The 43,984-nt window shown below is 70.5% G+C and carries 40 protein-coding genes and 1 pseudogene; 26 read left to right on the top strand and 15 right to left on the bottom strand.

All coding sequences use genetic code 11. From position 1 onward, the window contains the following. From IG08_RS59555 to IG08_RS0145690, 5 genes are all read right to left on the bottom strand, one after another. Positions 1-123 (bottom strand): CoA-transferase (locus IG08_RS59555; RefSeq protein WP_275937270.1); only part of this gene is annotated, 123 nt, incomplete at its 3' end. Then, entirely contained in the window at positions 123-407 is a 285-nt protein-coding gene (gene catC, locus IG08_RS0145705; RefSeq protein WP_030618162.1) for a muconolactone Delta-isomerase, read from the bottom strand. The genes IG08_RS59555 and catC, both read right to left, overlap by 1 nt. A 6-nt stretch (positions 408-413) precedes the next feature. Then, on the bottom strand, positions 414-1,268 hold the full coding sequence (gene catA, locus IG08_RS0145700; protein WP_030618159.1) for a catechol 1,2-dioxygenase: 855 nt from the start codon (positions 1,266-1,268) through the stop codon (positions 414-416). Between the two features lie 40 nt (positions 1,269-1,308). Further along, entirely contained in the window at positions 1,309-2,412 is a 1,104-nt protein-coding gene (locus IG08_RS0145695) for a mandelate racemase/muconate lactonizing enzyme family protein (RefSeq protein ID WP_030618157.1), read from the bottom strand. Further along, positions 2,409-3,350, bottom strand: coding sequence for a LysR substrate-binding domain-containing protein (locus tag IG08_RS0145690; protein WP_052425168.1), 942 nt, complete (start codon positions 3,348-3,350; stop codon positions 2,409-2,411). Before IG08_RS0145690 ends, IG08_RS0145695 begins: the two co-directional genes overlap by 4 nt. A 239-nt stretch (positions 3,351-3,589) precedes the next feature. Between IG08_RS0145690 and benA the strand changes: the two genes are divergently transcribed. The 6 genes from benA to IG08_RS0145660 all read left to right on the top strand — a co-directional run bounded on the left by benA (position 3,590) and on the right by IG08_RS0145660 (position 11,584). Further along, positions 3,590-4,936, top strand: a complete 1,347-nt coding sequence (gene benA, locus IG08_RS0145685) for a benzoate 1,2-dioxygenase large subunit (RefSeq protein ID WP_030618151.1) — start codon at positions 3,590-3,592, stop codon at positions 4,934-4,936. Beyond that, positions 4,933-5,436, top strand: coding sequence for a benzoate 1,2-dioxygenase small subunit (benB, locus tag IG08_RS0145680; RefSeq protein ID WP_030618148.1), 504 nt, complete (start codon positions 4,933-4,935; stop codon positions 5,434-5,436). Before benA ends, benB begins: the two co-directional genes overlap by 4 nt. Before the next feature lies 1 nt (position 5,437). After that, positions 5,438-6,481, top strand: a complete 1,044-nt coding sequence (gene benC / locus IG08_RS0145675; protein WP_063757836.1) for a benzoate 1,2-dioxygenase electron transfer component BenC — start codon at positions 5,438-5,440, stop codon at positions 6,479-6,481. Beyond that, a complete protein-coding gene (benD, locus tag IG08_RS0145670) occupies positions 6,478-7,263 on the top strand; it encodes a benzoate diol dehydrogenase BenD (RefSeq protein ID WP_030618142.1) in 786 nt (261 codons plus the stop codon). The genes benC and benD overlap by 4 nt, the downstream gene beginning before the upstream one ends. 141 nt (positions 7,264-7,404) lie before the next feature. Continuing rightward, positions 7,405-8,790 (top strand): MFS transporter, encoded by a 1,386-nt coding sequence (locus IG08_RS0145665; RefSeq protein WP_030618139.1) that lies wholly within the window; start codon positions 7,405-7,407, stop codon positions 8,788-8,790. Further along, positions 8,783-11,584 carry a helix-turn-helix transcriptional regulator gene (locus tag IG08_RS0145660; protein ID WP_030618136.1) on the top strand — a complete coding sequence of 934 codons (2,802 nt, stop codon included), beginning with the start codon at positions 8,783-8,785 and terminating at the stop codon, positions 11,582-11,584. Before IG08_RS0145665 ends, IG08_RS0145660 begins: the two co-directional genes overlap by 8 nt. Here the strand turns inward: IG08_RS0145660 and IG08_RS0145655 are convergent. The 5 genes from IG08_RS0145655 to IG08_RS0145635 all read right to left on the bottom strand — a co-directional run bounded on the left by IG08_RS0145655 (position 11,559) and on the right by IG08_RS0145635 (position 16,286). Then, positions 11,559-12,572, bottom strand: a complete 1,014-nt coding sequence (locus IG08_RS0145655; RefSeq protein WP_078655996.1) for a Dyp-type peroxidase — start codon at positions 12,570-12,572, stop codon at positions 11,559-11,561. The two genes, IG08_RS0145660 and IG08_RS0145655, sit on opposite strands and share 26 nt — an antisense overlap. Positions 12,573-12,680: 108 nt before the next feature. Further along, the gene (locus IG08_RS0145650) at positions 12,681-13,220 is read right to left on the bottom strand and encodes a YbhB/YbcL family Raf kinase inhibitor-like protein (RefSeq protein WP_030618129.1); all 540 of its coding nucleotides are present in this window, start codon (positions 13,218-13,220) and stop codon (positions 12,681-12,683) included. 60 nt (positions 13,221-13,280) lie between these two features. After that, positions 13,281-14,303, bottom strand: coding sequence for a carbon-nitrogen hydrolase family protein (locus IG08_RS0145645; RefSeq protein WP_078655995.1), 1,023 nt, complete (start codon positions 14,301-14,303; stop codon positions 13,281-13,283). An 88-nt stretch (positions 14,304-14,391) separates the two neighbouring features. Further along, the gene (locus IG08_RS0145640; protein WP_030618122.1) at positions 14,392-15,474 is read right to left on the bottom strand and encodes an enolase C-terminal domain-like protein; all 1,083 of its coding nucleotides are present in this window, start codon (positions 15,472-15,474) and stop codon (positions 14,392-14,394) included. Positions 15,475-15,482: 8 nt separating this feature from the next. After that, entirely contained in the window at positions 15,483-16,286 is an 804-nt protein-coding gene (locus tag IG08_RS0145635; protein ID WP_030618118.1) for a class II aldolase/adducin family protein, read from the bottom strand. A gap of 157 nt (positions 16,287-16,443) precedes the next feature. On the opposite strand from IG08_RS0145635, the gene IG08_RS0145630 reads away from it, so the two are divergent. The 12 genes from IG08_RS0145630 (at position 16,444) to IG08_RS0145575 (ending at position 28,917) form a co-directional block, all read left to right on the top strand. Next, positions 16,444-18,318: a helix-turn-helix domain-containing protein gene (locus IG08_RS0145630; protein WP_030618114.1), complete on the top strand. Its 1,875-nt coding sequence runs from the start codon at positions 16,444-16,446 to the stop codon at positions 18,316-18,318. A 249-nt stretch (positions 18,319-18,567) separates the two neighbouring features. Beyond that, entirely contained in the window at positions 18,568-18,873 is a 306-nt protein-coding gene (locus IG08_RS0145625; protein WP_030618110.1) for an MSMEG_0570 family nitrogen starvation response protein, read from the top strand. Then, positions 18,870-20,183 (top strand): MSMEG_0569 family flavin-dependent oxidoreductase, encoded by a 1,314-nt coding sequence (locus IG08_RS0145620; RefSeq protein ID WP_030618106.1) that lies wholly within the window; start codon positions 18,870-18,872, stop codon positions 20,181-20,183. The genes IG08_RS0145625 and IG08_RS0145620 overlap by 4 nt, the downstream gene beginning before the upstream one ends. Positions 20,184-20,188: 5 nt before the next feature. Beyond that, positions 20,189-21,004: an amidohydrolase family protein gene (locus tag IG08_RS0145615; RefSeq protein WP_030618101.1), complete on the top strand. Its 816-nt coding sequence runs from the start codon at positions 20,189-20,191 to the stop codon at positions 21,002-21,004. A 49-nt stretch (positions 21,005-21,053) separates the two neighbouring features. Further along, a complete protein-coding gene (locus tag IG08_RS0145610; RefSeq protein WP_030618098.1) occupies positions 21,054-21,578 on the top strand; it encodes an MSMEG_0572/Sll0783 family nitrogen starvation response protein in 525 nt (174 codons plus the stop codon). Positions 21,579-21,589: 11 nt separating this feature from the next. After that, entirely contained in the window at positions 21,590-22,681 is a 1,092-nt protein-coding gene (locus IG08_RS0145605) for an MSMEG_0568 family radical SAM protein (RefSeq protein ID WP_234343141.1), read from the top strand. Further along, positions 22,681-24,117, top strand: coding sequence for an MSMEG_0567/sll0787 family protein (locus tag IG08_RS0145600; RefSeq protein ID WP_052425169.1), 1,437 nt, complete (start codon positions 22,681-22,683; stop codon positions 24,115-24,117). Before IG08_RS0145605 ends, IG08_RS0145600 begins: the two co-directional genes overlap by 1 nt. After that, positions 24,114-24,965, top strand: a complete 852-nt coding sequence (locus IG08_RS0145595; RefSeq protein WP_030618089.1) for a carbon-nitrogen hydrolase family protein — start codon at positions 24,114-24,116, stop codon at positions 24,963-24,965. Before IG08_RS0145600 ends, IG08_RS0145595 begins: the two co-directional genes overlap by 4 nt. Next, a complete protein-coding gene (locus IG08_RS0145590; protein WP_030618086.1) occupies positions 24,962-25,798 on the top strand; it encodes a carbon-nitrogen hydrolase family protein in 837 nt (278 codons plus the stop codon). The genes IG08_RS0145595 and IG08_RS0145590 overlap by 4 nt, the downstream gene beginning before the upstream one ends. A gap of 5 nt (positions 25,799-25,803) precedes the next feature. Continuing rightward, the gene (locus IG08_RS0145585) at positions 25,804-26,880 is read left to right on the top strand and encodes an MSMEG_0565 family glycosyltransferase (RefSeq protein WP_030618083.1); all 1,077 of its coding nucleotides are present in this window, start codon (positions 25,804-25,806) and stop codon (positions 26,878-26,880) included. Between the two features lie 152 nt (positions 26,881-27,032). Next, positions 27,033-27,413, top strand: a complete 381-nt coding sequence (locus IG08_RS0145580) for a hypothetical protein (protein ID WP_030618082.1) — start codon at positions 27,033-27,035, stop codon at positions 27,411-27,413. Further along, positions 27,403-28,917: an FGGY-family carbohydrate kinase gene (locus IG08_RS0145575; protein WP_030618079.1), complete on the top strand. Its 1,515-nt coding sequence runs from the start codon at positions 27,403-27,405 to the stop codon at positions 28,915-28,917. Before IG08_RS0145580 ends, IG08_RS0145575 begins: the two co-directional genes overlap by 11 nt. A gap of 48 nt (positions 28,918-28,965) precedes the next feature. Here the strand turns inward: IG08_RS0145575 and IG08_RS0145570 are convergent, their stop codons facing one another. Continuing rightward, on the bottom strand, positions 28,966-29,952 hold the full coding sequence (locus tag IG08_RS0145570; RefSeq protein WP_052425166.1) for a carbohydrate kinase family protein: 987 nt from the start codon (positions 29,950-29,952) through the stop codon (positions 28,966-28,968). 249 nt (positions 29,953-30,201) lie between these two features. Between IG08_RS0145570 and IG08_RS0145565 the strand changes: the two genes are divergently transcribed. From IG08_RS0145565 to IG08_RS0145535, 7 genes are all read left to right on the top strand, one after another. Beyond that, positions 30,202-31,554, top strand: a complete 1,353-nt coding sequence (locus IG08_RS0145565; protein WP_030618074.1) for an ABC transporter substrate-binding protein — start codon at positions 30,202-30,204, stop codon at positions 31,552-31,554. 79 nt (positions 31,555-31,633) lie between these two features. After that, the gene (locus tag IG08_RS0145560) at positions 31,634-32,593 is read left to right on the top strand and encodes a carbohydrate ABC transporter permease (RefSeq protein ID WP_030618070.1); all 960 of its coding nucleotides are present in this window, start codon (positions 31,634-31,636) and stop codon (positions 32,591-32,593) included. Continuing rightward, positions 32,590-33,477 (top strand): carbohydrate ABC transporter permease, encoded by an 888-nt coding sequence (locus IG08_RS0145555; RefSeq protein WP_078655994.1) that lies wholly within the window; start codon positions 32,590-32,592, stop codon positions 33,475-33,477. Before IG08_RS0145560 ends, IG08_RS0145555 begins: the two co-directional genes overlap by 4 nt. After that, on the top strand, positions 33,474-34,481 hold the full coding sequence (locus IG08_RS0145550; protein ID WP_030618064.1) for a zinc-dependent alcohol dehydrogenase family protein: 1,008 nt from the start codon (positions 33,474-33,476) through the stop codon (positions 34,479-34,481). The genes IG08_RS0145555 and IG08_RS0145550 overlap by 4 nt, the downstream gene beginning before the upstream one ends. Before the next feature lie 26 nt (positions 34,482-34,507). Continuing rightward, positions 34,508-35,542, top strand: a complete 1,035-nt coding sequence (locus IG08_RS0145545) for a zinc-dependent alcohol dehydrogenase (RefSeq protein WP_030618059.1) — start codon at positions 34,508-34,510, stop codon at positions 35,540-35,542. 82 nt (positions 35,543-35,624) lie between these two features. Next, a complete protein-coding gene (locus tag IG08_RS0145540; RefSeq protein WP_030618056.1) occupies positions 35,625-36,431 on the top strand; it encodes a DeoR/GlpR family DNA-binding transcription regulator in 807 nt (268 codons plus the stop codon). Continuing rightward, positions 36,428-37,165 carry an HAD family hydrolase gene (locus tag IG08_RS0145535; protein ID WP_030618053.1) on the top strand — a complete coding sequence of 246 codons (738 nt, stop codon included), beginning with the start codon at positions 36,428-36,430 and terminating at the stop codon, positions 37,163-37,165. The genes IG08_RS0145540 and IG08_RS0145535 overlap by 4 nt, the downstream gene beginning before the upstream one ends. Before the next feature lie 316 nt (positions 37,166-37,481). Here the strand turns inward: IG08_RS0145535 and IG08_RS0145530 are convergent, their stop codons facing one another. Beyond that, positions 37,482-39,926: a glycoside hydrolase family 2 TIM barrel-domain containing protein gene (locus IG08_RS0145530; RefSeq protein WP_030618049.1), complete on the bottom strand. Its 2,445-nt coding sequence runs from the start codon at positions 39,924-39,926 to the stop codon at positions 37,482-37,484. A gap of 58 nt (positions 39,927-39,984) precedes the next feature. Beyond that, on the bottom strand, positions 39,985-40,932 hold the full coding sequence (locus IG08_RS0145525; protein ID WP_052425165.1) for an alpha/beta hydrolase: 948 nt from the start codon (positions 40,930-40,932) through the stop codon (positions 39,985-39,987). Positions 40,933-41,102: 170 nt separating this feature from the next. Between IG08_RS0145525 and IG08_RS0145520 the strand changes: the two genes are divergently transcribed. Next, entirely contained in the window at positions 41,103-42,035 is a 933-nt protein-coding gene (locus IG08_RS0145520; protein WP_030618043.1) for a LacI family DNA-binding transcriptional regulator, read from the top strand. A 4-nt stretch (positions 42,036-42,039) separates the two neighbouring features. On the opposite strand, the gene IG08_RS0145515 is transcribed toward IG08_RS0145520, so the two are convergent. Both IG08_RS0145515 and IG08_RS0145510 read right to left on the bottom strand, forming a co-directional pair. Further along, positions 42,040-43,662: a CocE/NonD family hydrolase gene (locus IG08_RS0145515; protein ID WP_030618040.1), complete on the bottom strand. Its 1,623-nt coding sequence runs from the start codon at positions 43,660-43,662 to the stop codon at positions 42,040-42,042. A 51-nt stretch (positions 43,663-43,713) separates the two neighbouring features. Further along, a pseudogene (locus IG08_RS0145510) lies at positions 43,714-43,984 on the bottom strand (hypothetical protein); the annotation flags it as partial.

The following is a 43,984-nucleotide window of genomic DNA, read 5'->3' as shown; positions in this document are numbered from 1 at the left end:
CTCGTACAGTGCCTGGATCAGTACGTTCGGCACACCGCTCAGCCCGAAGCCGCCCGCCGCGAGCGACGCGCCGTCCGGCACATCGGCCACGGCCTCCAGAGCCGTGGCGACCACCTTGTCCATCACCCGGCCGCCAGAACCGAGGGGTGCTGTGCCAGGGGTGTGACCTCGACGCTCATGTAGGGAAAGAGCGGGAGGTTCCACAGGAGCAGGTGCAGCGCCTCGTTGTCGGCGACATCGAAGACGCTGATGTTGGCGTACTGCCCGACGCACCGCCAGATGTGCGCCCACTCACCGGACTTCTGCAGTTCCTGGCAGTAGGCCTTCTCGCGGGCCACCAGGTCCGCGCGGACCTCGGGGTCAAGGTCGCGCGGAATGTCGACGTCCATGCGTACCGCGAACAGCATCGCTCATCACGCCTTGTCGAGAACGAAGTCGTACGTGACCTCACGACCGTCGCCATCCGCCGCCGGGCCGGGGTCGAGAATCAGCTCGGGCTTCACGGCGGAGGCGATGTCGTCGGCGACGTGGCTGCCGCCCTTGAAGTACAGCTGGGTGGTGATGAGTTGGTGACCCGGCGCCGACGCCTTCAGGTGGAGGTGGGCAGGCCGCCAGGCGTGCCAGCCCGCCGCGGCGATGAGCCGGCCGCAGGAGCCGTCGGTGGGGATCTGGTAGGGCGCGGGCTCGATGGTGTGGATCCCGAAGTTGCCCCGGTCGTCGGCGACGACGGTGCCGCGCAGGTTCCACTCGGGCAGGTTGGGTGCGAACTGGGAGTAGTAGCCGTCGTTGTCGGCGTGCCAGATCTCCACCGTGGCGCCGGACAGCGGCGTGCCGTCCACGCTCCTCACCTGGCCCTGGAAGAGCAGCGCCGTGCCCTCCTCGCCGTCCCGCATCGGAAGGGTCGCCTCGGCGGCCAGGATCGGGGCGTCGGGGATGTAGTACGGGCCCTCGATCGTGCCCTTACTGCCCTCGCGGTTCTCGTTGGCGACCTCCTCCACGACGTGCTCCAGCCAGACGTCGAGGAAGAGCGGCCACTCGCCGTCCTCGCCGACCTGGATCAGCCAGGACTTGAGCACGTCGTACTCGGCGTACGTCACCTTGTGGCGGCGGATGATGTCGTGGGCGGCGGCGAGGAGTTCGGAGACCAGCGTGTCGACGCGCTTGGTGTCCACGTCGGCCGCCTGAGTCCGCTGCTTGCTGCGGAACTGCTCGGTGGCGGCGGTTCCGGATGCGGCGGCGGTGGCCTGCTCGGTGATGATGTCGCTCATTGTCTTTCCGTCCCTTGAAAGTGGGTCGACTGAAAGCGGGTCAGTGGTCCCGGCGGTAGCGGGCGAGTTTGTCGGGGTCGATGTCGATACCGAGTCCGGCGCCCTCACGCAGGCGCAGGGTGCCGTCCTCGATGGTCAGCGGCTCGGTGAGGAGGTCGTCGGTCATGTCGAGGAAGTTGGACAGTTCGCCGGCGTGGCGGGAAGCCGACCGATGGGCCGCTCCGAAGGTCACGGAGCACAACGTGCCGATCTGGCCGTCGATCTGATTGCCCATCACCACCTCGACACCCAGGCCCTCGCACTCGTGCAGCACGCGCTGGGAGGCGGTGAAGCCGGTGCGAGCGGTCTTGATGCTGATGGCCGTCGCGGAGCCGCCGAGCAGTTCACGGGTCACCTCGGCGGCGCGGGTGGCGCTCTCGTCGGCGATGAACGGGACGGAGCTCTGCGCGACCAGCCAGCGGCGGCCCAACACGTCGTCGGCGGGGCAGAGTTCCTCGGCGAAGGTCAGCCCGAGGTCGGCCATCTCGCGCAGGGCGCGCGCCGACTGGGACGCAGTCCAGCCACGGTTGCCGTCGATGTACAGCTCCACGTCCGGGCCCAGCGACTCCCGCAGCGCCCGGCAGGCGGCGACGTCGTCGCCGTAGGGCTGCCGTCCGACCTTCACCTTGAAGGTGGTGACGCCGTACGTGTCCCGGATCCGCTCCGCCTCGGCGACCATCTCCTCCGCCGGTGCGAAGCCGACCATGTGGCTCACCCGCATCCGGTCGGTGTAGCCGCCGAGCAGTCCGGAGACCGGCATGCCGGCGGCCTGACCGAGGATGTCCCACAGGGCCATGTCGATCGCGGCCTTGGCGGTCGGGTTGCCGACCGTGCGGTCCAGACGGGCGTGGACCGCCTCCCGCTCCAGGGCCGTCAACCCCAGAATCTGCGGCGCGAAGATCTTGTCGATCACCGCGACGATCGACTCCTGGGTCTCACCGTAGGTATACGGGCGGGGCGGCGCCTCGGCGGTGCCGACCAGGCCCTCGTCGGTGTGCACGCGTACCAGCACGTGGTCGGCTGTGTGCACCTCGCCGCTGGCGAATTTCAGCGGCTTCCGGTAGGGGATCGCGAACGGGATGGCATCGACTGCGGTGATTTTCACGGCGTTCCCCCTGTGAGCTCATGGGTTTCCTGGGTTTCCCGCTCAGTGGCCGCCAGGAATACGTCGTTCTGGTCGAGAACGCCCAGCAGATGGTTCAACAGCGGTGAATCGTCGTCGGCACGCCAGGCCAGAACCAGCGGGACGGAGAGCGCGTCCTCGATGTCCTTGCACAGCACGCCCTCGCGGGGCGCGGAGCGGATCGAGTCCGGCAGGACGGCGACGCCGAGCCCGGCGGCGACCAGGGCCAGCGCGGCGGAGGTCTCGGTGACCTCGTACGCGCGGTGCGGGTAGTAGCCGGAGGCGAGGCAGCTGCGGACCACGGCGTCGTTGACGACGGAGCCGAGCGTGGCGCCGTACATGATGAAGTCCTCGTGCCGCAGCTGCTCCATGCGTACGGAGTCCGCCTCGCCGAGCCAGTGCTCCTCGGGGACGGCCACGATCAGGGGCTCGTCGGCGATGGGGCGGTGGGCGATTCCCTCCTGTCGCACCGGCGGGCGCAGGACGCCGACGTCGAGGCGGCGCTCGATCAGCCCCGCTTCCTGGGCAGGCGTGAGCATCTCGGTGTGCACCTCCAGCATCACTTGTGGCATCTCGCGTTTCACCAGCCTTGCCAGTGCGGGCAGTTGTCGGTACGAGGCGGATCCCGTCAGGCCGACCCTGAGCACCCCCTCCGCTCCCGAGGCGAAGCGCCCGACCCTGGCGACCGCGTCGTCGACGGCCTTGAGGATGCGCTCCACGTCGGTGCGGAACACCTCGCCGGCGCCGGTCAGGGCGACCTGCCGGGTGGTGCGGGTGAACAGCTCCACGCCCAGTTCCGTCTCCAGGCGGCGGATCGCCTGGGAGAGCGGGGGCTGGGCCATGTGCAGGTTTTCCGCGGCCTTTCCGAAATGACGCGTCTCGGCGACGGCTGCGAAATACCGAAGGTGCCTGAGTTCCATCGGGCTGCCCCTCTCCTGTTTCGGGGCCCTCGAATGCGCCTCAGCGTAGGGAGCGAACCCCATACCCCACAAATATCTGGTTGAAGGGTATTGAGATGCCTGCGATATCAATACCCCCCTGGGTCAACCCTGGGGAAATGTCTGGGGCCGAGTCTTCATCCCGCTGTCATGGTGCTGAAAAGCAATGGCAACGAGGCCTGCCGGCCAGGCGGCCTGGTCGAGGCGAAAGGGACGGGATCATGGCCGACGACTTCAGTCGTGCACGGACCATCCTCGAAGACGCCCTCGTGGAGGACGCGGACAGCGGTGTGTACCGGGTCCGGCGCAGCGTCTTCACCGACGAGGAACTCTTCGAACTGGAGATGAAGCACATCTTCGAGGGGAACTGGGTCTATCTCGCGCACGAGAGCCAGATCCCCGAGGTCGGGGACTACTTCACCACGTACATCGGCCGCCAGCCCGTCGTCATCTCCCGCGACAAGCAGGGCGAGCTGCACTGCCTGATCAACGCGTGCAGCCACCGCGGCGCGATGCTCTGCCGCCGGAAGACCGACAACCGCACCACCTTCACCTGCCCGTTCCACGGCTGGACGTTCAACAACAGCGGCAAGCTGCTGAAGGTCAAGGACCCGCGCGAGGCCGGCTATCCCGAGCAGTTCAACAAGGACGGCTCGCACAACCTGACCAAGGTCGCCCGCTTCGAGAACTACCGCGGCTTCCTCTTCGGCAGCCTCAACCCGGACGTCAAGCCCCTCACCGAGCACCTGGGCGACGCGGCCGTCGTCATCGACATGATCGTCGACCAGTCCCCGGAGGGCCTGGAGGTGCTGCGCGGCTCGTCGACGTACCACTTCGACGGCAACTGGAAGCTGCAGACGGAGAACGGTGCCGACGGCTACCACGTCTCCGCCACCCACTGGAACTACGCGGCCACCCAGGCCCGCCGTACGTCCGGCGAGTCGAAGAACGACACCAAGACCATGGACGCGGGCGGCTGGTCCAAGCAGCAGGGCGGCTTCTACTCCTTCGACCACGGTCACCTGCTGCTGTGGACCAAGTGGCTCGACCCCGCCAACCGGCCCCTTGCAGAGAAGCGCGACGAGCTCGTGGAGCAGTTCGGCGCGGAGAAGGCCGACTGGATGATCGGCGTCTCCCGCAATCTGTGTCTCTACCCCAACGTCTACCTGATGGACCAGTTCAGCTCGCAGATCCGGCACTTCAGGCCCATCTCCGTCGACAAGACCGAGGTGACCATCTACTGCATCGCCCCCAAGGGCGAGTCGGCCGAGGCGCGCGCCACCCGCATCCGGCAGTACGAGGACTTCTTCAACGCCACCGGCATGGCCACCCCGGACGACCTGGAGGAGTTCCGCTCCTGCCAGAAGACCTACCTGGCCGGCGCCGCCCCCTGGAACGACCTCAGCCGCGGCGCGGTGCACCAGATCGCCGGACCGGACGAGGACGCCAAGAAGATCGGCATCAACCCGATCGCGAGCGGGGTGCGCACCGAGGACGAGGGCCTCTTCCCCATCCAGCACGGCTACTGGCTGCAGACCATGTACAAGGCCGTGGAGGTGGCGAAGTGACGACAGCGACCGAGATCAGCCTGGAGTCGGTACGTCAGTTCCTCTACCGCGAGTCGCGCTACCTCGACGACCGCGAGTTCGAGAAGTGGCTGGAGTGCTACCACCCGGACGCCGAGTACTGGATGCCGGCCTGGGCCGACGACGACGGGCTCACCCGCGACCCGCAACGTGAGATCTCACTGATCTACTACCCCAGCCGGGCGGGCCTGGAGGACCGGATCTTCCGCATCCGCACCGACCGCTCCAGCGCGACGAGCCTCCCCGAGCCGCGCACCGGCCACAACATCACCAACGTCGAGATCACCGGCCAGGACGGCGACTCGGTGGACGTGCGCTTCAACTGGTTCACGCTCTACTACCGCTACCAGACGGTCGACACGTACTTCGGCACGTCCTTCTACCGGCTCGACGTCTCCGGGTCCGACCCGCTGATCACCAGCAAGAAAGTCGTCCTGAAGAACGACTACGTGCACCACGTGGTCGACATCTACCACGTCTGAAATGAGCACTCCCATGTCCTTCCAGGTCGCCCTGAACTTCGAGGACGGCATCACCCGGTTCGTCGAGTGCCGTCCGGACGAGACCGTCGCCGAGGCCTCGTACAAGGCCCGCATCAACATCCCCCTCGACTGCCGAGACGGTGCCTGCGGCACCTGCAAGTCGCTGTGCGAGTCCGGCCGTTACGACGGCGGCGACTACATCGACGAGGCGCTGACCGACGACGAGGCGGCGGACGGCTACTGCCTGCCCTGCCAGATGACCCCGCACAGCGACCTCGTCCTGCGCATCCCCTCCTCCTCGGCCGCCGCGAAGACCGCCGCGGCCACCCACACCGCCACCCTCGTCGACATCACGCGGCACTCCGCCAGCACTGTGGAGTTCGCACTCGACGTCGACGACCGGGACGCGCTGGACTTCCTGCCCGGCCAGTACGTCAACGTCACCGTCCCCGGCACGGACCAGAGCCGCTCGTACTCCTTCAGCTCCGGCCCCGCGCAGGGACAGGCGTCGTTCCTGGTGCGTCTCACCGAGGGCGGGGCGATGTCCGGCTATCTCGCCGAGCGCGCCCGGGTCGGCGACCGGGTCGAGTTCACCGGTCCGATGGGCAGTTTCTATCTGCGCGAACTCACCCGCCCCGCCCTGCTGTTGGCGGGCGGCACCGGCCTCGCGCCACTGCTGTCGATGCTGGAGCGGATGGCGCAGGAGCGGCTCACGCACCCGGTGCACCTGCTCTACGGCGTCACCACCGACCAGGACCTCGTGCACCTGGACACCCTGGGGGACTACGCCGAGGTCATTCCGGGATTCACCTTCGACCACTGCGTGGCCGCCCCTGACAGCACCGCCCGCAACAAGGGGTTCGTCACCGGACTGATCGACTCCTCGACGCTGTACGACGGCGACGTGGATGTCTATCTCTGCGGGCCGCCCGCCATGGTCGAGGGGGTGCGCAGCCACATCTCGTCCCTCGGGATCACCCCGACGAGCTTCCACTACGAGAAGTTCACGCCGGCCGCCGTACGACAGACGGCGGAGGCGGCATGAGCGCGAGCACCATCCACACCGACCGGTTCGCCGGCAAGACGGTCGTGGTCACCGGGGCAGCCCAGGGCATAGGCCTCGCCGTCGCCCGCCGCCTGGCCGCCGAATCCGCCCAGCTGACCCTCGTGGACCGGTCCGAGCTGGTCCACGAGGCGGCCTCCGAACTGGGCGCGCACTCCGTCACCGCCGACCTGGAGGCCTACGCCGGGGCGGAGGAGGCGATCGCCGCCGCGCTGGAGCACCACGGCCGGATCGACGTCCTGGTCAACAACGTGGGCGGAGCGATCAACTTCAAGCCGTTCACCGAGTTCTCCGCCCAGGAGATCGAGGCGGAGATCACCCGCTCGCTCCTGACGACGCTGTGGTCCTGCCGTGCGGCGCTGCCGACGATGACAGAGCAGGGACACGGCGTGATCGTCAACGTGTCCTCGTGCGCGACCCGCGGCGTCCACCGCATCCCGTACTCCGCGGCCAAGGGCGGCATCAACGCGCTCACCGCCTCGCTCGCCTTCGAATGCGCCGACGTCGGCATCCGTGTGGTCGCCACCGCGCCGGGCGGGACCGAGGCGCCCCCGCGCCGGATCTCCCGGGGCACGCCGTCGCCGCGGACCGCGCGGGAGAAGGACTGGTACCAGGCCCACATCGACCAGACCCTCTCCTCCAGCCTGCTGAAGCGGTACGGCACGCTCGACGAGCAGGCCGCCGCGATCTGCTTCCTCGCCTCCGACGAGGCCTCCTACATCACCGGCACGGTCCTGCCCGTCGCCGGCGGCGACCTCGGCTGACCGCTCAACTCCCGCTCTCCCCGCATCCCTTGATGCAGATCACCTCTTCATCCCCACATGCTGCTGCCCGGCTTCCTCCCCCCTTTGCGGCCGGGCAGCGGAGACAGGCCCATCCGCTCCCACGAACATGGGGTCACCACAATGAACACAGAGCAGCACAGAACCGCCGACCCACGGCACCGCGCCACCCTGCGCTGGATCGTCGCCATCGCCACCGCCGCCCTCGTCTTCGACGGCTACGACCTGGTCGTCTACGGCACTGTCGTCCCCGTCCTGCTGCGGGATCCGAGCCAGATCGGCACCCTCACCGTGGGCCAGGCCGGAGCCCTCGGGTCGTACGCGCTCGTCGGCGTCATGGTCGGTGCCCTGACCGCCGGCGCGGTCGGGGACCACATCGGGCGGCGCCGCGTCATGCTGACGGGCATCGTGTGGTTCTCGATCGCCATGGGGCTGAGCGCGTTCGCCACCGACATCACCGTCTTCGGCGCCCTGCGCTTCCTCACCGGGATCGGGGTGGGAGCGCTGGTGGCCACCGTCGGTGCCCTGATCGCCGAGTTCGCCCCGCCCCATCGCCGCAACGTGTACAACGCGATCGTCTACAGCGGTGTCCCCGCCGGTGGTGTCCTCGCGGCCCTGCTGGCGCTGCTCGCCTCCGACGGCGACGGCTGGCGCATGCTGTTCCTGTTCGGTGCCGCCCCCCTCGTCCTCCTCCTGCCGCTCGCCCTGTTGCGGCTGCCCGAGTCGCCCAAGTGGCTGCTCGCCCGCGGACACGCCGTGCGGGCCCGTGAGGTCTCCGAGCGCACGGGCGTTCCCCTGCCCGACACGACACCGAGTGAGGCGGAACCTCGTGCGGTGGAGGAGAAGACCAAGGTCGGCTTCGCCGCACTCGCCACCCGCCGCTACGCCCTGCCCACGCTCCTCCTCGGCCTGATGAGCAGCTCGGGCCTGCTGCTCACCTACGCCCTCAACACCTGGTTGCCCGAGATCATGGGACAGAGCGGCTTCGGCAAGTCGTACGCCCTGCTCTTCCTGCTCACCCTCAACGGCGGTGCCATCGTCGGCGGCCTCCTCGCCTCGCGGTCCGCCGACCGGCTCGGCCCGAAACGTGTGATCGCGACGACGTTCGTGCTGGCAGCCGCCGCCCTGAGCCTGCTCACTCTGGGGGTGCCGCTCGGGGTCCTGCTGGCCCTGGTCGCGGTCGCCGGTGTGGGCACCATCGGCACCCAGGTCCTGATCTACGGCTTCGTGTCCCACTACTACGACACCGTGGCCCGTGCGGCAGGCGTCGCCTGGTGCGCCGGTTTCGGCCGGCTCGGCGGGATCGGCGGCCCCCTCGTCGGCGGGGCGCTCATCAGCGCCGGGTTCTCCCCGCGCCACGCCTTCTACATCTTCGCCGGAGTGGCCGTCCTCGGCGCACTCGTGACCTGCTTCGTCCCGCGCCGGGCCACCGAGTCTGCCGCCGTCCCGGATGCGTCCGTACCCGGCCCGCTGACCAGCGGTGGTGCTAGCGTTCTGGCACATGATTGACCGTCCTGAGCTGCAGCGAAGCCTGATCGGGCGGGTCGGCGAGGTCGCCGCGCTGACCCGCACGGTCGATGCCGCCCGCTCCGGACACCCCGCGCTGCTGCTGGTCGAGGGTCCGGCGGGCATCGGCAAGACGGCGCTCGTCGAGCACGTCCTCCACGAGCACCCGGCACGTGTCGATCAGGTGCCGCCTCGCATCCTTCGGACCGCCGGGGTGTCCTGGGAGTCGGGCCTGCCGCTCGGGATCGCGCAACAGCTCGTACGAGCCCTGGGAACCGCCCCTGAGCTGCCCGATCCGGCATCGCCGCAGGCGGTACTGGACACCGGCCGTCTCCTCCACCGCCAGTGGGCGGCCCGGCAGGAGCGGGAACCCGTGGTCGTGGTCGTCGACGACGCCCACTGGGCCGACGTGGAGAGCCTGCGGGCCGTGCGGTCCGCGGTGCGCAGGATGTCGGACGAGAAGGTGCTCGTCGTCCTGATCGCGCGGGACGAGCCATACGAGCTGTACGAGGTGAGAAGCGCACACGAGGACCTGCCCCTGCCGGTCCTGCGGACCCTGGAGTTCCTCGACGGCTGCCAGGACGACGCCGTACGGCCGGGCCCACTGACTCCCCAGGACGTCAGGGTCCTCGCCCGTGAGGCCCACGGACTCACCCTGGACCTGCCGGCCGCCCGCCACCTGTGCCGCCACACACGGGGCAACCCCCGCCACCTCAGCCAGCTGCTGCGCGAGCTGCCCCGCGAGACCTGGCAGGACTGGCGCCCCGAACTGCCCGCGCCCGCCCGCTACACCTCGGCCATTCACCACCGGCTCACCCGGTGCGGTGAGAGTGCCCGGCACCTGGTGGAGGCCTGTTCCGTCCTCGGGGACGACACCTCACTCGCCGAAGCCGCCGAACTGGCCGGAGTCGACAACCCCCTGCCCGCCGTGGACGAGGCACGAGCGGCCGGCCTGCTGACCGCGACCATCGACCCCGGGCACGCCCAGCTGACCTTCACCCACCCCCTCGCCCGCGCCGCCGTCCTCACCGGCATCGATCTGACCCGGCGTGCCGGACTCCATCGGCGCGCGGCGGAGATCACCGAGGACCGCGGACGCCGGCTGACCCACCGGGTGGCCGCCACCACCACGACGGACGACACGCTCGCCGACGAACTCGACCGGTACGCCGCCGAGCGGGCCTTTGCGGGGGAGTGGTCCACCGTGGCCGACACCCTGGTGCGGGCCGGCCGGCTGAGCAGCGCACGCGCCCTGCGCGAGGACCGGTTGCTGCGTGCCGTCGACGCCATGGTCGGCGCCGGGGACGTGCCCCAGGCGGCGGCGTTCGCCGCGGAACTGGAGAGTTTCCCGGCCTCCACCCAGCGGGACGCGGTCCTCGGCTATCTGGCGATCACGCGCGGACGGCCCGCGGAGGCAGAGACCTTCCTGACCGACGCCTGGGAGCGATGCGACCCGGGGCGCCATCCCGACCTGATGGCGAGGATCTGCCAGCGGCGCGTGCTGCACGCCCTGGGCCGCTTCGACGGGCGCGACCTGGTCACCTGGGCCCGCCGGGCCGTCGAGCTGGCCGACCCCGACGACCCCTCGGCGATCGAGTCGGAGGCCGTGCTCGGCCTCGGCCTGGCCACCCTGGGCCGCCCCGAGGAGTCCCTGGCCGCGTACGAGGCGGCCGCCGCCAAACTGCCCGGCGGCGCCCAGCCGCAGCGCTTCCAGCTCGGCCGCGGCTGGGTCGACCTCGCCCTGGACGCCCCGGAAGCCGCCCGCCGTCGCCTCGAAGCGGCCGTCCCCACCGGCTACCGCATGGGCTCCACCCGCATCTCCCTGTGGGCGCAGGGCTGGCTGGCCCGCACTCAGTTCGCGCTGGGCGCGTGGGACGAGGCTCTGGAGACCGTGCAGCGCGCCGCCGCCCGCCTCGCCGAGTCCCGCATCGAGCTGTGCCGCCCGCTGGTGCACTGGACCGCGGCCCAGATCCACGCCCTGCGCGGCGACTGGGAGGCGGCCGACCGCCATGTGGGCGAGGCCGCCGCCGACCTCCACCACTACGAGGTCATGCTGATCCCGGCCTGTCTGGCCCGCGCTCAGGTCGCCGAAGCCCGCGGCGACTACGAGAGGGCCGTCGAGGCGCTGTCCCCGGTGGTCCAGCTCACCGTCCGGGCATCGATCGACGAACCCGGGTTCTGGCCGTGGCCGGACGTCTACGCCAACGCCCTGGTGATGACCGGCCGCCTCGAGGAGGCCGACAGCTTCCTCACCCCGCACGAGGAGCTGGCTGCCCGCCGCGGCCTCTGCTCCCCGATGGCCCGCCTCGGCCTGGCCCGCGGCCGACTCACCGCGGCACGCGGCGACATCGACACCGCCCGCAAGGAGTTCGAGCAGGCCCTCGCACACCTCGAACACCTGCCCCTGCCGTACGACCGCGCCCGGGTCAACTTCGCCTACGGCCAGACCCTGCGGCGCGCCGGCAAGCGCCGTGAGGCCGACACCGTCCTCAGGAACGCCCGCGACGCCTACCTCACCCTCGGCGCCCGCACCTACGTGGCGCGCTGCGACCGTGAACTCCAGGCAGGCGGCCTGCACACCAGCCGCACACCGCCGGGCCTGTCCAAGCTCACCCCGCAGGAGCAGGCCGTGGCCCGGCTGGTGGCCGCCGGGGCGACCAACCAGCAGGCGGCACTGGAACTGTTCATCTCCGTCAAGACCGTCCAGTACCACCTGACCCACGTCTACGCCAAGCTCGGCATCCGCTCCCGCAGCGAACTCGCCGCGCGGTTCAGGGAGATGCCGGATCCCGAGTGACCGGCCCGTCGGCGGCCCGGCCGACGACCGCCGGTTCCGGGGCGGCGGGCGGGTCGTCGAGGAAGTCGGCGGTGGGGACGTGGAACAGGGTGCCGGTGACCGCGGTGGAGAAGTCGAGCAGTCGGTCGTGGCTGCCCGGCGGATCGCCGATGAACATGTTCTCCAGCATGCGCTCGATGACCGACGGACTGCTGGTGTAGCCGATGAAGTAGGTGCCGAACTCGCCCCGCCCGGGCGCGCCGAAGGGCATGTTGTCGCGCAGGATCTGCCGCTCCGTGCCGTCCGGGTCGGTGATGTTGGTGAGCGCGACGTGCGAGTCGGCGGGCTTGAGGTCGTCGGGCAGTTCGATGTCGGAGAGCTTGCGGCGGCCGACCGCCCGTTCCTGGGCCTCGACCGGCAGGGCGTTCCAGGCGGGCAGGTCGTGCAGGTACTTCTGCACGACGACGTAGCTGCCGCCGGTGAAGGCCGGGTCCTGGTCCGGATCGGCGGCACCGATCACGACGGCGGCGTTCGAGGCGGATCCGGTGGGGTTCTCGGTCCCGTCGACGAAGCCGAGCAGGTCGCGTTCGTCGAAGTACTTGAAACCGGACACCTCGTCGTGGACGGTGACCGCTCCGCGCAGCCGGTCCATCAGCTGCGTGGCCAGCTCGAAGCACAGGTCCGGCTGCCCGGCCTTGATGTGGAAGAGCAGGTCGCCCGGGGTGGCGGGCGCGGTGTGCCGCGCGCCGGCCACTTCCCGGAAGGGATGCAGCTCGGCCGGCCTGGGCCCGGCGAACAGCCGGTCCCAGGCATCGGAGCCGATGCCGGTGACGCAGGTCAGCGCCCCTTCCGGGACCCGGAAACCGACCGCGCGCACCAGACCGGCGAGGTCGCTCAGCAGCTCCCGTACGACCTGCTCCCCGCCGCGATCGACGGTCACGACCAGGAAGACGGCGGAACTGGTGAGTGGGCTCAGTACCGCCTGCGGGACGGGCTGCGGCTCGGGCACGAACACTCCTGGTTCTTCGGCGAAATTCTTTGGCGAAGACGGGCGCCGGACTCGATCAGCCTCTCATCCGGAGCCCGCTTCGTCGGGGCGTCTTCGATGATCAGGGGGTCAGGCGGGGGTCTCCGCCGTGGCGGTCAGGACCGCGCGGCCGAGGATGTGGCGGGCCATGGTGAAGCCGAGGAACGCGGGGGTGCTGTCGGCCGGGATGCCGATGGTCTCGACGTCGAGGGCGTGCACCACGAAGACGTAGCGGTGCGGGCCGTGCCCGGCCGGCGGGGCCGCGCCGATGAAGCGCCCGGTGCGGGCGTCGTTGGGCACCTGGAAGGCGCCCTCGGGAAGGTTCGAGCCGGTGTCGTCGCCGATGCCCTCGGGCAGCTCGGTGACGGTGGCGGGGAGGTCGGCCACGGCCCAGTGCCAGAAGCCGGAGCCGGTCGGGGCGTCCGGGTCGTACATCGTCACGGCGTAGCTCCTGGTGCCCTCGGGGGCGCCGCTCCACGACAGTTGCGGGGAGACGTCCTTGCCGCCCGGGATGCCGAAGAGACCGGACATCTGCTCGCCGGGCAGGGGGGCGCCGTCGGTCAGTGTGGTGCTGGTGACGGTGAAGGTCGCCGCCTCGGGGAGACGGGCGAAGGGGTCGTTGGCGCTCATGGTGTTGTTCCTTTCACGGAGACGGGCGGAGACAGACGGACATTCCCGGAACGCCGGGATTCACGGACGCTCGTCACCGGAGTCCTCCTGCTCGACGGCGGCAGTGGCGGCAGTGGCGGCATCGCCGGTCGGGCCGACCTGCTGGACCGCATGGGTCGGGTTCGGGTTGAACGTGAGACTGAAGACGTCCGGGCGGGAGTAGTGGCCGGCCGGGTCGTAGGCGTTCTTGGCGATGGCGAGGAGGGCGAAGTCGAGGTCGGCGTAGAGGATGCCCTCCTCGGTCTCGGACAGGGGCTTGGCGAGTTCGCTGCCCTCGGGGCCGTAGATGCGGGTGAAGCCGCCGCCCTGCAGCAGGAGTTCCTTCTTGGCGTCGGTGTCGCAGAACAGGTCCTGGGCGGCCTGGCCGACCGTGGCGCAGGGCGCGAGGACGAAGGTCTGGCCCTCGACGGCGTACACGAGGCTGACGGCGGTGTTCACCTCGGGGCCGAGCGCCGTCGCCTTGCCCCGGTAGACGGAGAAGCTGGGCCAGGAGGCGACGTGGATCTGCTCGCCCTTGCTGTACATCGTGTACTTGGTCAGCGGCTGCATGTTCTCGGCACAGTTCAGCGCGCCCAGCCGGCCGAGTCTGGTCTCGTGGACCTGGATGTCGCTGCCGTCGCCCTCGCCGTAGACGGTGCGCTCGGCGTGGGTCGGCTTGAGTTTGCGGCGTACGGAGAGGATGCGGCCGGTGTCGTCGATGGTCGCCTGGGCCATGTAGAGGCTGCCGGTGATGGTGCGTTCGGCGAAGCCGAGGACGACGAAGACGTGGTGCTCGGCGGCGGCCGCGGCGATGCGGGCCAGGTGTTCTCCGTCGCGGGTCATGGAGTTCTCCGCGTACCGGGCGACGTACTGCATGCCGGCGAGGGGGGAGTCCAGCCAGATCCACCACGGGTAGCCGGGCAGGAACACCTCGGGGAACGCGACCAGTTCGGCCCCGCCGGCCGCGGCCTGGGCGATGAGGTCCACGGCGTGGGCCACTCCGGCGTCGAGGTCCAGCCACTTGGGTTCGGCCTGTACGGCCGCTACGCGCACTACGGAAGACACGTCTCGTACTCCATCTCAGTTCGATCAGGTGTGCATGTGGGAGCGGTGTCCTCCGGTGCGGGTGGGTGAGGATCCGGCTCAGAAACTCTCAGCAGCTGAAGTGCGCCACGGCCTCCTCGTCCCAAGCGATGCCGAGTCCGGGTCCCCGGGCGGTGACCGTGCCGTCCACCGGCTCCATGGACTCGGCCAGCAGGGGTCCGGCGAAGTCGAGGTGCTCCAGCCAGTGGGCCGTCGGGGTCACGGCCAGGGTGTGCGCGCTCGCCTCCATGAAGAGGTGGCTGGACAGGGGGAGGGAGGCCGCGTCCGCCTGGCCCATGGCCTGGATCCAGCCGGTCACGCCGCCGATCTTCATGATGTCCAGCATGCAGAGATCACTGGCCCGGGCGGCGATCGCGTTCGCCATGCCGCGCGGGAACCACCAGTTCTCACCCGTCTGTACGGGGACGGGCGAGGCACGGCGGACAGCGGCATGGCCGTGCAGGTCGTCGGCGGGCACCGGCTCCTCCACCCAGGTGAGGTCGTACACGGCGAGCTTGTTGATCCGCTTCAGCGCCTCGGGGGGAGTGAGCGACTGGTTGTAGTCGACCATCAGCGCCACGTCGGGGCCGATGGTCGCCCGGACCTCCCGTACGACCTTCACGTCGTCCTCGGCGGTCCGGCCCGCGAGTTTGATCTTGATGCCGCGGAAGCCGCGGGCGACCGCCTTCTCCAGGACCGGGGCGTCCTCGGCCGGGTCGACGACGCCGTAACTGTCGTAGGCGGGCAGGGGTTTGGGCTCGCCGCCGAGCAGGGTGACGACGGGCAGCCCGGTCGCCTGGCCGAGCACGTCCCACAGGGCCATGTCGAGGCCGCCCACCACCATCCCCACGAGGCCCTGCCACCCCAGGAGCTTGAAGCGCCGGTCGAAGTCACGCATGCGCTCCGCCGGAGCCACGGACTTCCCGACGAGCTCGGGCCCGATGTCGGAGATGAGGCGGACCAGGGCGCCCAGCGTCCGGTCCGTGTAACCGAAGAGGTACGACCGGCCGCGGATCCCCTCGTGGGTGTCGACGTCGATCAGGACGAGCGGCGCCGTGGGGACGTCACCGACGGCCGTCCGGACCGGCCGGGCCAGGGGGACGTCGACGGCGCGCGCTCGTACCGACCGCATCGTGAGGTGTGGGCTCTCCATCGAACGGCTCACTGCGCGTACGACGGATCGGTGCGGTCGAGCAGGCGGCGCAGGGCGGCCCAGTCGCGGCCGTGGATGAAGGCCTCGTTGGACGTGTCGAACTGCCGGGCGGTGTGCTCGGCGATCTCCTCGTCGCATTCGATGACCGCGCCGCCGGCCTGGGCTGCCACCTGGATCTGGCAGGCCAGTTCGAGGTAGTAGAGGTCCTCGAACGCCGAGCGGACGTCCTCGCCGGTGGTGAGCAGGCCGTGGTTGCGCAGGATCAGCGCCCGCTTGTCGCCGAGGTCGCCGACCAGCTTGTCCTGCATCGCCTCGTCCAGCACGATGCCGCCGAAGTCGTGGTAGGCGAGTCGGCCGTGGAACCGCATGGCGTGCTGGCTGATGTCGAGCAGTCCGCGCGGCTGGGCCGCCACGGCTGAACCGGCCTTGCTGTGGGTGTGCAGTACGCAGGCCACCTCGGGGCGGGCCTGGTGGATGGCGGAGTGGATGATGAAGCCGGCCGGATTCGCACCCGACTCGGGACCGTCCAGGACGTTGCCCGCCAGGTCGACCGTGACCAGGTTCGACGCACAGATCTCTTCGTAGAGCAGGCCGAACGCGTTGATCAGGAACCGGTCGTGGGTGCCGGGTACCCGGGCGGAGATGTGGTTGTAGATCATGTCGGTCCAGCCGAACCGGGCGATCAGCCGGTAGCAGGCGGCCAGATCGACTCGTACCGCCCACTCCTGCGCACTGACGCGCTCCCGGACCGTGGGGTCGGGCAGGGCGATGGTGCCCCAGGTGGGACTGGTCGGGTGAGGGGATGTGATCATGCGCGATCCTTCCCTGGCGATCGAAGGGCCGGGGGAGCGGCCGTCGCTTGAAAGGCTATGAGGCCGCGCCGACCAGGCGGAGGTGTGAACCCTCCACTAGGTCCACCTGTCCGGCGTATGATTCACACACCCTGCCAAGTGCTGGAGCGGACGTCTCATGGATCGCGCCGAGGATGACCACACCGAGGATTTCCAGGACCACTACCCCGCGGAGCACGTCCGGGAGCTGATCGAACGGCAGCGTCGCCGGGAGCGTGAGCTGTCCAGCCTGTACGCCACGGCACGTTCCGTGACCGTCCTGCGGGGACTGGACGAGGTGCTGGCCAGTGTCGTCGAGAACGCCCATGACCTGATCGGCACCGACATCGCCTACCTGACGGTGCTGGAGGAGAACGGGACGCATCTGCGGGTGCGTGCCACGGCCGGCACACTCACCTCGGGTTTCGACGAGCGGGTGCACGCGCCGGCCCACGTCGGCATCGCCGGGCGGGTGGCCGGCACGCGGGCTCCGTACTGGGAGAGCGACTACCTGGCGTCGACCGAGATCGTCCACGATCCGGTGGTCGACGCCGCCATCGAGGCGGAGGGCATCGTGTCGATGCTCGGGGTTCCGCTGGTCGCGGGCGACCGGTTCCTCGGCACGCTGATCGCGGCGAACCGGGAGGAGCGGCCGTTCGTCCGGGACGACGTCGCCCTGCTGAGCGCCTTCGGGGACCACGCCGCGGTGGCGCTGGAGAACGCCCGTCTCTACGACGAGAGCCGACGGGCGCTGCACGCCCTGGAAACGGCGTACGCCACCATCAAGGCCGCCGAAGCCGTCCACGAGGCGCTCACCCGTGTGGTGCTGGTCGGCGGTGACGTGGGCGCCGTCGCGGACCTCGTCGCGGACACCCTGGGCGGCGGTGTACTGGTCCTCGATCACGCCGAGCGTGTCCTCGTCTCGCGCGGGCAGCCCGCCGACGAGGACGAGGCGAAGGTGCGCGAGCGAGCCCTCCTCGCCGCCGCCCCGCGCATGGCCGCGGCGATCGTCCACGGCATCGAGGAGAGCCGGAGGTCGGGACGCTGCGTCACCGTCGACCGCGGCGCCATGCTGCGCCACACCGTGGCGGCGGTCATGGTCGGCGCGACTCACATGGGCGCCCTGGTCCTCTCACGCCACAGCGACCCGACGCCGGTCGAGGCGCGCACCCTGGAGCGCGCCGCACAGACCGCTGCCCTGCTGACCCTCACGCAGGACGCCGTCGTACGGGCCGAGGAACGCGTACGGGGCGAACTGCTCACCCAACTGCTCACCGCCCCACGCCCGTTCTCCTCCGAGCTCGCGCTGCGCGCACGCGCCAGGCACATCGAGCCCTCGCAGCTCGACACCGTCCTGGTGGTGGACGCGGCGGACGGCCGTCTGAGCGACACCACCCGTCTGTTGCACGGCATCGCGGAAGAGTACGACGGCCTGGCGGGCGAGCACCTCGGTGTCCCCGTCGCGCTGATCCGTACCCGGGGCGCCCAGGGCGCCGACCAGGCCGCGAGAAGCGTTCACCAGCGTCTCAGGCGAGGGCTCGGCGCCCCCGTTCTCGTCTGTGCCGCACCTGTCCCGCCCGTCGCGGAACCACTCGGCGGCGGCGTCACCCTGGCGAGCCGCTGCTGCCGACTGCTGCGCGGGATCGGAGTGCGTGACGGCGGCGCCGGCACGGAGCGCCTCGCGATGTACGCGATCCTGTTCGATCCTGACCGGGCCCAGGACCTGGAGTCGTTCCTCGAGGAGTCCGTCGGCCGGGTCGTCGCTCACGACGCCGAGCGGGGAGCCGACCTACTGGGCACCCTCACCGCGTACTTCGCCAACTCCCGCAACGTCGCCGGCACCGCCCGCGCCCTGCACATCCACACCAACACGCTCCTCAAGCGGATCGAGCGCATCGGCGGCCTGCTCGGGCAGGACTGGCAACAGCCCGACAACGCCCTGAGGCTTCAGCTTGCGGTCCACCTGCACGACCTGGCCCGACAGGTCGACCAGGCCGATGTCGCACCGGGCTGATCACGTCCCCTGCAGTGCCCGACCGGTCTCTTGAGCCCCGGCAAGTTGAATTCACACTGGCCGGGGCTCTTTTCGTGCCGCCGATTTGCCTCAGAGGCAATTCTGCGTACCTGAACCATGCTCGCGGTGAGAATTCGGTAACCCTGCTTTATTCCGGATGACCTCGTTCGGTAATTCCCACTGGCTGAAGTGGTCTTCATAAGCAGCGACGAGGTGTCAAGGCCTCGGCGCCTCGCATGGAGGATTTTCATGCCTGAGCTGTATTTCCATGTGCGCTGGCCCGACGGCGAGACCCAGCGTTGTTACTCACCTTCTACGGTAATCGAGGACTATCTCACCACCGGTGGCGTGTACGAACTCGGGGACTTCGTGGAACGGAGCCGGACGGCGCTCGGCATCGCGAGCGACCGGGTGCGCGAGAAGTACGGGTTCGCGTGCACCGGGGCGTCCGACCAGCTGGCGCAGATCGAGGAGACCGCGGCCGCGTACGCCTCCCTGCACGGGGCCGAGGTCACCGTCGAGGCCCTGAGCAACGCCGACGGGAGCGTGCGGTGAACGCGCGGCGGCTGGCGGGAGCCCACTACCCGGTGGCGGTCGTCGGCGGCGGTCAGGCCGGTCTGTCGGTCAGTTACTGCCTGCGCGAGCGCGGCATCGAGCACGTCGTCGTCGAGCGGAACCGGGTCGGCCACGAGTGGCGCGAGCGCCGCTGGGGATCGTTCTGTCTGGTGACCCCCAACTGGCAGTGCAAACTGCCTGGTTACCCCTACCAGGGGGACGACCCCGACGGCTTCATGGTCCGCGACGAGATCATCCGGTATCTGGAGGAGTACGTCGCCTTCTTCCAGCCCCCGCTCGTGGAGGGCGTGTCCGTCACCGGGCTGCGCCGAGGCGTCGGCGGGATCTTCGAACTGGCCACCACCGAGGGGAAGTTCACCGCCGACCAGGTGGTCGTGGCCACCGGCCCGTACCACACCCCGTCCGTTCCGCGCATGGCCGAGCGACTGCCCGTCGGCGTCGAGCAGATCCACTCCTCCCGCTACCGCAACCCGGAACAGGTGCCCGAGGGTGCCGTCCTGGTGGTCGGCACGGGACAGTCCGGCTGCCAGATCGCCGAGGATCTGCACCTGGCCGGCCGACAGGTCCACCTGGCCGTCGGCAGCGCGCCCCGCGTCGCCCGCTTCTACCGCGGCCGGGACTGCGTCGCCTGGCTGGACGACATGGGCTACTACAACAAGGGCATCGACGAGTTCGACGACGCGGGTGCCGTCCGGATGCGGGTCAACCACTACGTCACCGGGCGCGACGGAGGCCGTGACATCGACCTGCGCGCCTTCGCACGCGACGGAATGCGCCTGTACGGGCGGCTGACCGGCATCGACGGCGCGACACTCGACTTCGCCGACGACCTGAAGGTCAACCTCGACCGGGCGGACGCCGTCGCCGAAGGCATCAAGGACAGCATCGACGCGCACATCACCGCACAGGGGATCGAGGCTCCCGACGAGCCCCGGTACGTCCCCGTGTGGGAACCCTCCGAGCAGCCCGACGCGCTCGATCTGGCCGAGGCCGGTATCACCTCGGTCGTCTGGTCGACCGGATTCACCCGCGACCACCGGTGGGTCGAGATACCCGCCTTCGACGGGCGCGGCTACCCGATGCACTGGCGCGGCGCCACCAGCACGCCCGGCCTGTACTTCCTGGGTCTGCCCTGGCAGTACTCGTGGGGCTCCGGACGCTTCGAGGCGGTGGGCCGGGACGCGGAGTTCCTCGCGAACCACATCGACGCCTCGCGCCGTATGGCGGATGTCTGCGGCACCCTCACCGGCGCCCCCAGCGAACTCACCTCCGCGCTCCCGATCGGCTGAAGCTCATGGTCTTCGACGCACACCGCCACATCGGCGTCCTGCCCGCGTACCCCTTCTACGGCGGACCGCCCGTCAACCCCGACACCACCGCCCGCGCCACCGTCAAGCAGCTGATCGCCGACCTGGACGCGGAGGGCACCGAACGCGCCCTGGTCATCCCCAACTACGGGGTCCCCGACCCCGAGATCGCCTTCTCCTTCAACGAGCTGGCGATCGAGGCCGCCCAGAGCGACGACCGGATCCGGGCCGGGCTGTGGGTGTCCCCGCGCCCCGAGGACGAGCACCGCACCGCGCACGCCCTCGCCCTGGCCCGCGAACAAGGCGTGAAGGCGCTGAAACTCAGCTTTCTGCTGGGCGGGCGCCCGACGGACCCGGCTTGTCGCCCCCTCCTGGACCGCATCTTCCACGAGGCCGAACGCCTGGACCTCGTGGTGCACGTCCACACCTCACCGGGTGCGGCCTCCGACATCGACGAGGTCGGCCACCTCGTCGACTGGTACGCCGACCGGGTCCCCGTCCATCTCGTGCACTTCGGCGGCGGGATGAGCGGCCACATCAAGCTTGTCGGCTCGCGGTTCTTCGACTGGATCGAAGGCGGCAAGCGGGTCTACACCGACCTCTCCTGGGCCATCGGCTTCACGCCGCGTTGGCTGGCCCAGGAGATCGAGCGCCGCGGTATCGGCCACGACCGGGTGCTCTTCGCCAGTGACCAGCCGTGGGGCGACTTCACGGGCGAGTACGCCCGGCTCGCCGAAGCGACCGGTGGCGGCGAACTCGGCGAGCTGGTCTTCCGGGACACGTTCGCCTCGCTCTACGACTGACCGTCCCCACCCACCGACCCGTTCGCACCACTCGTACAAGGAGACAGACATGTCCGAAACCACCGTCGAGCTCAGCGAGATCGAGCAGAAGTCCCTCAACGAGATCCCTCACCCGTCCCTGCCCGAGGGCACCAGCATCTACGGCGACACCAAGGTCTTCCCCGACTACAAGGCCGAGGACGGCGAGACCTACTTCACCCTCGTCCACGGCATCGCCCACGAGTCCTCGGTGTCCTTCGTCGCCGTCCTCCAGGCGACCCGCGCCCTGCGCAAGGGCTTCGAGACGGCCATCTACTTCTACGGCCCGGGTTCGCTCAACTGCCTGGCCACGCGCGGCTTCCCGACGGTCGGCAACTCCGCCTTCCCCGGCGAGCACAACATCAACAACCAGCTCAAGACGTTCATCGCCGAGGGCGGCAAGGTCTTCTGCTGCCGCTTCGGGCTGTCCCTGCACGGCGCCCGCGAGGAGGACCTCATCGAGGGCGTCATCCCCACCCACCCCCTCGACGTCCAGGACGCGCTGATCCACTACGCGCGCAAGGGCGCCATCATCAACTCCACCTACCAGCTGTAGGGAGGACGACCGTGAGCGTTGGCACCGATACGACAAGTACGGCGGTGGATGTGCGGATCATGACCCGCGCCGAACTCGCCCTGCACGGAGTGGCGTTGGACGCGCCCGTGCGACGGCCCGACGGCGCGGGGCCCAGCGACGACGGGCACGTCCTCGTCGACGGTGCCAACGCCGCGCTGCCCACCAACCCCGACAGCCCCTACTCCGTACGCGACGGCAAGGTGTGGCTCGGCGACGAGGACACCGGCCTGACCCTGACCGCCGTACGCCGCCCGAAGTTCTACGACCTGACCACGGCCGACGGCACCCGCTACGAACAGATCGCCCGGCTGCACGGCTCGGACGTCCTCGCCACCACCGTCGTCCAGACCTGTATCCGCTACGCCGAGGCCGACCGCTGCCGCTTCTGCACCATTGAGGAGTCCCTGCGCTCCGGAGCGACGGTCGCCGCGAAGACCCCGGCCCAGCTCGCCGAAGTCGCCGAAGCGGCGGTGCGGTTGGACGGTGTCAAGCAGATGGTGATGACCACGGGCACGACGACCGGCGCGGACCGGGGCGCACGGAATCTCGTACGGTCCGTGCGTGCCGTTCTCGAGGCGGTGCCCGGACTGCCCATCCAGGTGCAGTGCGAACCGCCCGGGGACCTCTCCTGGATACGGGAACTGCACGAGGCCGGCGCCACCGCCATCGGCATCCATGTCGAATCCCTCGACGACGAGGTGCGGCGGCGCTGGATGCCCGGCAAGTCCACCGTCCCGATGTCCGAGTACGAGGCGGCGTGGGACGAGGCCGTCCGCGTCTTCGGGCCCAATCGGGTCTCCACCTATCTGCTCGTCGGCCTGGGCGAGGATGCCGACGAACTCATCGCGGGCGCGGGGGAGTTGATCGACCGGGGCGTGTACCCGTTCGTCGTGCCCTTCCGCCCGATGGGCGGCACGCTCGCTGCCCGCGACGGGGCCGGCGCCCCGGACGCGGACCTGCTGCGGTACGTCACCGAGGGCGTCGCCGCGAAACTGCGCGCCGCCGGGATGAGCGGCGCCGACCAGAAGGCCGGCTGCGCGGCGTGCGGGGCGTGCAGCGTGCTGAAGACGGCGGGTGGGTGATGTCCGGGTACCTCGACGGCTCCACGGCACTGCCCGTGGCGGACAGGCCGGTCGACATCCTGGCGCTTCTCGGAGACCGCAGCACTCTCGCTCGCCGACCTGCCTTCCATATCGAACAGGCCGCCGACAAAGATGAGTTGGCCGCCTACCGCCGACTGCGCCGGGACGCCTTCGTCCACGAGCAGGGCCTCTTCACGGGCCACGACCTGGATGACCGGGACGCCGATCCTCGTACGCTCGTGCTGGTCGCCAAGGACCACGTGGGAGCTGTCGTCGGCGGCGTACGGCTCGGTCCTGTCGCGGACGGCCTCGACATCGGCTGGTGGGCCGGCGGCCGACTCGTCGTCGCACCCGGCGCCCGCGGCCCGCAGGGCATCGGGGCCGCACTCGTCCGGGCGGCCTGCGCGCGGGCGGAGGCCGAGGGGGCGCTGCGCTTCGACGCGACGGTCCAGGCCCGCAATGAGGTCCTCTTCAAGCGGCTCGGCTGGCGCCGGGTGCGTGAGGCGACGGTCGCGGGTGCGCCACACGTGCTGATGCGGTGGCCGATCGCACGGATCGCGGCACAGGCGGCGGTCACGAAGGCCGTGCTGGGACCCCTGCTCGCCGCGCTGCCCGCTCCCGCGGGTTTCGCCGGTGACGACGGCGCGCCCGTCCCCGGTACGGACGTGATCGCCGCCTGCGACGCGATCGTGCCGTCCATGGTCGAGAGGGATCCCGAGTGGGCGGGCTGGTGCTCGGTCCTCGTGAACGTCAACGACCTTGCGGCAATGGGTGCTTCACCGCTCGGACTGCTCGACGCGGTGGGCGCGAAGGACGCGGTGCACGCCGCACGGATCCTCGCCGGACTGGCGCGCGCGGCCGACGCGTACGGCGTGCCGGTCCTCGGCGGGCACACCCAACTGGGCGTACCCGCAGCCCTGTCGGTCACCGCACTCGGACGCACGGACCATCCGGTGCCGGGCGGCGGCGGGCGTCCCGGACACACCGTACGGCTGACCGCCGACCTCGGCGGGAGCTGGCGCGCGGGTTACCGGGGCCGCCAGTGGGACTCGACCACCCACCGTCGTACGGGCGAACTGCGTGCCATGACCGGCGCGGTGGCCGCCACCAGGCCCGCCGCCGCGAAGGACGTGTCGATGGCCGGGATCGCCGGGACCCTCGGCATGCTCGCCGAGGCGAGCGGCTGCGGGGCCGTGCTCGACGTGGCCGCCGTACCCCGGCCGAGTGAGGCGTCCACGGGTGACTGGCTGACCTGCTTCCCCGGCTTCGCGATGCTCACCACCGATGCGCCCGGTGCCCCGCCGCTTGCCGCCGGGCCCGCGACGGGCGCCGTGTGCGGGGAGCTGACAGAAGGACACGGCGTCGGGCTGCGCTGGCCCGACGGAGAGATCACAGAAGCGGTCACCTCCACGGTGACCGGGATGGGGACAGCATGAGCACCCTGCGTATGGCGGCCGTGGCCGCCGAGTTCGGCCGCGACCTGGAAGAGGACTTCGCGATCGCCGAGCGGCTGATCAAGGAGGCCCGGGCCGCGGGCGTACGGCTGCTGGCCCTGCCGGAGGCCTGCCTGGGCGGCTATCTCCTCAGCCTGGACAATGATGTCGAACTCGACGCAGGGCCACCCGCGCTCGCCCTCGACGGTCCCGAGATCCGCCGCCTGGCCTCCCTGGCGGGTGAGATGACCGTCGTCGCGGGCTACTGCGAGGCGGGTGCGGACGGACACCGCTACAACAGCGTCGTCTGCGTCAACGGCGACGGCGTGCTCGGCAACCACCGCAAGGTCCACCAGCCGCTCAGCGAGGACGCCAGCTACGCCTCCGGTGACCGCTTCCACGCCTTCGACACCCCGGTCGGCAGGATCGGCATGATGATCTGCTACGACAAGGCCTTCCCCGAATCCGCCCGCGCCCTCGCGCTGGACGGCGCCGAGATCGGTGTGGTCGTCTCGGCCTGGCCCGGCGCGCGCACCAACGCCGCGACCGACCTCGTCAACGACCGCTGGAAGCGCCGCTTCGACCTCTTCGACCGGGCCCGCGCACTGGAGAACCAGATCGTATGGATCTCCGCGAACCAGGCGGGTACGTTCGGGTCGCTACGCTTCGTCGGGAGCGCCAAGGTCGTCGACCCGGGCGGCGAGATCATCGCCGACACCGGTGTCGAAGCCGGCCTGGCGATCGCCGAACTCGACGTCGCCCAGGCCCTGGAGACCGCCCGCCGCTCGATGGGGCACCTGCGCGACCGGCGCCCGGAAACCTACACCCACGCAGGAGCAGTCAGCACATGAGCACGATCCGGATCGCGGCCGCCGCCGCCCACTTCGGCCGCGACCTGGAGTTCGACCTGGCCCGCATCGCGAAACTCATCGACGACGCCCGGTCCTCGGGGGCCGGCCTGCTGGTCCTGCCCGACGCCGCGCTCGGGGGCTACCTCGCGGACCTGCGTCACCCCGACCCCGAGGCGCTGCCCCCGGCGCTCAAGCCGGACGACCCGCTGATCCTCCAAGTCGCCCGCCTGGCGGCCGAGATGGTGGTCTGCGTCGGCTACTGCGAGGACGGTGGTGACGAGCGCCACAACGCCGCCGTCTGCGTCAGCGGCGACGGGATTCTCGGCCGCCACCGCAAGGTCCACCTCCCGGCCGGCGAGGTCGCCGCCTACGCCCCGGGCGACCGCTTCGACGCCTTCGACACTCCGGTCGGCCGGATCGGCATGCTCATCGACTACGACAAGACGTTCCCGGAGTCCGCACGGTCGCTGGCGTTGGACGGCGCGGAAATCCTCGCCTGCCTGTCGGCCTGGCCCACCAGCATCACCAACCGCGCCCCGCGCATGGCCCAGGACCGCCAGGCCAAGCTCTTCGACCTCTACGACCAGGCCCGCGCCGCCGAGAACCAGGTCGTCCTCGCCTCCTCCAACCAGACCGGCGCCATGGGCGGCATGCGCTTCCTCGGCCAGGCCAAGGTCGTCGGCCCCGGCGGCGACATCCTCGCCCGCACCTGGGCCAAGGCGGGCCTGGCCGTGGCCGAGATCGACATCGCCGAGGAGATCGACCGCGCCCGCCGCGTCCTGCGCCACCTCGACGAGCGCAGGCCCGCCGCCTACCGGGAGAACCCTTCGTGACGACGATGAAGATCGCGCTGCTCAGCTATTCCACCAAGCCACGCGGCGGCGTCGTCCACACCCTCGCCCTCGCCGAGGCACTGGCCGCAGCCGGTGAGGACGTCACCGTCTGGTCGCTGGGGCGGGGTGGCGACTCCGGCTTCTTCCGAGAGGTCAGCCCGGACGTGCGGACACGGATCGTGCCGTTCCCCGACGGCCCGGAGGGCGAGACCGTCGGCGAGCGCATCCTGCGCTCCATCGCCACCCTCCGCGACGCCTTCGACCCCACCCTCTACGACATCGTCCACGCCCAGGACTGCATCAGCGCCAACGCGGCGGGCCGCTGCATCCGCACCGTCCACCACCTCGACCACTTCACCACGCCCGAACTGGCCGCCTGCCACGAACGGGCCATCGTCGAGCCCTACGCGCACATCTGTGTCTCACGGTCGGTCGCGGACGAACTCGCCGCGGGCTGGGACCTGAAGGCGGAGGTCATCGCGAACGGAGTGGCATACGAGCGGTTCGCGGCCACCGACATGGCGGCTCGGGCGGCCTGGCGCGCCCGCCTCGGCCACTACGTCCTCACCGTCGGCGGTATCGAACCCCGCAAGGGCTCCCTCGACCTGCTGGAGGCGTACGCGCTCCTGCGGACCGAACATCCCGGCGTACGGCTGGTGGTCGCGGGCGGTGAGACCCTCTTCGACTACCGGGACTACCGCGCCCGTTGGGAGTCCCGGGCGTCCGAACTCGGTGTCGAACCGGTCGTCCTCGGACCGGTCCCCGACGAGGAACTCCCGCCCCTGGTCGCCGCCGCCGACACCTTCGCCTTCCCGTCCCTCAAGGAGGGCTTCGGGCTCGCCGCGATGGAGGCGCTGGCCGCCGGGGTCCCGCTGGTCGTCCGCGACCTCCCCGTCCTGCGCGAGGTCTTCGGAGCCACCGCCCGCTTCGGCGCCACCCCGGAAGACCTGGCCGCCGAACTCGGCCAGGCCCTCACGCGACACGACCCGGCCAGGCGGGCCGCCGGCCGGGAACTGGCCGCCCGCCACACCTGGGACACCGCCGCGCGACGCCACCTGGACTTCTACCGCTCCCTGAACTGAACGCTCGGCGGTGGGGGCTGCCGTAGACGGCGTTCTTGGTCCCGAGGGCCGGGGGCAACGGCGTTCGAACACGGGGCGGTCCAGGCGCAACGACCTGCTACGTGGGACGATCGGCCCCGTGGGAGGTGGCGTCGGCATGCGAGGAGACCGCGTTGCGCGTTCTGGTCGTCGGTGATCGATTCATCCTTGCCGGGTACTGCGTCGACGCCCCGGCGGACGTGTGTGGTGCGCGCTTCGGGCCGGGCCGCAGCGTCGACCGGTCGGGGAGCGAGGCGCAGCAGCACGCGGCGCGGCAGACCATGGAGTGGTGCGGGGCCGGGGCCGCGGCAGTGCTCGGCGAGATCGTGGGCACGGTGGGCGAGGCCGAGGCGCCGGCTGTGCCGGACCAGGAGCCGCTTCCCGCGGACAGTCCCTGGCGCGGTCCGGCCGACGTCCCGTTCACCACGCACCAAGCCGGTGACACGACCGCCAGGACGCTGCGCCGCAGCGGTCAGTGCCCGCGACCTGGGGCGGGTGTGAACGTTGGCGCGTGAACTGGTGCTCGGTGTCGACGCGGGACACACCGTGACCAAGGCCGTGCTGTTCGACGGCGCCGGCCGACCGGTGGCGCGGGGCAGCGGCATGCTTCCGCTGAGCACCCCTCGTCCCCGCTGGGTCGAGCGGGACATGGACGCCGTGTGGCGGACGGCGCACCAGGCCATCGCCGCCTGTCTCGCCGAGGCGGGCCCGGACGCGGGGCGAGCCGTGGCCGCGGTGGGGCTGGCCGGGCACGGCGACGGACTGTACGCCGTCGACGACCGGGGCAGGCCGGTGCGGGCCGCTATCGTGGCCATGGACACGCGCGCCGAAGCGGTACTGGAGGAGTGGCGGGGCACCCCGGTCTGGTCCCGTGCCCTGGAGCTGTCGGGCACGGTGCCCTTCGCGGGGTCCCCGGCCGCTCTGCTGGCCTGGCTCGCCCGCCATGAGCCCGGCGTGCTTCAAGAGGCCCGTTGGCTGTTGTCCTGCAAGGACTGGCTGCGTCTGAGACTGACGGGTGCGGTGGCCACCGATCCCACGGACGCCAGCGCCTCCTTCACCGACATGAGGCGTGGCGGCTACTCGCCGGAGCTGCTCGACCTGTACGGCCTCGGAGCGCTCGCCGGCCTGCTGCCACCCGTCCTGGCCTGCGACGCCGTGAGCGGAACCGTCACCCCCGAGGCCGCCGCGCTCACCGGGCTCACCGCCGGCACCCCCGTCGTCACGGGCGCCCATGACGTCGACGCCGCCGCGCTCGGGCTCGGCGGCACGGTGCCGGGCGAACTGTGCCTGATCGCCGGGTCGTTCAGCATCAACCAGGTGGTCAGCGAGCGACCCGTCGTCGACCCGCGCTGGCAGGTCCGTCACTTCGTCCGCCCGGGGCAGTGGATGACCATGTCCACCTCACCGGCATCGGTGGCGAACCTGGAGTGGTTCCTGCGGGTGACGGGCGCGCCGGCCGAGCAACGGGACGGGGTCCACGAGGCGATCGGCCGCGAGGTCGAGGCACAACTGGACGGTCCGTCGGAGGTGTTGTTCCACCCGTTCGTCTACGGCTCCCCGTACCCGGGGGCGACGTCCGGGACGTTCCTCGGTCTGCGTGGTTGGCACGGCCGCGGCCATCTGCTGCGGGCCCTGATGGAAGGCGTCGTCCTCAATCACCGCTGGCACGTCGACGCGCTCTGCTCGAAGCTGCCGATCAGCGGGGCGGCCCGGCTGACCGGCGGCGCCGCGCACAGCGCGGTGTGGAGCCAGATGTTCGCCGACGCCCTACGGCGGCCGGTCGTGGTGACCGACGTGCAGGAGAGTGCCGCCCGGGGAGCGGCGCTGCTCGCCGCCACCGCCGTAGGACTGCTCGACGGCGTGACGGACCCGCGCGCCGGCGCGGCCGTGCTCAGGCGCCACGAGCCCCACCCCGACCGGGTCGCCGTACTCGACGAGGCGTACCAGGTGTACCGGGAGGCGCTGGAGGCTCTCGGACCGGTCTGGGCCCGCTTGGACGCGTCCAAGACCGCGGAGTGAGCACGCAACGTGTCCCCTGCGTTACGCATAACCAGGGTCACGGACGGACTACGACGGGACCGGTACGCCGTCGCGGCGGTGCGGCGGCTGGGCGCCCGCACGGGTGCAGGTGTCGGCCGCGATCTCCACGGCGTACGACACCAGCCGGGCGAGCTCCCCGGCGCCGAGGCCGTCGACGCCTTCGCGGGTGAGCCGGCCGATGTGGTGCAGATGGGCGAGCATTCCGGCGGTGAAGGCGTCGCCCGCTCCCACCGTGTCGACGACCTCGACCGCCGGGGTGGGCACATGCACGCTCGCAGCGCGGCCGACGGCCCAGGCACCCCGGGAGCCGAACGTGATCAGCACGAGCCCGGCCCCGGACGCGAGCCAGCGGTCGGCCACCGCCTCGTACGGCTCACCCGGGTGGAGCCAGGCCAGGTCCTCGTCGCTCGCCTTCACCACGTCGGCGAGCGCCACCCAGTCGGCGAACCGCCGGAGGTAGGCGGCGCGGTCGGTGACCAGGTCCGGCCGTACGTTCGGATCGAGGGACACCAGGCGCCGGCCCGCCTCCCGGCGCAGCAGTCCGTCGAGGGTCGAGGCCAGGGGTTCCAGCAGCAGTCCCAGTGAGCCGAGGTGCAGTGCCGTGCCCTCGGGCAGCGTGCCGCCGTCCGGGAGGGCGGCGAGGTGTTCGGGGCGCAGACCGCGGTCGGCGGCGCCGTTCGCGTGGAACGAGTAGGCGGCCGATCCGTCCTCGCGCAGGTGCACGGCGGCGAGGGTGGTGGGGTCGGACGTCGGCAGCACATGGGTGAGCCGGGTGCCGGACGCCGCGAGGTGCGCACGCAGCAGGTCGCCGAAGTGGTCGTCGGAGATGCGGGCGAGCAGTGCCGTGGGGACTCCGAGGCGGCCGAGCCCGGCGGCGACATTGAGGCAGGAGCCGCCCGGGAGTGGCTGGAAAGCCGCGGCGCCGTCGGCCGTGCGGGTGGGGGTGAGGTCCACCAGCGCGTCTCCGGCGACGACGACGGCGGGCTGATCTGCGGTTTCCGGTCTGGCGCTCATGCGGGTTCCTCGGGGACGGCGGCGGGGGCAGGGGGCCGTTTTGGTGTGCCCCGTGGCCCCTTGTGAGGCGGCCTAACGATAAGTCGGACGAAGTTTTCTCGCAAGATGTGTTAACAACGGCGCAGTCTCCTGCTAATAATTCGGCCATCGAAACGCGCCCGACTCCCCGCGGACGCATCCACACCCCTCCTCACCCCGCCGAGCCTCAGTCGAGGTCCCGACGAACCCGCACGAGAGGTCCCCCGTCACATGCGATCGACCAGATTCGCCCTCATCGCCGGCACCGCCGCCACCGCCCTGCTCGCCACCGCCTGTTCCGGAGCCGGAGCCGGCAACAGCGACAGCGGGGGCAAGAGCATCAACGTGCTGATGGTCGGCAACCCGCAGATGGAGGACATCGCGAAGCTGACCAAGAGCACGTTCACGAAGGACACCGGCATCAAGGTCAACTTCACGATCCTTCCCGAGAACGAGCTGCGCGACAAAGTCACGCAGGACATCGCCACCCAGGCCGGCCAGTACGACGTCGCCACCATCGGCGCGTACGAGGTGCCCATCTGGACCAAGAACGGCTGGCTGCACGAGCTCGGCTCCTACGCCGACAAGGACACGAGCTTCGACAAGAGCGACCTGCTCAAGCCGATGGTGCAGTCGATGTCCGGCTCCGACGGCAAGCTGTACGCCCTGCCGTTCTACGGCGAGTCCTCGATGCTCATGTACAACAAGGACGTCATGAAGGCGAAGGGCATCACGGTGCCCGAGCACCCGACCTGGCAGCAGATCGCCGACATCGCGGCCAAGGTCGACGGCGCCGAGCCCGGCATGAAGGGCATCTGCCTTCGCGGCCTTGCAGGCTGGGGCGAGCTCGGCGCGCCGCTGACCTCCGTGGTCAACACCTTCGGCGGCACCTGGTTCACCAAGGACTGGAAGGCGCAGGTCAACAGCGCGGCGTTCAAGAAGGCCACGAACTTCTACGTCAACCTGGTCAAGGAGCACGGTGAGGCGGGCGCCCCGCAGGCCGGCTTCACCGAGTGCCTCAACGCGATGAGCCAGAAGAAGGTCGCGATGTGGTACGACGCGACCAGCGCGGCCGGTTCGCTGGAGGACTCCAGCTCCAGCAAGATCGCCGGGCACGTCGGTTACGCCTACGCGCCGACCGTCGAGACCAAGAGCAGCGGCTGGCTGTGGGCCTGGTCGTGGGCCATGCCCAAGACCACGAAGAACGCCGACGCGGCCTCGCAGTTCATGCTGTGGGCGTCCAGCAAGAAGTACGAGAAGCTGGTCGGCGAGAAGCTCGGCTGGTCGCGTGTCCCGGCCGGCAAGCGGGCCAGCACGTACGAGATCCCGGAGTACCAGAAGGCCGCCGGGTCGTTCGGTGACATCACCCTGAAGTCCATCGAGCAGGCCGACCCGTCCAACCCGGGCGTCCAGCCGAGGCCGACCGTGGGCATCCAGTACGTGGCCATCCCCGAGTTCCAGGACCTGGGTACGAAGGTCACCCAGGAGATATCCGCCGCCATCGCCGGCAAGACCACCGTGGACAAGGCGCTGAACGACGGCCAGAAGCTCGCCGAGGAAGTCGCCAAGAACTACCAGAAGTGACCTTCAGCGCCCGGCCGGCCTCGGTGCCGGCCGGGCGTCGCTCCCCCGACCCCGGCCGTCACCGGCGGAGGAAAGTTTCATGACCACGCTCACCGCACCCCCCAAGACAGCCCCCCCACGCGCCCGCATCCGGAAGTCCTCGGGCATCAGCAAGTGGAAGCGCCGCATCCCGCTGCTGCCGGCGCTGATCTTCACCATCGTCGTCACGCAGCTGCCTTTCGTGGCCACGCTGATCATCTCCACGTTCCAGTGGAACATCCTCAAGCCGGGCGACCGGCACTTCGTCGGCCTGTCCAACTTCAAGTTCGTCTTCACCGACGAGCGGCTGCGCACGGCAGTGCTCAACACCGTCGTCCTCACCGCGTCGGTCGTGCTCATCAGCGTGATCCTCGGACTCGGCCTGGCGATGCTGCTCGACCGCCGGTTCGTCGGCCGCGGCCTGGCGCGCACGCTGCTCATCGCCCCGTTCCTGGTCATGCCGGTCGCGGCGGCGCTGCTGTGGAAGCACGCCATCTACAACCCCGACTACGGCCTGCTGAACGGCACCCTCAACGCCGTATACCGGTTCTTCGGAGCGGACAACGGCCCCACGGTCGACTGGATCTCCTCCTACCCCATGCCGGCCGTCGTCATCTCGCTGGTCTGGCAGTGGACGCCGTTCATGATGCTGATCCTCCTGGCCGGCCTGCAGGCACAGCCCGGTGACGTCCTGGAGGCGGCCCGCATGGACGGCGCCTCCGCCATGGCGACCTTCCGCTACGTCACGCTGCCGCACCTGCGCCAGTACATCGAACTGGGTGTCCTGCTCGGCACGATCTACGTCGTGCAGACCTTCGACGCGGTCTACACCATCACCCAGGGCGGCCCCGGCTCGCAGACGACCAACCTGCCCTACGAGATCTACCTGACCATGTTCCGCAAGTACGAGTACGGCGAGGCGGCCGCCGCCGGTGTCGTCGTCGTGCTCGGCTCGATCGTGATCGCGACCTTCGCGCTGCGCACCATCGCGTCGCTGTTCCGCGAGGAGGTATCCCGATGACCCACGCTGCAGTCGCCGCCGCCCCCGGGGCGAGGTTCAAGAAGCTCCTGCGCCGCAAGGACGACCACGGCGGTTCGCCCAAGCTGTCGCCCCTGTGGACGTTCGTCGCCTGGCTCGCCACCCTGGCGTTCTTCGCGCCCGTGGCATGGATGGTGCTCACCTCCTTCCATCAGGAAGCGGACGCGGCGACGAACCCGCCGACCCCCTTCGCCTCCGTCACCTTCGACCAGTACAAGCTGCTGTTCAGCCGGGACATCACCCCGTTCCTCCTCAACTCGGCCATGGCCAGCATCCTTTCGACGCTGCTCGTGCTCGCCCTGGCGGTACCGGCGGCCTACGCGCTGTCCATCAAGCCGGTCGAGAAGTGGACCGACGTGATGTTCTTCTTCCTGTCCACCAAGTTCCTCCCGGCCATCGCGGCCCTCCTGCCGGTGTACCTGATCGTCAAGGACGCCGGGATGCTGGACAACGTGTGGACGCTGGTCATCCTCTACACCGCCATGAACCTGCCGATCGCGGTCTGGATGATGCGCTCGTTCCTCGCCGAGGTGCCCAAGGAGATCCTGGAGGCGGCCGAGGTCGACGGCGCGGGCCTGATCACCGTGCTGTGGCGGGTCGTCGCGCCGGTCGCCATGCCCGGACTCGCCGCCACCTCGCTGATCTGCTTCATCTTCAGCTGGAACGAGTTCATGTTCGCCGTGAACCTCACCGCGACGCAGGCGTCGACCGCGCCGGTGTTCCTCGTCGGCTTCATCACCAACGAGGGCCTGTTCCTGGCCCGGCTGTGCGCGGCGGCCACGCTGGTCTCCCTGCCGGTCCTCATCGCCGGTTTCGCTGCCCAGGACAAGCTCGTTCGCGGTCTCTCCCTGGGAGCCGTCAAGTGAGGGCAGCCGTCATCACCCAGCCCGGCAGCGTCGAACTCGTCGCCGTCGACGACCCCGCCCCCGGCGCGCGCGAGGTCGTCGTCGAGGTCGCCGCCACCGGACTGTGCGGCACCGACCTGCACATCCTGCAGGGGGAGTTCGCCCCGAAGCTGCCCATCATCCCCGGCCACGAGTTCGCCGGGGAGGTCGTCGCGGTCGGCTCCGCCGTCACCGAACTCGCCGTCGGGGCGCGGGTCGCGGTCGATCCGTCGCTGTACTGCTTCGAGTGCCACTACTGCCGCACCGGCCACAACAACCTCTGCGAACGCTGGGCCGCGATCGGCGTCACCCACCCGGGCGCCGCCGCCGAGTTCGTGGCCGCTCCCGTCGCCAACTGCGCGGTCCTGCCCGACGGCGTGCGCACCGAGGACGCGGCTCTCATCGAGCCGCTGTCCTGCGCCGTGCGCGGCTACGACGTCCTGCGCAGTCGCCTCGCCTCCCGCGTGCTCATCTACGGCGCCGGGACGATGGGCCTGATGATGCTGCAGCTCGCCAAGGCCACCGGCGCCGCGAGCGTCGACCTCGTCGACCTGAACGCCGAACGCCTGGACACGGCACGGAAGTTGGGCTGCTCCGCGGCGGCCGCGTCCGCCGACGAGCTCGACCGGCCGAACTACGGCTGGGATCTGGTCGTCGACGCCACCGGCAACGCCCACGCCATCCAGGACGCCCTCGGCCGGGTCGGCAAGGGCGGCACGTACCTGCAGTTCGGGGTCGCCGACTACGCCACCCGGGCCACCATCGAGCCGTACAAGATCTACAACCAGGAGATCACGATCACCGGCTCGATGGCCGTCCTGCACAGCTTCGAACGCGCCGCGGACCTCTTCGCCACCGGCGTCATCGACCCGGACGTCTTCATCAGCGACCGCCTCCCCCTGGCGGCGTTCCCGGACGCGATCGCCCGCTTCCAGGCCGGCATCGGCCGCAAGATCCAGATCCAGCCCGGCCTCGCCACCTCGTGAACGCCCGAACCGAACGGACCCCCACCATGACCGAGCAGATTCGCCGCGTTCTAGTCCGCTCCCTCGACGACATCACCCTCGAGGAGGTGTCCGCCCCCGTGCCGGGGGACGACGAACTCCTCGTACGCACCACGGTCGTCGGCGTCTGCGGCTCCGACACCCACGCGGCGGCCGGCCACCATCCCTTCATCGACCTGCCCTATCGCCCTGGTCATGAGGCGGTCGGCGTCGTCGCCGGGGCAGGGAAGGGCGCCGAGGACTTCGCGCCCGGCGACCGGGTGATCATCGAGCCCAACCTGTACTGCGGACGGTGCCCCCAGTGCCGCTCCGGCCGCTACAACATCTGCCAGGAACTGAAGGTCTTCGGCTGCCAGACGCCCGGCGCCATGACCGACCTGTTCACCATCCCGGCCGACCGCGTCCACCGCGTCCCCGAGGGCATGACCGACATCGAGGCCGCCCTCGTCGAACCCCTGGCCACCCCGGTGCACGCCGTGGCGAAGGCCGGGGACCTCACCGGCCGCACGGTCGCCGTTCTCGGCGCCGGGCCCATCGGTCTGCTCGTCCTCGCCGCCGCCCGGCACGCGGGCGCCGCCAAGATCGCCGTCACCGACCTGCTGCCTGGCAAGCGGGACCGCGCCCTGCGCCTCGGAGCCGACGCGGCCCTGCCCGCCGACGCCACCGACCTGGTCGAGCAGGCCCACACGGCGCTCGGCGGTCCGGTCGACGTGGTCTTCGACTGCGTGGCCCGCGAGCAGTCCATGGCCCAGGCAACCGACCTGGTGGCGAAGGGCGGCACGATCATCGTCGTCGGCGTCGGAGCCGGCGGGACCACCCCCGTCCGCCTCGACCTGGTCCAGGACCGCGAGATCCGCATCGAGGGCACCCTGATGTACACCGGCGACGACTACCGCACCGCGATGTCCCTGATCGCCTCGGGCGCCGTCGACACCGCCGAGATCGTCACCGCCACCTACCCGCTGGAGGACGCCGCAAAGGCCTTCGCCGCGTCCGTCGACCCGGAGCAGGTCAAGGTACTGGTCACAGTGGACGCCCCGTAGGCCCGGCAGCCGGTCGAGCCCCCGCCTCGACCGGCCTGTGTGGGAAACTACGAGACCGGAGCGACCGGGAAGGAGGGGCGCCGTGACCGCCCGTGCGCGACTCTCACAGGCTGCCGTCGAGGATCGACGCCAGGCCGTGCTGCGCTACGTCGCCGAACACGGCGAGACCCGCATCGACGACCTGGCCCGGCACTTCGACGTCAGCCTGATGACGATGCACCGGGACCTCGACGACCTCGCCGGGCGACACCTGCTGCGCAAGGAGCGCGGGCGGGCCGTCGCCTTCCCCGCTCTCACCATGGAGACGGCCACCCGGTTCCGTGAGAACAGCGCCCTCGCGGCCAAGAACGCGCTGTGCGCGGCCGTCGCCGACCGGATCAGGCCGGGCAGCACGGTGCTCATGGAGGACTCGACCACGCTGTTCCCCCTGGTCCCCGTGCTGGCCAGGGTGGACCAGGTCCACGTGGTCACCAACTCCGTCGGCCTCGCGCAGCGCCTCGGGTCCGCGCCCGGGGTGAGCATCACCCTGCTGGGCGGCCACTACCGCGGCGACTTCAACTCCTGCACCGGTCCCACCGTCACCCGCGCCCTGTCCCAGATGCGGGCCGACCTCGCCCTGATGTCCGCCACGGCCGTCCTGGAGGGCCGGCTCTTCCACCCCGTGAACGACTACGTCGAGGTGAAGCTGGCCATGCTCGGCTCCGCCGAACAGGCGCTGCTCCTGGTGGACCACTCGAAGTTCGGCAAAACCGCCACGTACGCGTACGGCACCGTGGCCGACTACCACTCCGTCATCACCGACTCCGGCACTCCCGAGGCGGAACTCGCGGCCATCCGCGACCTCGGAGTGACCGTCGAGACGATCGAACCCGAAGAGCCCTCCCTGTGATCCACACCCTGTTCGAGACACCGAGTGCCTACCACCCCAGCGATGCCGAGATGGCCGCGCCCGTGCCCCCGGTCCAGGCCGTGCTGTTCGACTTCAGCAACACGATCTTCCAGATGATCGATCTGGAGCCGTGGCTGCGCCGGGTCGGCGCCGCCTGCGACCGCCTCGCTGTCCTGGACGAACCCGGCGCGGTGGCCGAGATCTCCGACGAGTTGCGTGCCGCCTTCCGGCTGCCCTCCGTCGTCGCCCTCCAGGAAGGCCGGGACCTCTCCCGCGAGCAGCACCGGCGTGCGATGTGGGGATGGTGGGAGCAGGTGGACTTCCTGCGCGGCGCGCAGGAGGCGGCCTACCGGGAACTCACCGCCCCGGACGCCTGGGTCCCCTACCCCGACACCGAACCGGTCCTGCGCGCCCTGTGCGAGCGCGGACTGCGCGTCGGCATCGTCAGCGACTTCGCCTGGGACCTGCGCACCCACCTCGCCCACCAGGGGCTGGACGCCCTGATCGACACCTGCGTCATCTCCTACGAGCAGGGCCGGGAGAAACCCGACCCGCAGCTGTTCCTCAAAGCCTGCGCCGACCTCGGCGCCGACCCCCGCGCCACCCTCATGGTCGGCGACAACCCCGTCCGCGACGGTGGCGCGACCGCCTGCGGCCTGCGCACCTACATCCTGCCGGCGGAACACCGCACCGGTGAGCGTGGCCTGGCGGAGGTGCTGCGGCTCGTGACCTGACAGCGGCGGGTCGCAGGCCCGGCACCTCGGTCAAGGAGCCGAGACCGCCGCCGAGGGCTCGGGGCGGGCGCTCGTGGCCGCCATCGGCCGGGATGCCGATGGTCGCGACGTCGAGGGGTCGGCTCAGCGGGACCGTGACCATGTTCTTGTGTTCGTGCTCCGGGTCGGGCACGCGCGGTCCGGAGCACGTCCGGGTCGGCAGCCGCAGGACGCCGGAGGAGTTCTCGCCCTCCGCGTCTGCGGCCTTGGTGGTGAAGGTGCTCCGGGCGATTTCGGGTGGACCGTCCGGAAGTTACGACCACGGCGTACCTGCCGCCTACTCGACGGCGACGAGGACTTCGACCGGGGCGCACTCCGGTGCCGAGGCGATCAGGTGGATCTTGCCGGGTCCGGTCGGGCGGAGGACGGCCAGGACACGGCCTTCGTAGGTACGGCGTTCGGTGGCGTCGAAGCGTTCCTCGGAGGCCGGATCGGCGCTGCCGAAGCCCAACAGGACGCCCGCGCCGGAGACTTCGAGGCGCACCGGTCGGTCGGCCGCGGTGTGGAGGGTGCCGTCCGGGTCCGTCAGGGTGAGGGAGACGTACGCGAGGTCGCCGCCGTTCGCCGTGACGACCGGGCGGTCGGCCTCGGCGCTCAGCCGCACCGGGCCGGTCGCGGAGCGCAGGGTGGTACGACCGGTTTCAGCGCCGTCCCGGTAGGCGACGGTGACGAGTTCGCCGGGCTCGTACGTCGTGTCGAACTCGGTGCGGAAGCGATGGTCCTCGCCCACCGGCTGCCGCCCCAACGAGCGTCCGTTGACGAGGAGTTCCACCTCGTCGGCGTCGCCGTAGACCTCGACGGTGACCGGCTCGCCCTCGAACCCGGGCCAGGTCCAGCCGGCGATCGAGTCGCTCCAGGCCCATGGCGTCCCGGCGTAGGTCTTGCCGTGGTGTTCGGGGCGGCGGACCGCGATGTACGGCTCGGCCCGCAGACCGAAGACGATCTCGCGGTAGTAGGAGGCAGGCCGGCGGTGGCCGGTGATGTCGATGTCCCCGCAGCCCGCGAGCAGGTACGGATAGGGCGCGGTGTGGGCCGGGCGGGGTGTGTCGGGGGTGAGGTACTGCGGGCGGCCGATGCCGACCTCGCCGAGGTAGTCCCAGCCGGTCCAGGTGAAGTCGCCGATGACGTGGCCGTGTTGCTTGATCAGGCGCCAGTTGCCGTCGATGCGGGTGGGGAAGGTTTCGGTGCCGATGATGATCCGGTTGGGGAACAGGTCGAGGTCCAGGGCGTAGCGGGCCTCGGCGTAGTTCATGCCGGCGACGTCGAGTACGGCGAAGGACTCGGCGGTCTTGTCCGTGACGAGGCCGGAGGCGCTGATCGCGTTCATCATGTCCCCGGCGTCGGCCATGAGGGTGTTGATGCCCTTGTCCTCGCCCTCGCCGGCCTTCTCCTGCGACTGCCCGCGCAGCTTGCCCAGTTCGGACATGACGGCGAGCATGCCGTTCACCGCGTTGGTGACGTAGCGCGTGTGGTCCAACGAGCGGACCTTCTCGGCGAGTTTGCGCCCCCACGCGGCACCGAAGGGCGAGCCGGTCTCAGGGATCTCGTTGCCGATCGAGTACATGATGACGCTGGGGTGGTTGAAGTCCTTGGCGACCATCGCCTCGATGTCGCGCTCCCACCACTCGGGGAAGTTCAGGCTGTAGTCGAACTCGCTCTTGCCGGACGTCCAGACGTCGAAGGCCTCGTCCATCACGAGCATGCCGAGGCGGTCGCACGCGTCAAGCATCGCCTTGCTCATGGGGTTGTGGGACATACGGATCGCGTTGAACCCGGCGTCCTTGAGGAGCTGGACCCGTCGTTCCTCGGCGCGGGCGAAGGTCGCCGCGCCCAGAACTCCGTTGTCGTGGTGGACACAGGCACCGCGCAGCTTGACCGTCTCGCCGTTGATCCGCAGGCCGTGCTCGGGGTCCAGAGCCAGCGAACGGATGCCGAACGTGACGGTCTCGGCGTCCAGGTCCTTCAGGGTGACGGTGGCGGCGTACAGGGTGGGCGCGTCCGGGCTCCACAGCAACGGGGCGCGGACGTACAGGCGTTGGCGTACGGTCGCGGGCTCGCCCGGCAGCACCGTGGCCTTCGAGACGTCGCTCGCGACGACATTCCCGTCGGCGTCGCGGATCTCGGTGACGACGTCGACCGTACGGACCGCGATCGAGTCGTTCTCGACCCTCGTCGCGACCTCGACCACCGCCCGCTCGACGTCGATGTCCGGGGTGGTGACGCGGACCCCGTCGGGCGCGATACGGACCACTTCGCCGACGAGCATCCAGGTGTCGCGGTATATGCCCGCGCCGGTGTACCAGCGCGAATCCTGATGGGCGCGGGCCTCGACGCGGATCTCGTTGTCCTCGCCGAAGCGCAGGAAGCGGTCGGCGTCGATGAAGAAGTGCGAGTACCCGAAGGGCCGTTGCCCGGCGTAGTCCCCGTTGATGAAGACGACGGCATCGCGGTAGACGCCCTCGAACTCGAAGAGGATCCGCTTGCCCCGGTGCTCCTCGGGAACGGAGAAGGTCTTGCGGTACTCGTACGTCCCGCCCGGGAAGTACGCGCCGGCGCCACCCTCCATCGTGACCTCGCCGCCGGGCGCGGAGCGCTCCCGTTCGATCATCGCGTCGTGCGGCAGCGTCACCGGCCGGAAGGGAACCTTCGTGCCGGACAGTTCGGCGAAGGGATTGACCTTGGGGCGGGTCTGCCAGCCGTCGTTGAAGGATGTGCGTGTCATGTGGTCTCCGTGGTGTGTGGGGTGGGCAACCGCCCGGGTGCCGGTGCTCCGCGAAGGCTTACGCCTCGCCGGGGACCGCCGGGGCCGATCCGGTCAGCCGCGCATCCAGCCAGGTACGGCTGCGCCCCAGCAGCTCCCGGGCGATGCGCGTGTCGGGAGCCCAGGCCTCAAAGCCGTGGGGGGCGCCGGGGACGAGGTCGAAAGTGCAGTCCACGCCCGCGTCGCGCAGGCGGTCGGCGTAGGTGCGGCACTCGTCGGTGAACAGGTCGATGTCGCCCACGCCGATCCAGGCCGGTGGCAGACCGCTCAGGTCGGCGCGCCGGGCCGCGACCGCGTGGTCGGGGGTTTGCGGACCGCCGGGCTCGGCGCCGAGGTAGGCACCCCAACCGGTCCGGTTCGCGGCGTTGTTCCACACCCGGTGCTGCGCCTGGTCGAGCTCGCGGCGAGCGGCGGTGCGGTCGTCGAGCATAGGGGAGAACAACCACTGCCCGACCGGCTGGGCCCCGCCGGCATCGTGCAGCCGCTGCACCAGGCAGGCGGCCAGACCCGCACCGGCGCTGGCACCCCCGACGGCGACGCGTTCCAGGTCGACGCCCAGGGATCCGGCCGACTTCTGCAACCACTCCCAAGCGGCGAAGGCGTCGTCGAGAGCGGCCGGAAAGGGGTGTTCGGGGGCGAGGCGGTAGTTCGCCGAGACGACGAGGATGCCGAGCTCCTGGGCCGTCGCGGAGCAGAAGGCGTCGTCCTGTACGGCATCGCCGATGATGTACCCGCCACCGTGCACCCACAGCAGTGCCGCCCCCGAACCACCACCGGCCGGGGTGTACACGCGTATGCCCTGGCCTTGGTCGATTCCCGTGATGTCGACGCCTTCGGCCGGTGAGCCCGGCCCGCGCCGGCGGACCAGGGCGCGCACGACGTGGCGCCCCCACTTCCCACGGATCGGCAGGCGCGGCATCCGCGCGACGCTGCGGCGCAGCTCTGGGTCGACCAGGTCGAGCTTCATGGGCGCCTCTCCTTGAATCCGGTCAGGTACGGGGCACGCGCCTCACCGGTGGTAAATCGTATTACCAACTGTCTGCGGTACGGTATCCAGCGCACCCCACACCGCACAAGCCCCAGATCAGACCGCACGCAGGAGAGCCGCCGTAGGCCTCCGTCCTTAGGAGCGAGTGAGTGAGCAAGTCCGCGCGCGCGACAGCCAAGGACGTCGCCCGGGCCAGTGGCGTCTCACAGACCACGGTGAGCTTCGTCCTCAACGGGGCGGCCGGGCACGTCTCCCAGGAGACGCGGGAACGGGTGCGGCAGGCCGCTCGAGAGCTCGGCTACGTCCCCAATGGCTCAGCGCAGGCGTTGCGCAAAGGGGCGTCCCGCATCGTCCTGCTCAACATCGAGGGAATCCCCACCGGCAGCAGCCTCGGCAGCTACATCCGAGGCCTCGACGCCGAGCTCGCGGCGCACGACCACGTACTCCTGGTGCTGCACGGACATCTCTCCTCGCAGGCACTTTCCGACGTGGCTCAGGCCGTCTCCGCACGGGCCGTGATCGACCTGGGCGACGCCGGCCATGCGGACGCCATCGTCGCCGACGCCGAACCGCCCCTCGACGCGTTTTCCGCGCAGGCCGGCGTCCCGATCCGGTACCTCATCGCGCGAGGCCACCGGCACATCGCCACCGCGATGCCGGACACCCCGGAACTCCAGGCTCTCGCCGGTCTGCGAGAGCGGCTCATCCGGCAGGCCACGCACGCCGCGGGCCTGCCCGACTGCCCGAAGCTGGTCCTTCCCGGCAGCCTCGGCGACGCCCAGGAGCTGCTACGGGCCTTCCGCGCCGCACACCCGGAAGTGACCGCCGTCCTCGCCTACAACGACGACCTCGCACTGCTGACACTCGCCGCGATGCGGCACATCGGATTGCGGGCGCCGGAAGACCTCGCCGTCATCGGGTTCGACGACACCCCGCACGGAGCACTGTTCTCACCTGCTCTGACCACCGTGCACCTCGACGCGGAGGCCATCGGCCGCATCGCCGCACGCGGCGCACTGGGCCTGCCGGTGGCCGACACCACCCCCGAACCGGCACGGGTGATCGTTCGAGAGTCCGCGTAGCCGGCTAGCTCTTCACCCGGACCGGCAGGATCACCGCGGACGGGTGCGCGGGGTCGTGGAACACCTCCTGATCCGCGGCGCGGAGGGTCGTGGCGGTCGTCCTCGGTTCGCCGGTGCCCGGATTGCGGTTGTAGCGCGGGAAGGCCCCGCTGGACACCTGGACCCGGATGCGGTGACCGCGCCGGAAGCGGTACGCCGTCGGCCACAGCCGCACCGTCGCGCAGGAGGTCCGGTCGGCGCCGGTCAGGCTGACCAGGCCGTCGCACACATTGGTCGAGCGGCCTTTGTCGTCCACGTCGCACAGCCGGACGAACACATCGGCGTACGGGAGGCTGGACTTGAACCAGATCTCGGCGGAGACCTCGCCGATCACCTCGGTGTCCGTGTCGAGCGTGCCGGTGGTGTAGGTCAGCACGTCCGGCCGGGCTTCGAGTCCGGTGTTGTCGACGCGGCCCGCCTTGACGCCGAGGGCCAGACGCACCCCGCCGACGGCCGGGGTCGGGTCGGCCGGGTCGTAGCGGTAGCCGTCCGGCGCGGACTCGCCCGCCGCGTCTGCGGCCAGGGTGCCGCCCGGGTGGAGATGGAAGCGCTGCGGTGCGTATCCGGGCGGCGGCCAGGAGGGGAAGTCGCGCCAGGTCTCCTCGCCCATGACGAACAGGCGGACCGGGGCGCGCTCGGGCGGCTGCTCGCCGCGGGCGTGGGCCAGCCCGAAGTCGAGGGCCTCGGTGGCTGCCGCGACCCCCACACCCCTGGAGGTGTGCGACCACGGGCCGACCGTGAGCCTGGCCTGCCGCCCGGCCGTCTGCAGGGCCTGGTGGTCGCGGATCTGGCCCGGCAGGAAGATGTCGTACCAGCCGCCGACCGAACTCACGGGTATGGCGATGTCGGTCACCCGGTGGCTGTGGTCGGCCTCCGCCCAGCGCGGCGCGTCGGCGTCGTGGGCGAGGACGTCCTGGATGTAGTCGGACCGACGGCCCATGGCGGCGACATCGGCCTGGCCGAGCGGCAGGGTGTCCATGGCCCGTCGCACCCGTTTCGCCTCCAACAGTTGGCGCGGCATCGCCCACCGGCGTTCCTGGCCGGCGACCATGACGCCCCAGCCGAACGGTGTCTCCAGGGAGAACCCGTCCCCGCGGAGGAACTCCAGGGTGAGGGCCGACTCCGACACCGCCGGGATCATCGCCTTGACCTGCGGCGGCAGTTGGTCTGCCACCGCCCACTGGACGAAGCCGAGGTAGCTCATGCCGTACAGCACCATCGACTCGCCGAACCAGGGCTGCTCGGTCACCCACTCCAGGGTGTCGAGCCCGTCCTCGCGCTCGCGCCGAAACGGGTCGAAGGCTCCGCCGGAGCCGAACGTCCCGCGCGTGCTCTGGATCAACACCTGGAATCCGCGCTCGGCCAACGGCCGGACCATCGGCCCGGCAGCCATGCCCGCCCTGCCATAGGGAATGCGGAGGAGAGCGGTCGGCAGGCCCTGGGCCCCGGATTTCGGGGCCCAACGGTCGGCCAGCAGGACGGCCCCGTCACGCATCGGCACCCGCAGATCACGTTCGACGACCAGGTCCCTGGTCAGGGGCGGGGGAAGGCGCAGCAGGCGTTGAGTGAGTCGGCTGCCCAGGTTCATCGATGTGTCCTCCGTCTGCTCGTACGTGGTGACTGCCGGCGCATACAGGTCCTAGGCCCGGTGGCGGGCCGCGGCCGGCTTGCGGCGGTTCGCGATGAGGCCGCCGGCCGCGCCGAGCGAGACCAGACCCATGCCGGCGGCGGTCGCGATCCCCTTCACACCGTCCATGGTCAGGTAGCAGAACGCGGCCACGCCGCCGTTGAACAGGAACAGGAACCAGAGGGTGGACGACTTCGACAGGAACGCCTTGATCTTCGGCTTCTTCGCGATGCGCGAGCCCGCCAGCATCGACACGGCGATGCCGGCGTAGGTGGCCACGTTC

Origin of the sequence: Streptomyces fulvoviolaceus (assembly GCF_000718165.1) — a bacterium.
GTDB classification, from domain to species: domain Bacteria; phylum Actinomycetota; class Actinomycetes; order Streptomycetales; family Streptomycetaceae; genus Streptomyces; species Streptomyces fulvoviolaceus.
Note: the sequence above shows the minus strand (reverse complement) of the source record. Positions and strands in the feature narration are given on the sequence as shown.

Coding starts and splice junctions, on each gene's coding strand:
- catC (WP_030618162.1), bottom strand. CDS start 407: ATGCTGTTCGCGGTACGCATGGACGTCGACATTCCGCGCGACCTTGAC.
- catA (WP_030618159.1), bottom strand. CDS start 1,268: ATGAGCGACATCATCACCGAGCAGGCCACCGCCGCCGCATCCGGAACC.
- IG08_RS0145690 (WP_052425168.1), bottom strand. CDS start 3,350: ATGGAACTCAGGCACCTTCGGTATTTCGCAGCCGTCGCCGAGACGCGT.
- benA (WP_030618151.1), top strand. CDS start 3,590: ATGGCCGACGACTTCAGTCGTGCACGGACCATCCTCGAAGACGCCCTC.
- benC (WP_063757836.1), top strand. CDS start 5,438: ATGAGCACTCCCATGTCCTTCCAGGTCGCCCTGAACTTCGAGGACGGC.
- benD (WP_030618142.1), top strand. CDS start 6,478: ATGAGCGCGAGCACCATCCACACCGACCGGTTCGCCGGCAAGACGGTC.
- IG08_RS0145665 (WP_030618139.1), top strand. CDS start 7,405: ATGAACACAGAGCAGCACAGAACCGCCGACCCACGGCACCGCGCCACC.
- IG08_RS0145660 (WP_030618136.1), top strand. CDS start 8,783: ATGATTGACCGTCCTGAGCTGCAGCGAAGCCTGATCGGGCGGGTCGGC.
- IG08_RS0145650 (WP_030618129.1), bottom strand. CDS start 13,220: ATGAGCGCCAACGACCCCTTCGCCCGTCTCCCCGAGGCGGCGACCTTC.
- IG08_RS0145640 (WP_030618122.1), bottom strand. CDS start 15,474: ATGGAGAGCCCACACCTCACGATGCGGTCGGTACGAGCGCGCGCCGTC.
- IG08_RS0145635 (WP_030618118.1), bottom strand. CDS start 16,286: ATGATCACATCCCCTCACCCGACCAGTCCCACCTGGGGCACCATCGCC.
- IG08_RS0145630 (WP_030618114.1), top strand. CDS start 16,444: ATGGATCGCGCCGAGGATGACCACACCGAGGATTTCCAGGACCACTAC.
- IG08_RS0145625 (WP_030618110.1), top strand. CDS start 18,568: ATGCCTGAGCTGTATTTCCATGTGCGCTGGCCCGACGGCGAGACCCAG.
- IG08_RS0145615 (WP_030618101.1), top strand. CDS start 20,189: ATGGTCTTCGACGCACACCGCCACATCGGCGTCCTGCCCGCGTACCCC.
- IG08_RS0145610 (WP_030618098.1), top strand. CDS start 21,054: ATGTCCGAAACCACCGTCGAGCTCAGCGAGATCGAGCAGAAGTCCCTC.
- IG08_RS0145600 (WP_052425169.1), top strand. CDS start 22,681: ATGTCCGGGTACCTCGACGGCTCCACGGCACTGCCCGTGGCGGACAGG.
- IG08_RS0145595 (WP_030618089.1), top strand. CDS start 24,114: ATGAGCACCCTGCGTATGGCGGCCGTGGCCGCCGAGTTCGGCCGCGAC.
- IG08_RS0145590 (WP_030618086.1), top strand. CDS start 24,962: ATGAGCACGATCCGGATCGCGGCCGCCGCCGCCCACTTCGGCCGCGAC.
- IG08_RS0145585 (WP_030618083.1), top strand. CDS start 25,804: ATGAAGATCGCGCTGCTCAGCTATTCCACCAAGCCACGCGGCGGCGTC.
- IG08_RS0145570 (WP_052425166.1), bottom strand. CDS start 29,952: ATGAGCGCCAGACCGGAAACCGCAGATCAGCCCGCCGTCGTCGTCGCC.
- IG08_RS0145565 (WP_030618074.1), top strand. CDS start 30,202: ATGCGATCGACCAGATTCGCCCTCATCGCCGGCACCGCCGCCACCGCC.
- IG08_RS0145560 (WP_030618070.1), top strand. CDS start 31,634: ATGACCACGCTCACCGCACCCCCCAAGACAGCCCCCCCACGCGCCCGC.
- IG08_RS0145555 (WP_078655994.1), top strand. CDS start 32,590: ATGACCCACGCTGCAGTCGCCGCCGCCCCCGGGGCGAGGTTCAAGAAG.
- IG08_RS0145545 (WP_030618059.1), top strand. CDS start 34,508: ATGACCGAGCAGATTCGCCGCGTTCTAGTCCGCTCCCTCGACGACATC.
- IG08_RS0145530 (WP_030618049.1), bottom strand. CDS start 39,926: ATGACACGCACATCCTTCAACGACGGCTGGCAGACCCGCCCCAAGGTC.
- IG08_RS0145525 (WP_052425165.1), bottom strand. CDS start 40,932: ATGAAGCTCGACCTGGTCGACCCAGAGCTGCGCCGCAGCGTCGCGCGG.
- IG08_RS0145515 (WP_030618040.1), bottom strand. CDS start 43,662: ATGAACCTGGGCAGCCGACTCACTCAACGCCTGCTGCGCCTTCCCCCG.